Annotated in this window: 44 protein-coding genes and 2 pseudogenes (1 of these 46 running past the window's edge); 23 read left to right on the top strand and 23 right to left on the bottom strand. The window is 65.5% G+C overall.

Annotation, left to right across the window (positions count from 1 at the left end):
• Positions 1-2482, bottom strand: the 5' portion of a protein-coding gene (glnE, locus tag NK214_RS15540) for a bifunctional [glutamate--ammonia ligase]-adenylyl-L-tyrosine phosphorylase/[glutamate--ammonia-ligase] adenylyltransferase (RefSeq protein ID WP_253314935.1). It extends 209 nt beyond the left edge of the window; only the first 2482 of its 2691 coding nucleotides appear in the window; it begins with the start codon at positions 2480-2482; its stop codon lies off the left edge, out of view.
• A 57-nt stretch (positions 2483-2539) separates the two neighbouring features.
• Here glnE and NK214_RS15535 point away from each other — a divergent pair, with 57 nt between their 5' ends.
• The 6 genes from NK214_RS15535 (at position 2540) to NK214_RS15510 (ending at position 11097) form a co-directional block, all read left to right on the top strand.
• A complete protein-coding gene (locus tag NK214_RS15535) occupies positions 2540-6418 on the top strand; it encodes a YhdP family protein (RefSeq protein WP_253314934.1) in 3879 nt (1292 codons plus the stop codon).
• Positions 6415-7224: a carbon-nitrogen hydrolase family protein gene (locus NK214_RS15530; protein ID WP_107798765.1), complete on the top strand. Its 810-nt coding sequence runs from the start codon at positions 6415-6417 to the stop codon at positions 7222-7224. Before NK214_RS15535 ends, NK214_RS15530 begins: the two co-directional genes overlap by 4 nt.
• Positions 7225-7238: 14 nt before the next feature.
• Positions 7239-8681, top strand: a complete 1443-nt coding sequence (gene tldD, locus NK214_RS15525) for a metalloprotease TldD (RefSeq protein ID WP_253314933.1) — start codon at positions 7239-7241, stop codon at positions 8679-8681.
• Between the two features lie 185 nt (positions 8682-8866).
• On the top strand, positions 8867-9391 hold the full coding sequence (locus NK214_RS15520; protein ID WP_081544511.1) for an ester cyclase: 525 nt from the start codon (positions 8867-8869) through the stop codon (positions 9389-9391).
• Complete coding sequence (locus tag NK214_RS15515; protein ID WP_253314932.1) at positions 9388-10095, top strand: SDR family oxidoreductase; 708 nt, start codon at positions 9388-9390, stop codon at positions 10093-10095. Before NK214_RS15520 ends, NK214_RS15515 begins: the two co-directional genes overlap by 4 nt.
• 30 nt (positions 10096-10125) lie before the next feature.
• The gene (locus NK214_RS15510) at positions 10126-11097 is read left to right on the top strand and encodes a polysaccharide deacetylase family protein (RefSeq protein ID WP_253314931.1); all 972 of its coding nucleotides are present in this window, start codon (positions 10126-10128) and stop codon (positions 11095-11097) included.
• A 207-nt stretch (positions 11098-11304) separates the two neighbouring features.
• Here the strand turns inward: NK214_RS15510 and NK214_RS15505 are convergent, their stop codons facing one another.
• From NK214_RS15505 to NK214_RS15480, 6 genes and pseudogenes are all read right to left on the bottom strand, one after another.
• The gene (locus tag NK214_RS15505; RefSeq protein WP_233246659.1) at positions 11305-12237 is read right to left on the bottom strand and encodes a LysR family transcriptional regulator; all 933 of its coding nucleotides are present in this window, start codon (positions 12235-12237) and stop codon (positions 11305-11307) included.
• Positions 12238-12278: 41 nt separating this feature from the next.
• Positions 12279-14066, bottom strand: a complete 1788-nt coding sequence (locus NK214_RS15500) for an aminopeptidase P family protein (protein WP_253314953.1) — start codon at positions 14064-14066, stop codon at positions 12279-12281.
• Positions 14067-14217: 151 nt separating this feature from the next.
• Entirely contained in the window at positions 14218-15600 is a 1383-nt protein-coding gene (locus tag NK214_RS15495; protein WP_253314930.1) for an APC family permease, read from the bottom strand.
• A gap of 121 nt (positions 15601-15721) precedes the next feature.
• Positions 15722-17095, bottom strand: a pseudogene (locus NK214_RS15490) (aminotransferase class III-fold pyridoxal phosphate-dependent enzyme).
• A 64-nt stretch (positions 17096-17159) separates the two neighbouring features.
• Complete coding sequence (locus NK214_RS15485) at positions 17160-18674, bottom strand: aldehyde dehydrogenase (RefSeq protein ID WP_253314929.1); 1515 nt, start codon at positions 18672-18674, stop codon at positions 17160-17162.
• A complete protein-coding gene (locus tag NK214_RS15480; protein ID WP_253314928.1) occupies positions 18664-20094 on the bottom strand; it encodes an amidase in 1431 nt (476 codons plus the stop codon). Before NK214_RS15480 ends, NK214_RS15485 begins: the two co-directional genes overlap by 11 nt.
• Before the next feature lie 303 nt (positions 20095-20397).
• Here NK214_RS15480 and NK214_RS15475 point away from each other — a divergent pair, with 303 nt between their 5' ends.
• From NK214_RS15475 to NK214_RS15465, 3 genes are all read left to right on the top strand, one after another.
• Positions 20398-21354: a LysR family transcriptional regulator gene (locus NK214_RS15475; RefSeq protein ID WP_107799436.1), complete on the top strand. Its 957-nt coding sequence runs from the start codon at positions 20398-20400 to the stop codon at positions 21352-21354.
• A 7-nt stretch (positions 21355-21361) separates the two neighbouring features.
• On the top strand, positions 21362-21628 hold the full coding sequence (locus NK214_RS15470; protein ID WP_146176645.1) for a hypothetical protein: 267 nt from the start codon (positions 21362-21364) through the stop codon (positions 21626-21628).
• 299 nt (positions 21629-21927) lie between these two features.
• Positions 21928-22293: a DOPA 4,5-dioxygenase family protein gene (locus NK214_RS15465; protein WP_253314927.1), complete on the top strand. Its 366-nt coding sequence runs from the start codon at positions 21928-21930 to the stop codon at positions 22291-22293.
• A 72-nt stretch (positions 22294-22365) separates the two neighbouring features.
• On the opposite strand, the gene NK214_RS15460 is transcribed toward NK214_RS15465, so the two are convergent.
• Together NK214_RS15460 and NK214_RS15455 are read right to left on the bottom strand one after the other, a co-directional pair.
• Positions 22366-23544, bottom strand: coding sequence for an acetyl-CoA C-acetyltransferase (locus NK214_RS15460; RefSeq protein WP_235088980.1), 1179 nt, complete (start codon positions 23542-23544; stop codon positions 22366-22368).
• A 157-nt stretch (positions 23545-23701) separates the two neighbouring features.
• Entirely contained in the window at positions 23702-25399 is a 1698-nt protein-coding gene (locus NK214_RS15455; RefSeq protein ID WP_371926275.1) for a PHA/PHB synthase family protein, read from the bottom strand.
• A 345-nt stretch (positions 25400-25744) separates the two neighbouring features.
• Between NK214_RS15455 and NK214_RS15450 the strand changes: the two genes are divergently transcribed.
• From NK214_RS15450 to NK214_RS15440, 3 genes are all read left to right on the top strand, one after another.
• Positions 25745-26401: a fumarylacetoacetate hydrolase family protein gene (locus NK214_RS15450; RefSeq protein ID WP_253314926.1), complete on the top strand. Its 657-nt coding sequence runs from the start codon at positions 25745-25747 to the stop codon at positions 26399-26401.
• Positions 26401-26802, top strand: coding sequence for an RNA-binding S4 domain-containing protein (locus tag NK214_RS15445; protein ID WP_253314925.1), 402 nt, complete (start codon positions 26401-26403; stop codon positions 26800-26802). Before NK214_RS15450 ends, NK214_RS15445 begins: the two co-directional genes overlap by 1 nt.
• 67 nt (positions 26803-26869) lie before the next feature.
• Positions 26870-28042 (top strand): MFS transporter, encoded by a 1173-nt coding sequence (locus NK214_RS15440; protein ID WP_253314924.1) that lies wholly within the window; start codon positions 26870-26872, stop codon positions 28040-28042.
• Here NK214_RS15440 and NK214_RS15435 read toward each other — a convergent pair.
• The 3 genes from NK214_RS15435 to NK214_RS15425 all read right to left on the bottom strand — a co-directional run bounded on the left by NK214_RS15435 (position 28030) and on the right by NK214_RS15425 (position 31156).
• Positions 28030-28560, bottom strand: a complete 531-nt coding sequence (locus NK214_RS15435; protein ID WP_253314923.1) for a GNAT family N-acetyltransferase — start codon at positions 28558-28560, stop codon at positions 28030-28032. The two genes, NK214_RS15440 and NK214_RS15435, sit on opposite strands and share 13 nt — an antisense overlap.
• 85 nt (positions 28561-28645) lie before the next feature.
• Complete coding sequence (locus tag NK214_RS15430) at positions 28646-30046, bottom strand: L-serine ammonia-lyase (RefSeq protein ID WP_253314922.1); 1401 nt, start codon at positions 30044-30046, stop codon at positions 28646-28648.
• Positions 30047-30511: 465 nt separating this feature from the next.
• Positions 30512-31156: an NAD(P)-dependent oxidoreductase gene (locus NK214_RS15425; RefSeq protein ID WP_253314921.1), complete on the bottom strand. Its 645-nt coding sequence runs from the start codon at positions 31154-31156 to the stop codon at positions 30512-30514.
• A 114-nt stretch (positions 31157-31270) separates the two neighbouring features.
• Between NK214_RS15425 and NK214_RS15420 the strand changes: the two genes are divergently transcribed.
• Positions 31271-32155, top strand: coding sequence for a LysR family transcriptional regulator (locus NK214_RS15420; RefSeq protein ID WP_048412147.1), 885 nt, complete (start codon positions 31271-31273; stop codon positions 32153-32155).
• 52 nt (positions 32156-32207) lie between these two features.
• On the opposite strand, the gene NK214_RS15415 is transcribed toward NK214_RS15420, so the two are convergent.
• From NK214_RS15415 to dinG, 3 genes and pseudogenes are all read right to left on the bottom strand, one after another.
• The gene (locus NK214_RS15415; protein WP_107799426.1) at positions 32208-33377 is read right to left on the bottom strand and encodes a porin; all 1170 of its coding nucleotides are present in this window, start codon (positions 33375-33377) and stop codon (positions 32208-32210) included.
• A gap of 210 nt (positions 33378-33587) precedes the next feature.
• Positions 33588-33872 (bottom strand): annotated as a pseudogene (locus NK214_RS15410) (DUF3579 domain-containing protein); the annotation flags it as partial.
• Between the two features lie 126 nt (positions 33873-33998).
• Positions 33999-36125 (bottom strand): ATP-dependent DNA helicase DinG, encoded by a 2127-nt coding sequence (gene dinG, locus NK214_RS15405; RefSeq protein WP_253314920.1) that lies wholly within the window; start codon positions 36123-36125, stop codon positions 33999-34001.
• A gap of 215 nt (positions 36126-36340) precedes the next feature.
• Between dinG and NK214_RS15400 the strand changes: the two genes are divergently transcribed.
• From NK214_RS15400 to NK214_RS15380, 5 genes are all read left to right on the top strand, one after another.
• Positions 36341-38299, top strand: coding sequence for an aminotransferase class I/II-fold pyridoxal phosphate-dependent enzyme (locus tag NK214_RS15400; RefSeq protein WP_107799424.1), 1959 nt, complete (start codon positions 36341-36343; stop codon positions 38297-38299).
• A gap of 192 nt (positions 38300-38491) precedes the next feature.
• Positions 38492-39415: an ornithine carbamoyltransferase gene (gene argF, locus NK214_RS15395; RefSeq protein WP_253314919.1), complete on the top strand. Its 924-nt coding sequence runs from the start codon at positions 38492-38494 to the stop codon at positions 39413-39415.
• Positions 39416-39512: 97 nt separating this feature from the next.
• Positions 39513-40739, top strand: coding sequence for an argininosuccinate synthase (locus tag NK214_RS15390; RefSeq protein WP_107801798.1), 1227 nt, complete (start codon positions 39513-39515; stop codon positions 40737-40739).
• 45 nt (positions 40740-40784) lie between these two features.
• Positions 40785-41681: a DMT family transporter gene (locus tag NK214_RS15385; protein ID WP_253314918.1), complete on the top strand. Its 897-nt coding sequence runs from the start codon at positions 40785-40787 to the stop codon at positions 41679-41681.
• Between the two features lie 114 nt (positions 41682-41795).
• The gene (locus NK214_RS15380) at positions 41796-41999 is read left to right on the top strand and encodes a DUF2788 domain-containing protein (protein WP_019099892.1); all 204 of its coding nucleotides are present in this window, start codon (positions 41796-41798) and stop codon (positions 41997-41999) included.
• A 252-nt stretch (positions 42000-42251) separates the two neighbouring features.
• Here the strand turns inward: NK214_RS15380 and NK214_RS15375 are convergent, their stop codons facing one another.
• The 4 genes from NK214_RS15375 to NK214_RS15360 all read right to left on the bottom strand — a co-directional run bounded on the left by NK214_RS15375 (position 42252) and on the right by NK214_RS15360 (position 48771).
• Positions 42252-43352 carry a two-component system response regulator gene (locus NK214_RS15375; RefSeq protein WP_107799581.1) on the bottom strand — a complete coding sequence of 367 codons (1101 nt, stop codon included), beginning with the start codon at positions 43350-43352 and terminating at the stop codon, positions 42252-42254.
• Positions 43349-46447 (bottom strand): response regulator, encoded by a 3099-nt coding sequence (locus NK214_RS15370; protein ID WP_253314917.1) that lies wholly within the window; start codon positions 46445-46447, stop codon positions 43349-43351. Before NK214_RS15370 ends, NK214_RS15375 begins: the two co-directional genes overlap by 4 nt.
• A 201-nt stretch (positions 46448-46648) precedes the next feature.
• Positions 46649-47965, bottom strand: coding sequence for an amidohydrolase family protein (locus NK214_RS15365; protein WP_253314916.1), 1317 nt, complete (start codon positions 47963-47965; stop codon positions 46649-46651).
• A gap of 17 nt (positions 47966-47982) precedes the next feature.
• Positions 47983-48771, bottom strand: coding sequence for a uracil-DNA glycosylase family protein (locus NK214_RS15360; protein WP_107799578.1), 789 nt, complete (start codon positions 48769-48771; stop codon positions 47983-47985).
• Between the two features lie 194 nt (positions 48772-48965).
• Here NK214_RS15360 and NK214_RS15355 point away from each other — a divergent pair, with 194 nt between their 5' ends.
• From NK214_RS15355 to NK214_RS15340, 4 genes are all read left to right on the top strand, one after another.
• Positions 48966-50528 carry an alkaline phosphatase gene (locus tag NK214_RS15355; RefSeq protein ID WP_253314915.1) on the top strand — a complete coding sequence of 521 codons (1563 nt, stop codon included), beginning with the start codon at positions 48966-48968 and terminating at the stop codon, positions 50526-50528.
• An 84-nt stretch (positions 50529-50612) separates the two neighbouring features.
• Positions 50613-51158 (top strand): TetR/AcrR family transcriptional regulator, encoded by a 546-nt coding sequence (locus tag NK214_RS15350; RefSeq protein ID WP_227103543.1) that lies wholly within the window; start codon positions 50613-50615, stop codon positions 51156-51158.
• A 143-nt stretch (positions 51159-51301) separates the two neighbouring features.
• Positions 51302-51613: a multidrug efflux SMR transporter gene (locus tag NK214_RS15345; RefSeq protein WP_235088289.1), complete on the top strand. Its 312-nt coding sequence runs from the start codon at positions 51302-51304 to the stop codon at positions 51611-51613.
• 1 nt (position 51614) lies between these two features.
• Positions 51615-51929, top strand: coding sequence for a multidrug efflux SMR transporter (locus NK214_RS15340; protein ID WP_227103540.1), 315 nt, complete (start codon positions 51615-51617; stop codon positions 51927-51929).
• A gap of 19 nt (positions 51930-51948) precedes the next feature.
• Here the strand turns inward: NK214_RS15340 and ampC are convergent, their stop codons facing one another.
• Entirely contained in the window at positions 51949-53115 is a 1167-nt protein-coding gene (gene ampC / locus NK214_RS15335) for a class C beta-lactamase (RefSeq protein WP_253314914.1), read from the bottom strand.
• 220 nt (positions 53116-53335) lie between these two features.
• Entirely contained in the window at positions 53336-54448 is a 1113-nt protein-coding gene (gene ampH, locus NK214_RS15330; RefSeq protein WP_253314913.1) for a D-alanyl-D-alanine-carboxypeptidase/endopeptidase AmpH, read from the bottom strand.
• A gap of 487 nt (positions 54449-54935) precedes the next feature.
• On the opposite strand from ampH, the gene NK214_RS15325 reads away from it, so the two are divergent.
• Positions 54936-55637, top strand: a complete 702-nt coding sequence (locus tag NK214_RS15325) for a hypothetical protein (protein WP_107799571.1) — start codon at positions 54936-54938, stop codon at positions 55635-55637.
• Positions 55638-55690: 53 nt separating this feature from the next.
• On the opposite strand, the gene NK214_RS15320 is transcribed toward NK214_RS15325, so the two are convergent.
• Together NK214_RS15320 and NK214_RS25115 are read right to left on the bottom strand one after the other, a co-directional pair.
• Positions 55691-56884, bottom strand: coding sequence for a hypothetical protein (locus NK214_RS15320; RefSeq protein ID WP_253314912.1), 1194 nt, complete (start codon positions 56882-56884; stop codon positions 55691-55693).
• On the bottom strand, positions 56881-57671 hold a 791-nt coding region (locus NK214_RS25115; protein WP_305883558.1), incomplete at its 5' end, for a glycosyltransferase family 2 protein. The genes NK214_RS25115 and NK214_RS15320, both read right to left, overlap by 4 nt.

The following is a 57671-nucleotide window of genomic DNA, read 5'->3' as shown; positions in this document are numbered from 1 at the left end:
TATTGCCGGCGTTGGCGGTCAGCGCCGGCAGCGCGTGGGCGTGGGTCAGGATCAGGTATTGGACCAGGAATTCGATGTCTATGATGCCGCCGCGCGCGTTCTTGGGGTCTTCGTCGCGGGCGGGGTGGCTGTCCAGCATGCGCTGGCGCATCGCCAGCACCTCGTCTCGCAACACGGCCGGCTCGCGCCGACGGGTGAGGATGGCGTGGCGTTCCTGTTCGAACTGGACGCCGACTTCGGCGTCGCCGGCCACGTAGCGGGCGCGGGTCAGCGCCTGGTGTTCCCAGACCCAGGCCTGTTGCTCCTGGTATTGGCGGAAGGCGTTGACCGAGCTGACCAGCAGGCCGCTGGCGCCGTTGGGGCGCAGCCGCAGGTCGATGTCGTAGAGCACGCCGGCGGCGGTGGCGCTGGTCAGCCAGGTGGACATTTTGCGCGCCAGCCGCGAATAGAGTTCGGCGGCGTCCGGGTGCTCGTCGTCGTAGAGGAAGATCAGGTCCAGGTCCGAGGCGTAGCCCAGCTCTTTGCCGCCCAGCTTGCCGTAGCCGATGATGGCGAAACGCGGCGTGTCGCAGTGGCGGCTGGGGATGTCCAGCCAGGCGTGGCGCAGCGTGGCCGCCAGCACGATGTCGGCCAGCAGCGACAGTTGATCGGACAGCGCCTCCACCGTCCACATGCCGGCCAGGTCCTGCGCCACCAGGCGGAAGGATTGCGCGTGCTGGAAGTGGCGCAGCGCGTCCATCTTGGCCTCCACGTCGCCGTCGGCCTGGCTCAGCTGCTGTTCCAGTTGTTCCGCCAGCTGCGGCCAGTCCGGCGTGGCGTAGAGCACGCGCGCGTCCAATAGCTCGTCCAGCAGTATCGGGTGGCGGGTCAGATAGCCGGAAACCCAGGCGCTGGACGAGTAGAGCGAGGCCAGCCGTTGCAGGGTCTGCGGGTATTCGGTCAGCAGCGCCAGGTAGGAGGCGCGGCGGCTGATCGCTTCCATCAAGGCGATGATGCGGGTCAGCGTGGCGTCGGCGTTGTCGAAGCGGGAGGCGACTTCGATCAGCGCCGGCATCAATTGATCGAACTGCTTGCGGCCGTTCAGCGGCATCTGCTGGTAGCGCTGCCCCTGGGCCAGGCTTTGCAGCTGGCGCGCCACTTGTTCCGGCTCGGCGAAGCCCAGCTGGCGCAGCCTCTCCACTGGCAATTCCTCGGCGATGTCGCTCCAGAGTTCGGTGAGCGGATGATCGGCGGCGCCCTCGGTGGGCAGGATGAACACTTGCTCGAAGTGGCGGGTGACTTTGCGGCGCTGCTGGTTGAGCCGGTTCATGAACTGCTCCCAGTCGGCGCAGCCCATGGCGGCGGCGATGCGGGCGCGGTTGTCCGCGGCGGCGGGCAGGGTCTGGGTCTGTTGATCGTCCAGATATTGCAGCCGGTGTTCCAGATTGCGCAGGAAGGCGTAGGCTTCCTGCAGTTCGGCGACGGCGGCGGGTTCCAGCAGCCGCAGTTCGCCCAGCCGGCGCAAGGTTTCGCGGGTGCCGCGCAGTTGCAGGCTGCGGTCGCGGCCGCCGCGTATCAGCTGGAAGACCTGGGCGATGAATTCCACTTCGCGGATGCCGCCGGGGCCCAACTTGATGTTGTCGGCCATGTCGCGGCGGGCCACTTCGCGGCGGATCTGCGCGTGCAGTTCGCGCATCGCGCCGTAGGCGCTGTAGTCCAGGTATTTGCGGTAAACGAAGGGGCGCGCCGTGTCGGCCAGCGCCGCCGCGTCGCCGCTGAGCGGCCTGGCCTTGATCCAGGCGTAGCGCTCCCATTCCCGGCCCTGGCTCAGCAGATAGTTTTCCAAGGCGGCGAAGCTCATCGCCAGCGGGCCGGAGTCGCCGTAGGGCCGCAGCCGCATGTCGACGCGGAACACCTGGCCGTCGGCGGTGACGTCGTTGAGCAGGGCGATCAGCTTCTTGCCCACCTGGGTGAAGTATTCGTGGTTGCTGATGGCGCGGCCGCCATGGGCGGCGCCGTCGGTGTCGCCGCTTTCCGGGTAGACGAAGATCAGGTCGATGTCGGAACTGACGTTGAGCTCGCCGCCGCCCAGCTTGCCCATGCCGATGACGATCAATTGCTGGACCTCGCCGCTGTCCTCGCCTATCGGCTGGCCGTAGTGGGCGAGGCCGGCGCGGGCGCAGGCCAGCGCCCGTTCGACGGCGAAATCGGCCAGCGCGCTGACGGTGGACACCACCTCGTCCAGATCCGCCAGGCCGTTGAGATCGCGGCAGATCAGCCGCGCCACCACCGCCTGGCGCAGCCGCCGCAGCGCCGGCGCCAGCCCCTCGGCGTCGCTCAGCGCCCGCCAGTCGGCGAAGGCTTCCATCTCCGCCGCGTCGAAAGGCCGGCCTAGCCTGGTTTGCAGCCGCTCCAATTCTTCGGGGCGGGCGGTCAGCAGACGCTGCAGATAGTGAGAGAACTCGCGGCTGCGGGCAATGGCAGCGGCCGTGTTTGCTGGCATAATAGGCCTCTACGGCATGTCAATTCTTGATGGCCACATTGTAACGGTTTGCCGCATTTGGAAAAGCTCTTCTCCGTTCTGTCCCATATCCATGTGATCAAGGTCCTGAAACGGACCTGTGCGCTGTTGGGAATGGCCGCCGCCGCCGCCTTGACGCTGCTGCTGGCGGCTTTTTGCGCGTTCACTTTCTGGGTGCTGCCCAATCTGAACCAGTTTCGCCAGCCGCTGGAGCGTTATCTGAGCCAGTCGCTGGGGCGGCCGGTGCAGGTGGCGGCCTTGTCCGGCGAATGGCTGACCGTGGGGCCGCGTTTCGAGCTGGGCGGCGTCACCATCGCCAATCCGCAGGACGGCAAGGCGCTGACCTTGCGCCAGGTGTCGCTGGAGCCGTCGTGGCGTTCCTTGCTGGCGCTGGAGCCGCGGCTGGCCAGCGTGGTGGTCAAGGGCCCTACGGTGGAGCTGCTGCGCTCGCGCCAGGGCGTGATCTACCTGAACGGCTTCGATCTGAGTTCCGGCTCCGCCGACAGCGGCCTGGGCAATTGGCTGCTGCGCCAGCCCAGCCTGGAGATCAGCGACGCGCGGCTGAGCTGGCAGGATGAATTGCTGGGCCTGCCGCGGCTGGACCTGAGCCAGGGCCAGCTCAAGCTGAGCGCCGGCCTGTTCGGCCACGGCCTGAAGCTGTCCGGCCAGCCGGCGGCGTCCTTGGGCAAGGGCTTCGATCTGACGGCGTCCTGGCGCGGCGACGACATCGCCGCCTGGCAGCAGTGGTCGGGCTCGCTCAAGGTGGCGCTGGACGGCGCCAAGGTGGGGTCGTGGACGCGTTATCTGCAACAACTGGGCATGCTGCGCAGCGGCGAGGGCAGTGGCACGGTGGAGATGTCCTTCTCCGACGGCGCCATCGACGCCTTGAAAGCCAGCGTCAACGTCCACGACGCCGCCTACACGCCGCCGGATTCCCACGAACTGGTGCTGCCGCGGCTGCAGGGCGAGTTGCAGCTGACGCGCCAGCTCAGCGGCAGCTATAAGGTCAAGGCCAGCCGGCTGAGCCTGGCCAGCGCCAGCGGCCTGGCTTTCGACAATTCCAATATCGACGGCGAGTGGCGTTACGGCGAGCAAGGCTTCGGCCAACTGACGCTGGACAATGTGGACCTCAGCCACCTGACCCCCTTCATCCACGCGCTGGGCGCCGACCGCAACCCCTTGTTCGCGCGTTTCTCGCCCAGCGGCGCGCTGCGCGACCTGACCGTCAGCTGGAAGGGCGCGTTGGAAGCGCCCAAGGCCTTCAAACTCAAATCCCGTTTTGAAAAGCTGGCCTGGCAGCCGTTCGGGGAGCTGCCCGGCGTGTCCGGCGTCAGCGGCGCGATCAGCTTCGACGAAAAAGGCGGCCGCCTGCAGTTGGATACCGGCAAGTCCCAGGTCAGCTATCCCTCGGTGTTCGTCGCGCCGTTGAATTTCGACAAGCTGACCGCCGACGTGGGCTGGCGGCGGGAAGGGCAGGCGGTGGTCTTGGACTTCCGCCAGGCCGCCTTCTCCAACGCCGATTTGTCCGGCAGCCTGCAAGGCAGTTATCGGCATCAGGGCGCCGGGGCCGGCGTAGCCGATCTGCGCGCCAGCATCGCCGGAGTGCCGGCGGCCAGGGTGGCGGAATACCTGCCGCATGAGGTCGGCGAGCACACTTTGCGCTGGCTGCGCCAGGCCTTGCAGGGCGGGCAGCTGCGCCAGGCGACGATGAAGCTGCGCGGCGATCTGGAGCAGTTCCCCTTTGCCGGCGGCAAGGGCGGCGAGTTTCTGGTGGAGGCCGAGGTGGAGCGCGCGCGTCTCAGTTATCAGTCCGGCTGGCCGCGCATCGACGACATCGACGCCCAATTGCTGTTCCGCAACGAACGGATGGAGGTGAACGCGCGCCGCGCCGTCACCGTGGGCGTGCCGCTGAGCGGCGTCAAGGCGGTGATAGACAATCTGGGCGCCGACGTGCCCATGCTGACGGTGGAGGGCCGCGCGGCCGACCGTCTGCAGCGCATGCTGGCCTTCACCACGCAAAGCCCGGTGGACGGCTGGCTGGACGGCTTCACCGGCCAGATCGAAGCCGGCGGCGACGCCAGCCTGGACTTGAAACTGGGGATACCGCTGGCCGGCGAACAGGGCGTGACGGTGCGCGGCGACATCCGCTTCGCCGACAACGCGCTGCGCTTCAAATCCCTGCCGATTCCGCCGCTGAGCAAGGCGCGCGGCCGGCTGACCTTTACCGAACGCGGCGTGGACAGCCCGGGCCTGCAGTTCGTCGGCTTCGGCGGTCCGTTCCTGTTGAAGGCCAACACCGGCGCAGACAAGCGCATGCGTTTCGAACTGGCCGGCCAGGCCGATTCGCGTCAAGTGCTGAAGCAGTATCTGCCGGCGCTGGCGGAGCAGGTGTCGGGCAAGTCCGGCTACCGCGCGCAGTTCGTCGTCAAGCAGGGCTTGGAAAGCCTGGCGGTGAGTTCGGACTTGCAGGGCACCGCCTTCGATTTGCCGCCGCCGCTGGCCAAGAGCGCCGGCGCGGCCTTGCCGCTGCAACTGCAGCTGCGACCGCAGCAGATGCGCGGCGTCCAGACCCAGCGGCTGGACTTCAGTCTGGACGGCATGATAGCCGGTCGCCTGCGTTTGAACGAACACGGCGATTTGCAGGCCGGCGCGCTGGGCGTGGGCCGCGCGCCGGGCGAGCCGGCGGCGTCCGGCCTGGCGGTGCGGGTGGCGCAGCCCAAGGTGGTGCTGGACGATTGGCTGAAACTGGCCGACGGCGCCGCGCAGTCCAGCGGCGGCGGAGAGCCTGCGGCCCTGCCGGCCTTGCAGCTGGAACTGGAAACGCCGGAACTGGTGTTGCCGGGCCTGAGCCTGCACAAGGTCAACGCCCGCTTGGGCAACCGCGAGTTGTCCAAGGCCTGGACCGTACAGCTGCGCTCCAATGAGATGAGCGGCGACGCCAGCTATCGACCGGAAGGCAACGGCCTGCTGCAGGCCAATCTCAGCCGTCTGGCCTTGAGCCTGCCGGCGGACAAGGAGAAGAAGGAGGGCGCGGCGGAGGCCAAGGCCGCGGCCGGCGGCGAAGCCTCGGTGCTGAACCGCAGGCTGCCGGAGATGAAGGTGCGCGTCGGCGAGCTGGTGTTGCAGGGGCGCTCGGTGGGCCGGCTGGAGCTGGAGGCGCGCCGCGAGGGCAGCGTCTGGCAGATGGCGCCCTTGCGGCTGACCACCAACGACGGCACGCTGAAGGCCACGGTGCGTTCGGACGCGCGCGGCGCCGGCAATGTCGACGCCCGCTTCGAATTGCTCGTCGGCGACGCCGGCAAGCTGCTGACGCGGCTGGGTCAGGGCGAGATTTTCCGCAACGGTCAGGGCACGCTCAACGGCCGTTTGAATTGGCCCGGCGGCCTGGGCGATCTGGATTTGGCCAAGGTATCCGGCGAATTGGCGCTAGACTTCAAGGACGGACGCTTCGCCAAGGTGGACCCGGGCGTGGTCAAGCTCCTGGGCGCGCTCAGCCTGCAATCGCTGCCGCGCCGTATCCGGCTGGACTTCACCGACGTGTTCAGCGACGGCTTCGCCTTCGACAGCCTGAAAGGCGAGGCGCAAGCCCGCAACGGTCTGTTCACTTCGTCCAAGGTGGAGATGAAGGGGCCGGGCGCGGACGTGACGATTTCCGGAGAACTGGACCTGGGCAAGGAAAGCCAGGCTTTGAAAGTGCACGTGGTGCCGCGGCTGGCGGAAAGCGTGGCGCTGGCGGCGGGGGCGGCCCTGCTCAATCCGGTGGTGGGCATCGCCACGCTGGCGGCGCAGAAAGTGCTGCGCGATCCGGTGGGCCGCATCCTGTCGGTGGATTACGAAGTGAGCGGCTCCTTGCGCGACCCCAAGGTGGTGCGCACCGCGATCGGTCCGATACAGCAGAACAAAGGGGGGAAACCATGAAGCAAAAATTCCTGGCGGCGGCGGTGCAGATGGTGTCCGGCTCCGACGTGACGGCCAATTTGCAGCGCGCCGCGCATTGGGTGGCGGAAGCCGCCGGCAAGGGCGCGCGGCTGGTGGTCTTGCCCGAGTATTTTTGCCTGATGGGGCGGCAGGAAACCGATAAGGTGGCCGTGTGCGAAGCCTACGGCGACGGCCCCATCCAGAGCGCGCTGGCGCGGATGGCGCAGGAGAACGGCGTGTGGCTGGCGGCCGGCACCGTGCCCTTGCGCAGCCCGGAGCCGCAGCGGGTGTTGAATACCACCTTGCTGTTCGACCCGGACGGCGAGGTGCGCGCCCGCTACGACAAAATCCATCTGTTCGGCTTCTCCGGCCTGGGCGAGACTTATTGCGAATCCAACACCATCCGTCCGGGCGAACAGCCGGTCAAGGCGGATCTGGGCTTCGCCGAGATGGCCTTCGGCATCTGCTACGATCTGCGTTTCCCTGAACTGTTCCGCCAGTTGTCGCCCTATGATCTGATGATTTTGCCGGCGGCCTTCACCGCCACCACCGGCGAGGCGCATTGGGAGCCCTTGCTGCGCGCGCGCGCGATAGAGAATCAGAGCTATGTGCTGGCCTCGGCGCAGGGCGGAGAACACGACAACGGCCGCAAGACCCACGGGCATTCGATGATCATCGATCCCTGGGGCCGCGTGCTGGCCGAAATAGACAAGGGCGAGGGCGTGATCCTCGCCGAAATCGACCCGACATTGATCCAGTCGGTGCGCACCCGCCTGCCGGCGCTGGCGCACCGCGTACTCGCGTGAAAGAACCCGACACTATGCAAGATGCTTTCTCCACGGCAGACAGCCTGCTGCTCAAGCCTTACGGTCTGGACGAGGCGGCTTTGGAAGCCACGCTGGCGCGCATGCGCCACCACGCCATCGACTACGCCGATCTCTATTTTCAATACACCCGCAGCGAGGCCTGGAGCCTGGAAGAGGGTATCGTCAAGTCCGGCAGCTTCAGCATTGACCAAGGCGTGGGCGTGCGCGCGGTGGCCGGCGACAAGACCGCCTTCGCCTATTCCGACGCCATCAGCCTGGAGGCGCTGAGCCGCTCCGCCGACGCGGTGCGCGCCATCGGCCAGGCGGGCGGGGACGGTTCCGCCGGCGCGCAGACCCGGCGCGCGCCCAAGCCGCTGTACCCGGCGCTGGACCCCTGCCACAGCCTGGAGGCGGCGGCCAAGGTGGCCTTGCTGGAAAAAGTGGAGCGGATGGCGCGGGCGCAGGACCCGCGGGTGATCCAGGTGATGGCCGGCATGGCCAGCGAATACGACGTGGTCTACGTGGCGCGCCACGACGGCGTGCGCGCCGCCGACGTGCGGCCGCTGGTGCGGCTGTCGGTGATGGTGATCGCCGAGCAGAACGGCCGCCGCGAGCAGGGCTCCAGCGGCGGCGGCGGTCGCTTCGACCTGGCCTACTTCGACGACGAGGTGCTGGAGCGCTACGCGCGCCAGGCGGTGCATCAGGCGCTGACCAATCTGGATTCGCGGCCGGCGCCGGCGGGCCAGATGACCGTGGTGCTGGGGCCGGGCTGGCCCGGCGTGCTCTTGCACGAGGCGATAGGCCATGGCCTGGAAGGCGATTTCAACCGCAAGGGCACTTCAGCCTTTTCCGGCAAGATCGGCCAGCGGGTGGCGGCGCCGGGCGTCACGGTGGTGGACGACGGGGTGATGGAAGAGCGTCGCGGCTCGCTGGCGATAGACGACGAGGGCAATCCCACTCAGCGCACCGTGCTGATCGAGGACGGCGTGCTCAAGGGTTATATGCAGGACGCGATGAATTCGCGCCTGATGCAGGTGGGCGCCACCGGCAACGGCCGCCGCGAGTCCTACGCCCACATCCCGATGCCGCGGATGACCAATACCTATATGCTGGCCGGTCAGCACGATCCGCAGGAAATCATCGCCTCGGTCAAGGACGGCCTGTACGCGGTCAATTTCGGAGGCGGCCAGGTGGACATCACCAGCGGCAAGTTCGTATTCTCCGCGTCGGAAGCCTGGCGCATCGAAAACGGCAAGCTCAGTTACCCGGTCAAGGGCGCCACCCTGATAGGCAACGGGCCGGACGTGCTCAACTACGTCAGCATGATAGGCAATGATTTGCAGCTGGATCAGGGCGTCGGCGTCTGCGGCAAGGAAGGCCAGAGCGTGCCGGTGGGCGTGGGCCAGCCTACGCTGCGCATAGACGGCGGCTTGACCGTGGGCGGCACCGGCGGCTAAGAAGCTGCGTAAACAGGTTCTTTGAGAAAGGCGAAGCGCTGGAGCTTCGCTTTTTTTTACGCCTATTTTCAAATTGAACAAGCAGATCATCCAAATTGAAAGCCAATTATCAAATCCCTTCGGCGGCGACACAATGCGCTGGTCCGGTGTCGCCGTGTTGGCGACGTCGCAATCGGGAGACGATGATGAAAGCTTTGACCTTGGCGCTGGGCTTCGGCCTGGCCTTGACCGCGGCCTTCGCCGGCGCGGCGGAAAACCTGCCGCAGCCGGCGCGGGTGTGGGCGGACCGTCCGGCCGGCAGCACGGCGGCGGTGAAGTTGGCCGCGCTGCGTTACGCGGCGTTCTGGAACAGCGGCGATCCGCGCTACGCCGAACTGGCCTTGGACCCCGACTTCATCGACCGCACCCTGCCCGCCGGCCGTCAGCAGGGCGTGGCCGGGCCCTTGCAGGCCTCGCGCCAGTTCCGCGCCGCGGTGCCGGATTTGAAGGTGGACGTCACCGACATGGTGCTGGCCGGCGACCGCGTCGCGCTGCGCCTGCATTTCCAGGGCCATTTCAGCGGCCGCTTCGGCGACGTGCAAGGCCAGGGCCAGCCGGTGGAGTTCCAGGCCTTCGACCTGTACCGCGTCAAGAACGGCCGCATCGCCGAGAACTGGCATCTGGAAGACAATCTGACCCTGATGCAGCAACTGGGCGTGGTGAAGCCATGAACGCGGCGACCTTTTCTTTCTACGGCCAGACCGTGGCGGTGCTGGGCGGCGGCTCCGGCATCGGCCGGGCGGTGGCGGACGCGGCCGCGGCGGCCGGCGCGCGGGTCTATGTGCTGGGGCGTAGCGCCCAATCCGAGGCGGATCGCGAAGGCATCCAGGCGGACATGACCGACAGCCGGGCATTGGCCCGGGCCTTCGCCGACATCGGCCGCATCGATCATCTGGTGCTGACCGCAGGCGCCCGGGTCGGCGCGCCGGCCTTGGCCGAGTTGAGCGAGGAGGCCTTGCGGCAGACTTTCGACGTCAAGCTGTTCGGCAGCCTGCTGGCGGTGCGCGAGGCCTTGCCCTATCTGACGGAGCGGGCGTCGGTGACCTTCACCTCCGGTCTGCTGGCGCGCAAATTCTCCAGCGGCGGCCTGCTGAAAAGCACGGTCAACGCCGCGCTGGAAGCGGCGGCCAAGAATCTGGCCAAGGAACTGGCGCCGCGCCGCGTCAACGTGGTCAGCCCCGGCGTGGTGGACACCGAGCTATGGGGCGAAGCCGGCTCGGCCGCGCGCCAGGCGACGCTGGCGCGCATCGGCCAGGGCCTGCCCGTCGGCCGCGTCGGCCAGCCGCGGGAATTGGCGCAAGCCTATCTGTTGGCGATGGCCAACGGCTTCATCTCCGGCGCGGTGCTGGACGTGGAGGGCGGGGCCTTGTTGTAGGCCGCGCCGAAGCGAACAAGAGGACTCGAGATGTCCGATACCCTACCCATTAATCGTCGCCAGTTCCTGGCCGGCGCAGCCGCGGGCGGCACCGCGCTGATGCTGGCGCACGGCGCGGCGCTGGCGGCGACAGGAGCAAGCAAGATGACGGCAATTTCAACAAGCGGCGGCGCCTTCTGGCCGAACGGCGCCCGCCTGGCGATTTCGATTTCCATGCAGTTCGAGGCCGGCGCGCAGCCGGAGCGCGGCGCCAGCGGGCCGTTTCCGCCACTGGACCCCAAGTACGCGGATCTGCCGATGCAAAGCTGGTACGACTACGGCGTGAAGGAGGGCATTCCGCGGCTGCTGGACTTGTGGGACCGCACCGGGGTCAAGGTGACTTCGCACATGGTGGGGCAGGCGGTGGACCGCAGCCCGCGGCTGGCGCGCGAGATCGTGGCGCGCGGCCACGAGGCGGCGGCGCACGGCCAAACCTGGGAGCCGCAATACCCGATGACGCCGGAGCAGGAACTGGCGGCCTACAGCGCCAATATCGCCAGCATCGAGCGCGCCACCGGCACGCGGCCGGTGGGCTTCAACGCCTTCTGGCTGCGCGGCACGCCCAATACCCTGAGCATTCTGCAGCAACTGGGCTTTCTCTATCACATCGACAACGTCAGCCGCGACGAGCCGTTCACGGTGGCGGTCAAGGGCAAGCCCTTCGTGGTGGTGCCCTATACCTTGCGCAACAACGACATCGTGCGTTTCGATTCGCCGGCGCTGAGCAATGAGGCTTATCTGTCGGATCTGAAGGCTGAATTCGACGTGCTCTACGCCGAGGCGGGTTCGCGGCGGCGGATGATGTCGATCAGCACCCACGACCGCATTTCCGGCTCGCCGGCGCGGGTCAAGGCGCTGGAGCAGTTCATCCGCTATGCGCAGAGCCATGCCGGCGTCGCCTTCATGCGCAAGGACGAGATCGCGCGCTACGCGCTGCAGGCGGACAAAGTGCCGGCGGACTGAGAACCTTGGGTCTTGAGTAGCGTTCCACAACCGCGGGACGGCCATTGGCCGCGCCGCGGTTTTCTTAGAGCCTGTTTACGATCTCGCGAGCTAAGGCGAGACAAGGCGAAAACGGCTGAAGAAGCGGAATGTACATGTTGTACATGAGCATTCTGAAACCGTTTTCAACGCCGTATCGCCGACGCGCAGCAGATCGTAAACAGGTTCTTACAATTGGGCGCCGGCCTCTGGCAGCAGGGCGGTGGCCGGCAGCGTCGACAGCCGCTCGCGCAGGAAATCGATCAGCCGACGAATGCGCAGCGGTTGGCCGCGCTGGCCGGGGTAGAGCAGATGCAGCGGCGCGCTGTCGGTGAAGTATTCGTCCAGTACCGTGAGCAGGCGGCCCTGGCGCAGATCGTCGGCGATGTCCAGCAGCGATTTGTAGGCGAAGCCCTGGCCTTGCAGCGCCCAGCGGCGGATCACCTCGCCGTCGTTGCTCTGCTGCGCGCGCTCCAGCCGCAGCGCGCGGCGCTGGCCGTGCTCGCGGTAAGGCCATTCGTGCATCGGGCCGTCGCCGGTGACCAGGGTCAGCGTCGGCAGCTCGGCCAGCTGCCGCGGATGGCTGGGCATGCCGGTGCGCGCCAGCAGCGCCGGCGCGGCGCAAACCACGCGGCGGCTGGCGGCCAGTTCGCGCGCGATCAGGCCGCTGTCCGCCGGCTGGCCGTAGCGGATGGCGATGTCGATGTCCTCGCCGATCAAATCGGCCGGGGTGTCGTCCAGCTGCAAGGCGAAATGCACCGCCGGGTGCAGGCGGCGGAATTCGTCCAGGCAGTCCAGCAAGGCGTGGCGGCCCAGGTCCGACGGCGCCGACAGCCGGATCAGGCCGCTGAGTTCGCGCTGCTCGCGCTGCAGCCGGTCCTGGCCTTGCTGCAGGGTGTCCAGCGCGCGCTGGCAGTGGTCGCGGAACACTTCGCCGGCCTCGGTCAGCCGAAGCTGGCGGGTGGTGCGCTGGAACAGCCGGCTGTCCAGCGCGGCCTCCAGCCGCTGGATGCAGGCGCTGGCGGCGGCGGGGGACAGGCCTTGCTTGCGGCCGGCGGCGGAGAAGCTGCCCAGCTGGGCGGCGTCGAGGAAGAGGCGTAGGTCGTTGAGTCGATCGAGCATGAGCGTGGCCCGGGCGCGGCAGCGCCCGGGCGGGGAGAGGTTTAAATGGTTTCGGTATTGGCCAGCAGCCATTCGCGCGCCGCGCCGTCCACCAGCGGCAGCAAGCGCGCGCGCACCTCGGCGTGGTACTGGTTCAGCCAGTCCACTTCGGCGCGGGACAGCAGGTTGAAGTCCAGGCAGCGGGTGTCGATGGGGCACAGGGTCAGGGTTTCGAAGCGCAGGAAGTCGCCGAATTCGTTCTGCGACGAGGCCACGTTCAGCACCAGGTTCTCGATGCGCACGCCCCAGCGGCCCGGGCGGTAGACGCCGGGCTCAATCGAGGTGACCATGCCTTCCTGCATCGCCATATTGGCGTCCGGCACCGCGCGGGAAATGCTCTGCGGGCCTTCGTGCACATTGAGGAAGTAGCCGACGCCGTGGCCGGTGCCGTGGCCGAAGTCGATGCCCTGCTGCCACAGCGGCGCGCGCGCCAGCGCGTCCAGCATCGGCGACAGGGTGCCGCGCGGGAAATGGGCCATGGACAGGCCTATGGTGCCTTTCAGCACCAGGGTGAAGTCGCGCTTCTGCTCGGCGGACGGCGCGCCGACCGCCACCACGCGGGTGATGTCGGTGGTGCCGCCCAGGTATTGGCCGCCGGAGTCTATCAGCAGCAGGCCGTCGCCCTTGATCTCGCTGTGGGCGGCTTCGGTGGCGTGGTAGTGCGGCAGCGCGCCGTTGGCGTTGAAGCCGGCGATGGTGCCGAAGCTGGGCGACACGAAGCCGGGCCGGCGCGCGCGCGCGGCGGTGATTTCCTCGTCTATGGTCAGCTCGGTGACGCGGCTGCGGTTGACCTCGCCTTCGAACCAAGCGAAGAACTCGCACAGGGCCGCGCCGTCCTGTTCCATCGCGCCGCGGATGTGGGCGGCCTCTTCCTCCGTCTTGCAGGACTTGAACAGGGTGCTGGGATTGATCGCCTCGATCACGCGGGCGGCCGGGGTGACCGCCTGGCGCAGGCCCAGGGTCACGCGGCGCGGGTCCAGCAGCAGGCTGGCGCCGGCCGGCAAGGCGGCGAGCGCCGGCTTGGCCTGGGCGTAAGGCCGCACTTCGACGCCGTCGGCCGCCAGTTGGGCGCGCAGCTCGGCGGAAACCTTGCCTTCGCCGACGAAGAGGGTGGCCTGCCGCCGGCTCAGCAGCGCGTGGCTGATGAAGACCGGATTGTAGTTGACGTCGCTGCCGCGCAGATTGAAGCTCCAGGCGATGTCGTCCAGCGTGGACAGGAAGTGCCAGTCGGCGCCGGCCTCGTCCATGGCGGCGCGCAAGCGCGCCAGCTTGTCGGCGCGGCTTTGCGGCGCGAAGGCCGATTCATGTTGATAGACCGGCGCGTCCGGCAGCGGCGGGCGCTGTGGGTCGATGGCGTCTATCAGGTCCAGATCGGTGCGCAGCCGGGCGCCGGCCTGTTCCAGCGCGGCTTGCAGCGCCTTGGCCGCGGCCAGGCCCAGCGAGTCGCCGTCCACCGCCAGGGTCTGGCCGGCGCTCAGGGTCTTGGCGATCCAGCCCAGGTGGTCGGCGCTGGCGGCGCTGACGATCTTGACCAGCTGGATGCCGCTGCCGGCCAATTCGGCTTCCGCTTGCACCCAGTAGCGGCTGTCGGCCCAGACGCCGGCGAAGTCGCGGGTGACGATCAGCGTGCCCATGGAGCCGGTGAAGCCGGACAGCCATTGGCGGGCCTGCCAGCGCGCCGGCAGGTATTCCGACAGATGCGGGTCCGAGGAGGGCACCAGACAGGCGTCGACGCCGGCGTTCTTCATGGCGGCGCGCAAGGAGGCGATGCGTTGCGGAATGGTGTCCAATTGCGGGGTTGCGAGGGTGTTCATGCCGGCTCCGGGGGATGTATGCCATGCATTCTGTGGCTAATGAAACCGGGGCGCAAGAGTATGAGCATAGCTGATGATTGCCATGTCATTTTAGCTGGAGGCGCGGGTGTCGGACGCCCGCCCCCGTTCAAGACCCGCTGTCGTCGAATTGAACCGTGGGCACGGCTTTGCGCAGGCCGCGCGTCAGGCACAGCAAATACGCCATGCCCGCGGCCAGCCAGGCCAGGCCGATTTGCAGGGTGAGCGCCGATAGGCTGGTCCATAGCCATAGCGTCAGGGCAAATCCAATCGCCGCAGGCAAGCCATAACGCAGCCAGGCGCTGAACGGATGCGGCTTGCCGTCCAGCAGATAGGTTTTGATCACCGCCAGATTCACTACCGAGAACGCCACCAGCGCGCCGAAACTGATCAGGGAGGCCAGGGTGGCCAAATCCATCACCAGCGCCAGCAGGGAACAAAGGGATACCACCAGTATCGACCAGATCGGGGTGTTGAAGCGTTGCGACAGGCCGGCGAAGACCCGGTGCGGCAAGACGCGATCCCTGCCCATGCTGTACAGAATGCGCGAGACCGAGGCTTGGGAGGCCAGCGCCGATCCAAAAGCGCCGGCCACATAGCTGGCGGTGAAAAAACTGACGAAATAGGGGCCGGCGATGCGCTGCATCACCTCATTGGCGGCGGAGTCCGCATGCTGGAACCGGCTGCCGGGGAAAGCCAGCTGGCTGATGGCCGCCAGCAGGATGAACAGCAGTCCCGCTGCTATCGTCGTGATGATGATGGCCCGCGGGATGTCGCGGTGCGGTTCCCGCGCCTCTTCCGCCAAAGTGGACACCGCGTCAAAGCCCAGAAAGGACAAACACAGAATGGCCGCGCCGGCCAGCACCGGAGCCATGCCGATGGCGCTGCCGTCCCCCTGCCAGGGGGCCAGCAGATCCACGCTGCTCTGAGTCATGATCTGCCGGGCGGCCAGCGCGACAAACACCAGAACAAAGACGAGTTGAGCGGCCACCAGCACATTGCCGAAACGCGACACCGATTGAATGCCCAGCACATTAAACACCGTGACCAGCGCGATCATGGTCACGATAAAGCCCCAGGCCGGCACTTGAGGAAAGCTTTGATGCAGGTAGATGCCGATCACCAGATAATTGATCATCGGTAAGAACAGGTAATCGAGCAATAAAGACCAGCCGGCCAGAAAGCCCGCCATCGGACCAAAGCTTTTACGGGCGTAAGAATAGGCCGAGCCTGCAACCGGGTAACGGCCGACCATGCGGCTGTAAGACAGCGCGGTGAAAAAAATGGACAGCAAGGTGAGCAGATAAGCCAAAGCGGTGCGGCCGCCGGTGACTTGAGTGACCACGCCATAGGTGGTGAATACGGTCAAGGGCACCATATAGACCAGGCCAAACAAGGTCAGCGCCGGCAGCGATAAGACTCGGCGCAGCGATCCGGCGTAGGGCAGGGGCTGCGCGGGCGCCGTCATGGGGAACGGGGGGGATCCTGGCATCATGATGCTCCTCTATTGTCGGCCAGCGCTTTGGCGCCTGTCCAAAGTCCGCTGCGCGTCGTTAACCGTCTCTTGGGACCGGCTATTGTTGTCGATTCAAGCCGCTTGCTATCCATGGCGCTTATCGTAGCAAGGCTTTCTCCGCGGCCTCGACGGCTTGCTCGAAAGTGTCCGCGATGAGGTCGGCCTGCTCCAGGCTAAGCGTCAACGGCGGCGAAATGATGAAGGTGTCCGCCAGATTGCGTATCAACACCCCATGTTGACGGCAGTAGTCGGAGATATAGGCGCCGAAGCCCAGATCCAGATCAAAAGGCTGTTTGCCGACGGGGTCGGCCACCAGTTCCACGCCTATCATCAGGCCCAGGCCGCGGACATCGCCCATATGGGGATGCGTGCTCTTTATCCTTGTCAGGCGCTGCAATAAATGACCGCCCACCTTGGCCGCGTTTGCCGTCAGCTTGTCCCTTTCGATGATCTCCAGATTAGCCAGCGCCGCCGCGCAGGCCAGCGGATGGCCGGCATAGGTGTTGCCGTGATAGAAGGCGGTTGGGCTGAACTGGCGGGCGTCGCTGGAGTGAAAGGCGGACTCCACCCGCTGGTTGATCAAAGTCGCGCCCAGCGGGATGTAGCCGCTGTTAATCCCTTTGGCGAATACCATGATGTCCGGTTTCACTCCCCAATGCCGGCTGCCGAACAGCTTGCCAATGCGGCCGAAACCGGTGACCACTTCGTCCGCGATCAGGAGCACGCGATGGCGGTCGCACACCTCGCGCACCAAGGGCCACTAATTGGCGGGCGGGACGATGACGCCGCCGGCGCCTTGCACCGGTTCGGCAATGAAGGCCGCCACGCTGCCGGGGCCCTGATGCAGGATTTCCCGCTCCAGCAATTGCGCGCATAAGCGGCCTAGGGTGTCTGAATCGTCGGTGTAGGGGTTGCGGTATAGATGGGGGGTGTCCACTTGGCTGAAGCCCGCCAGCAAGGGCTCGTAAGCCTGGCGATAAGCGGTGCTGCCGTTCGCCGACAAGGCTCCCAGGGTGACGCCGTGGTAAGCCTGCTTCAGCGAGATGATTTTATGGCGCTCCGGCTCGCCGCTTTGCCGCCAGTACTGGCGGGCCAGCTTAAACGCCGCCTCATTGGCTTCCGAGCCGCCGGAGGAGAAAAAGGCGGCGCTCATGCCTTCCGGCTCCGTCATCCGGCATAAGCGTTCGGCCAGCGCCTGGGCAGGCTGCGTGGTGGTGCCGCCAAAAATCGAATAAAAACCCAGCTGGTTCAATTGTTGGGTGATCGCCTCCTTGATTTCCGGATGGTCGTGCCCGACGTTCACATTCCACAAGCCGCCTTGCCCATCAAGATAGCGTTTCCCGGTTTGATCGAAGACATGGCAACCCGAAGCGCGATCGATCCGCAACGGCGGATGCGCGGCAATATGGCTGGCATTGGCGAAGGGGTACAAGAGATGGCCGGTGGGATGGCGATTGGCCGTGCTGCTCATGATGTTCTCTCCTCGGTTTTACGATGCGGCGCCGGTTGGTTTCGATGGCCGGCGTTCTGCTGTTCTACTGCTCCTGATTCAGCGTCATCCACACCCCCTTGGTCTGGGTGTAGGCCAGCAACGCGTCAAAGCATTTGTCGCGGCCATTGCCGGACTCTTTCCAGCCGCCGAACGGCAGTTGCATATCGCCGTCCATATAGCTGTTGACGTAGACCATGCCGGCTTCGACCTCGCGCGCGAAGCGATGCGCGTGGTTGAGGTTTTGGGTCCAGATGCCCGCCGCCAGGCCAAAGCGGCTGTCATTGGCGATGGCGATGGCCTGGTCCAAGCCGGATACCGGCATCACGCAGGCCACCGGGCCAAAGATCTCTTCCCGCGCGATGCGCATGCCGTTGTCCACGCCGGCGAACACCGTGGGGTTGACGTAGGCGCCGTGTTCCAGGTGGCGCGGAGCGTCGCCGCCCAACAGGCATTGCGCGCCGGCTTGCCGGCCCAGCGCGATGTAATCCAGCACGCGCCGCTGCTGACCGCGGCTCACCAGCGGGCCCATGCTGGTGGCCGGGTCCAGCGGGTCTCCCGGGAGGTGATGGCTGCGCGCGGCGCTTAGGAAGGCGTCGAGGAAATCGGGAAGAATGCTTTGCTCCACCAACAGGCGGGAGCCGGCGCAGCATACCTGGCCTTGATTGCCGAATACGCCCATGGCCGCCCAGCGCGCGGCGGCCTCCAGGTCCTGGACATCGGCCAGAATCACATGGGGGGACTTGCCGCCGCACTCCAAGGACAGTTGCTTCATATTGGACTGGCCCGCGTAGCCCAGCATCAGCTTGCCCACTTCCACCGAACCGGTGAAGGCGATCTTGTCGACATCCCGATGCAAGGCCAGCGGCCGGCCGCAGCCAGGCCCGTCGCCGGTCAGCACATTGAATACCCCGGGCGGGCCGCCGGCCTCGACGAAGAGCTTGGCCAGCCATAAAGCGCTGAGCGGAGACTCCTCCGCCGGCTTGAGCACCACCGAGTTGCCGGCCGCCAGCGCGGGCGCGATCTTCCAGCAGCTCATCAGCAGGGGGTAATTCCAGGGCACCACGCAGGCCACCACGCCCAAGGGCTGACGCAGCACAAAGCTATGGATGTGGTGGGCGGTTGCGCCCACCGTGCCCTGCACCTTGTCGATGGATTCCGCGGTAAAGCGCAGGCATTGCACGCTCAGGGGCAGGTCCACCGTCAGCATCTCGCTGATCGGCTTGCCCATGTCCAGGCAGTCCAGCAAGGCGAAGGTGCGCTGATGTCGTTCGATCAAATCGGCGAGCCGATTGAGCACGGCCATACGCTCGCGCGGCGGCCGTCTGGACCAGGCGCCGGATTGAAACGCGCGCCGCGCGGAATTGACGGCGAGATCCACATCCTGGCTATCGGCGCTGGGCAGCTCGGCCAGGATTTCGTCATTGCTGGGATTGACGCTGGCGAAGCGCCGGCCGGAACGCGCCTGGTGAAAGTCCCCGTCAATGAACAGTCCCAGCTCCAAGGGCGGCTCCTTGGCCAGGGCGCGCCAGTCGGCGGCGGATAGGGGTTCAGCGCTCATCGTCGGCTCCTGAGTCTAATAAATGAGGAAAGGCGCCCAGCGCTTCAAACTGGCCGGCCAGCGACAGCAATTGCCGGTCCGCCCCGCGCGCGCCGATGAATTGCAGCCCAAGCGGTCTGCCGTCCGGAGTCAGGCCGCAGGGGACGACGCAGGCGGGATGCTGGCTCAGATTGAGCGGGAAGCTGAAGCCCGCCCACTCCGTCCAGGCCGCGCCATCGCCGGCCGGCTGTCGCGAGGCGATGGGGAAGGCCGCCAAGGGAGTGGCCGGCGCCAGCAGCAGATCGAACCGGCTCATCGTTTGGTCCATGAAGGCGCCAAACTCGGCGCGCCGGGTCTGAGCCGCGACCAAGTCCGCCGCGCTCAGGGCCAGGCCGCGTTCGGCTATCTCGACAAAGCCCGGGTCCAGTTGTCCGCGCAGGGCCGGCGCCACCCTGGACAGCCGGTTGGCCGCGCCGCTGAACCAGTGCTTTTGGAAAACATCGAGCAGATCGATATCGGGGAGCTCGAATGGCTGGATCTCCACCCCCAAGGAGCGCAGCAGATTCAAGGCCTGTTCCATGACCGCGGCCACTTCCGGCCGCAGCTGGCCGCAGGCCGGGGTGGACCAGTAAGCCACCCTGGCCCGGCTGAGCGCCAGGGGCGGGAAGGAGGGCGGGTTGCCGATGGGCTGATGCCAGTCGCGCAGGTCGCGGCCGCTCATCGCGTCCAGCATGGCGCTGACGTCGCCGACGCAGCGCGCGATCGGACCAAGATGCGCCAGGGTGCCGAAGGCGCTGCCGGGATAGGCGGGCACCCGGCCAAAGCTCGGCTTGTGTCCGACCAGGCCGCAGAAGGCCGCCGGGATGCGAATGGACCCGCCGCCGTCCGTTCCCAGGTGCAATACGCCCGCGCCGGCGGCCGCCGCCGCCGCCGCGCCGCCGGAAGAGCCGCCCGGCGTCAGCTCAGGTCGCCAAGGATTGCGCGTAATCCCATGCAGCGGATTATCGGTGACGGCTTTCCAGCCGAATTCCGGCGTTGTCGTCATGCCCAGCAAGACGGCGCCGGCGGCGCGCAAGCGAGCCACCGACGGCGCGTCGCGGTCGCAAACCGCCGCGCTGCTGCTGTGGCTGCCATAGCGCACGCTCCAGCCTTGCACCTGGACGATGTCCTTGATCGTGACCGGCACGCCATCGATGGGCGACAAGGGACGGCCCCGCCGCCAACGCTCATCGGCCGCGGCGGCGGCGGCGAGCGCGCCGGCGCGGTCGATGGAAGCGAAGGCGTTGTATCGGTCTTGGACCGCCGAGGCCCTGGCCAGCGCCGCGTCCGCGACTTCAAGCGGAGAAAGGCTTGCCGCGGCGTAGCGGGCGGTCATGGTTTGCACGTTCAGCCGGCAGAGCGGGGACGCGTCCGCCAGTGGATTTGTAGAAATAGATGACATACTCAGCTCCAAGGTAAGGAGCGGCGTGGCCGCAATGGCATGACTGGGCGGTGGTGTTGCCTGGCGATGATGGTAAGCAAACGAGGCGGCGCGGAAAAACGCATTTTTCGCGGCAAGTTGCGCTGTTTTTATGTGTAAGAGCCTGTTCAAAGTCTTGCGAGCGAGAGCGAGACAAGGCGTTGCGGCTGAAGAAGCGGAATGGTCATACGGTGCATGAGCATTCTGAAGCTGTTTTCAAGGCCGTATCGCTGAAGCGCGGCGGACTTTTAACAAGCTGCTCAATGCCGGCGAGGGGGCGGGGCCATGAATATTTCGATTAGACAAATCCGTTATGTCTATGAGGTGGCGTTGACGGGCAGCATCGCGGCGGCGGCGGAGTCGATACCGATTTCCAAGTCCGCCTTGTTGAGCGCCATCATTCATGTGGAACACCAAATCGGATTTCGGATTTTTGAACGCCGCCCGGCGCGAGGCGTAAAAATCACCCCGGCGGGCAAGCAATTCATGCTGGCGGCGCAGGATATGTTGGAGGCGAAGTCGACGTTTAATCGCAGCATCGCCAATCTGACGCGGCCGGGCGCCGTGCAATTGCGGATTGGCTGTTTTGAGCCGTTTGGCGCTTTATTCATGCCGGATGTGCTGAAGCGCTATATACAGGGCCAGGGCGAAGTCGACATCCAGCTGCGGGAAGGAGATCAGTCGCAATTGCGCGGCTGGCTGGCGGCCGACGAGGTGGATTTGATCGTGACCTACGATATCGGCTTTCACTTGGACGAGGAGGTCAGCCGTATCTGCAAAGTGCCCTGTCATGCCTTGCTGTCGAGACAAGACCCGCTGGCGGAACAAGAGTCGGTCTCCTTGGCGGATTTAGCGCTGCGGCCGCTGGTATTGCTGGATTTGCCGCAGACGGCGGCGTATTTGCTGGCCTTGTTCGCGATATCGCCTTGTCAGCCTCATGTGCGCTTCAGGACGCGCTCTTATGAAACCGTGCGCGCGGCGGTTTCCGCGGGATTCGGCTGTTCCATCCTGAATATGTGCCCGTCCGGCAGCGCCACTCGGGACGGACCGGCGTTGATACGAAGACCGTTCTCCGATTTCAGCCCCGCGCCCACGCTGATCGTGCAGGATAAACATGGTCGGGAAAAACCCGCTTTCATCCAGGATTTTATTAGCGCGACGCAGCAGCATTTTCGCCAACTGGGGCCAGAGGGTTTCGCCGTGGCGATCCCGGCCTTGGCGGCGACTTTGTTTCAGGTGTAAGTATTGATTGAACCATTTAAAAGACGATTGGAACCGCCGCTCTGGCCTTGACGCCCGGATGGGTATTTTATCGCCATGGCAAGCCCGGATGAGGTCTATACTGGAGCCGGCATTGGCACCGCCGATGCACGCCAAGGAGCTGATCATGAGTAAATCAAGACACAGCAGCAAGGAAGCCAAAAAACAGCCGTTGATGACGCCCAAGGAGAAGCGGGCGGCCAAACATCAGAAGAAGCATGGGCCGGACGGGGCGCCCATCATTGTCCCTCACTAAGGCGAGCGCCGCGGCGATGCGGCTGCCTTGATGTGCTGAGCGCCTCGCTGGTTTTGATCCGTGCGCTGTTTCCCTTCACGGTCCATCCGACCGTCTACGCCGGCCAGCGGGCCGGCCAATCGCCCAAACCTCCTGCCTTTGCGGCCAGGAGGTTTTTGTTTGGCGCGGATTGCTTGCGGATCAAGGGCAGGCGCGCGCCGCCAAAATATGCTTGTTGATTTTTTTCGGCGGAGACGATAGCTTTACCGGCTTTATTCGGGGCCAGCCGCCGTGAACGCGGCGGGGGCGGGGGACAGGCGATGCAACAGGTCATCGAGGCGACGGGCTATCACGCCCATGTGTATTTCGACGCGGCGCAGCAAGCCGCGGCGCGGCGGCTGCGCGAGGCGGTGGCGCAGCGCTTTGCCGTGGAGTTGGGGCGCTGGCGAGAGCAGGCTTACGGGCCGCACCCGGTGGGCGCGTATCAGATCGCCTTCGCGCCGGCCTTGTTCGGCGAGATCGTACCGTGGCTGATGCTGAACCGGGAAGGGCTGAGCGTGCTGCTGCATCCGCTGACCGGCGACGATGTCGAGGACCACAGCGACTTCGCCATGTGGCTGGGCGCGCCGCTGGAGTTGAACATGGACTTTCTGCGCCAGCACGGCGACAACGGGCGCTCGGGCTAGCCGCGGCGGGCGCGGCCAAAACAAAACCCACCGGCCGGAGCCGGTGGGTTTTGTGATTGACGGGTACCGGTTTTAGCGCCGTTCCACCGCCAGCGCCACGCCCATGCCGCCGCCTATGCACAGCGTGGCCAGGCCCTTCTTGGCGTCGCGGCGCTGCATTTCATGCAGCAGGGTGACCAGCACGCGGCAGCCGGAAGCGCCGATCGGGTGGCCCAGCGCGATGGCGCCGCCGTTGACGTTGACCTTGTCCGGGCCCCAGCCCAGTTCGCGCGCCACGCCCAGCGCCTGGGCGGCGAAGGCTTCGTTGGCTTCCACCAGATCCAGCTCCTCCACGGTCCAGCCGGCCTTGTCCAGCGCCTTGCGGGTGGCGGCCACCGGGCCTATGCCCATGATTTCCGGCGCGCAGCCGGTCAGCGCGTAGCCCTTGATCGCGGCCAGCGGCTTCAAGCCCAGCTGGTCCGCCTTCTGGGCCGACATCAGCAGCACCGCGGCGGCGCCGTCATTGATGCCGGAAGCGTTGCCGGCGGTGACGGTGCCTTCCTTCTTGAAGGCGGCGCGCAGCTTGGCCAGGCCTTCGGCGCTGGCGTCGTGCTTGATGAACTCGTCGCTGTCGAAGGCCAGCGGATCGCCCTTGCGCTGCGGCACCAGCACCGGGGTGATTTCGTCCTTGAACTTGCCGGCTTTCTGAGCGGCGGCGGCGCGTTGCTGCGAGGCCAGCGCCAGCGCGTCCTGCTCTTCGCGGCCGATGCCGTACTTTTCCGCCACGTTTTCAGCGGTGATGCCCATGTGGTAGGCGTTGTAGGCGTCGGTCAGGCCATCGTTGACCATGGTGTCGATCAGCTGGGCGTTGCCCATGCGGAAGCCGTCGCGCGAGCCGGGCAGGATGTGCGGCGACAGGGACATGCTTTCCTGGCCGCCGGCGATGACGATGTCGGCGTCGCCGTTGGCGATGGCCTGGGCGCCCAGGTGCACGGCGCGCAGGCCGGAGCCGCAGACCACGTTGAGGGTGGTGGCCGGGGTGGTGACCGGCAGGCCGGCCTTGATCAGCGCCTGGCGCGCCGGGTTCTGGCCGCTGCCGGCGGTCAGCACCTGGCCGAGAATGACTTCGCTGACGTCTTCCGGTTTCAGGCCGGTTTTGGCCAGCAGGGATTTGATGACGGTGGCGCCCAGTTCCGGGGCCGGGATCTTGGCCAGCGCGCCGCCGAAACTGCCGATGGCGGTGCGGGTTGCTGCGACAATCACGACTTCCATGTTTTTCTCCGTCTCTCTCTTCAATGTGACCGCGAAGGTCGGTGTGTCGGCCGGCGCGCCGGCGGCGGGGCGGGAAGGCCGCTAAAGCGTTGCGAAGCGGCTTTCAACGCCCATGTCTATCCATCCCGCCGACGCGCAGCAGATCGTAAACAGGTTCTTATTGCAGGCTGGCCACCACGCTGGGCATGGCCTTGGCCAGCACATAGCTGCCCGGCGCCGCTTGCAGCGGCGGGAAGTCTTTGCTGCCCAGGCTCTTGGGCGCGGCGACTTTCTTGCCGGATTGAGGGGCCAGCCAGGCGTCCCAGTCCTTCCACCAGCTGCCGGGGCGGCTTTCCGCGGTTTCCAGCCAGGCGTCCGCGTGCTGGGGCTGGGCGTCGTTGACCCAGTAATTGCGCTTGTCCTTGGTCACCGGGTTGATCGAACCGGCGATATGGCCGGAGGCGCCCAGCACGAAGCGCCGCGACGGCGCGCCGGTCAGGTAGTGGATGCCGGAGTAGGCGGAGCTCCACAACACGATGTGATCTTCGCGCGCGGCGAAGATGTAGACAGGGATGTCGATCTTGGAAACGTCGATGGGCACGCCGCACAGGGTGATGGAACCCGGCTTGGTCAGCGCGTTGTTCATGTAGAACTGGCGCAGCATGAAGGTGTGCATCGGCAGCGGCAGGTCCACCGCGTCGTTGTTCCAGTAGAGCAGGTCGAACGGCGCCGGCGTCTTGCCCAGCAGATAGTTGTTGACCACGTAGTTCCACACCAGATCGTTGGCGCGCAGGCTGGCGAAGGTGCGGCCTATCTCCTTGCCGCTGATGATGCCGCCGGCGGCGATCTTGGCTTCGCGGCTGGCCACCAGGTTCTCGTCGATGAAGTAGGAGATCTCGCCCGGCTCGGCGTGATCTATCAGCGAGGTCATGAAGGTGGTGGAGTCGAAGTATTTGAGTCCGCGCGCCTGCAGCACGCACTGGGTGGTGGTCAGGATCACGCCGCCGACACAGAAGCCCAGCGCGTTCATGCTGTCCTGCTTGCTGATCTTGCGCACGGTTTCCGCCGCGGCGATCACGCCTTTCTCGATATAGCTTTCCCAGGTGAAATGCTTCATCTCCGGTTCCGCCGAGCGCCAGCTGATCAGGAACACGCGGTAACCCTGGGCGACGAAGTGACGGACCATGGAGTTGTCCGGCTGCAAATCCATCAGGTAGTACTTGTTGATGCAGGGCGGCACGATCAGCAGCGGTTTTTCATAGACCTGGCCGGTGGTGGGGGTGTACTGGATCAGTTCGATCAATTCATTGCGGAACACCACCTCGCCCGGGGTGACCACGATGTTCTTGCCGATCTCGAACTGGCTCTCGTCCGACATCGAGATATGGCCCTTCTGGAAATCCTCCAGCATGTTCTTCATGCCGTCGACCAGGCTTTCGCCCTTGGTCTCTATTGCCCGTTTCATCACGTCCGGGTTGGTCAGCATGAAGTTGCTGGGGGAGACCGCGTCCAGGTATTGGCGGGTGGCGAAGGCCAGCTTGTCCTTGGCTTCTTCCTCCAGCTGGGCGTTGTCCACCAGCTCGGTCATCCATTTGCTGGTGAGCAGATAGCCTTGCTTGAGGAAATGGTAGAACGGGTGTTCATCCCATTCCGGCGAGGCGAAGCGGCGATCGCCCTTTTTCGCCGAGGCGTCGCCGTTGGCGGGCGCCTGGCCCAGGAATTGCGACCACAGATTCATCTGCTGCTGATACAAGCTGCTTTGCCAGGCGAACAGCTGGCCGGCGTTGCTGAGCATGGCGCCCCAGGCGTTGGCCAGCGGCAGTTCAGCATTTCCAGGTTGCGGCGGCAGCGGCAGGTTGTTGACGAACTGCTGCATCCATTGTTGGTTGGCCTCGGATAGGCTGGCGAAGAAACTATCCAGCGGGTTTGTACTTTCTTGGGTCAAAGCTGTCTCCTGAAACGTGCCGAAGCGTTATCGAAGCTTTCCTGCATTGGACCGTGTAACAAAGTGTGCGGTCGCAAGGTACGCCATGACTGTAACAGGGTTGCATGACATTTTCACCGGGAGGAGGACGATAAGGCGCGTCGAAAGCCGCATCTTGTTGCCGCAGTGCACAATCTGCCTAGCTGTCCTTTCGGCCTGGCATGCCGGGGGGGTGGAAATTATGGGATAATCGCGAGCTGGTAAGCTTGGCGTTGAACAGAACGGGAAAGGATGGTCATGACGGCATTCAAGGCGCGCTTGGGCGATCAAGAGGTCGCGGTGGGCAATATCTTCTGCATCGGGCGCAATTACGCCGCCCACGCGGCGGAATTGAACAACCCGCTGGAGGACGAGCCGCTGGTGTTCCTGAAACCGACGTCGGCGCTGGCCGGAGAGGGCGAGCTCCTGCGTTTGCCCGACTATTCCCGCGACGTTCACCATGAGTGCGAACTGGTGCTGCTGATAGGCAAGGGCGGCCGCGACATTGCGGAGTCCGAAGCGCTCGGCCATGTGGCCGGCTACGGCATCGGTCTGGACATGACGGCGCGCGACGTGCAATCGGCGGCCAAGAGCAAGGGGCAGCCCTGGACCAAGGCCAAGGGCTTTCCCACCGCCGCCTGCCTGTCTCGTTTGGCGCCGGCGGAGCAGGTGGCCGATCCGCAGCGGCTGAGCTTCGAATTGCGCGTCAACGGCGAGCTGCGCCAGCAGGGCGACACCGGCCTGATGCTGTTTCCGGTGGCCGCCGTCATCGCCTATCTGTCGCGGATCTACGGCCTGCAGGCCGGCGATCTGATTTATACCGGCACGCCGGAGGGCGTGGCCGCGGTGCGTTCCGGCGACCGGCTCAGCCTGAAGCTGGAGGGCCTGGCCGCCGCCGAATGGAGCGTGCTCTGATGGCGGCCTCAGGCGAGGACGACGGCAAGGTCCGTCTCGACAAATGGCTGTGGGCCGCCCGTTTCTTCAAGACCCGGCAGCTGGCGCACGAGGCGCTGGAGCTGGGGCGGGTGCAGGTCAACGGCGACCGGGTCAAGGCGTCGCGGGTGGTCAAGGAGGGGGACCAGCTGGTGATGCGCATCCATCAGCTGGAATACCGCGTCGAGGTGCTGGCGCTGAGCACCCAGCGCCGGCCGGCGCAGGAGGCGCGGCTGCTCTACCGCGAGGACGAGGCTTCTCAGCGCGCCCGTGAAGAGCAGGTGCTGCTGTTGAAGGCGGAGCGCGCCAGTTTCCCGCACGGCGAGGGTCGTCCCACCAAGAAGGCGCGGCGGGAGATCGGCAAGTTCAAAGGGCAGTTCTGAGCGCGCGCTTGCCGCGCGCCGTTTTACGTTTTCAACCAGAAACCCGTCAAGGGCCGAGCTTCAGATCATGTCGTCTTCCGCGTCACCCGCCGTATCCCTGCTGCCGTTCAGCCTGTTCTATTTCAGTTATTTCGCCTTCCAGGGCCTGTTCAGTCCGTTCTGGGGGCTCTATCTGCAATCGCTGTCCTTCTCCGCCTGGCAGATCTCGGTGCTGATGGCCTTGTCCACGCTGGCGCGCATCGTGGCGCCCGGCTTTTGGGGCTGGCTGGCGGACCGCCGCGGCCGCCGGCGCGCCATCATTCTGACGACGTCGCTGTTGTCGGCGGCGGCCTTCCTGCTGGTGGGACTGGACCGCGCTTTCTGGTGGGTGTTCGTCAGCCTGGCGGTGTCCCACTTCTTCTGGGCGGCGGCGCTGCCGCTGGTGGAGGCCAGCACCGCCCACCTGACGCGCGCGCAGCCGGGGCGTTACAGCCGGGTGCGGGTCTGGGGCTCGATAGGCTTCGTCTGTCTGGCGATGAGCGGCGGCCTGCTGCTGGACGGCATCGGCATTGGCAATCTGCCCTGGGCGCTGTGCGCGCTGCTGGCCCTGGTGGCCGCGGCGGCCTGGCGGGTGCCGGAAGTGGCCGCCGAGCGCAAGAGCGGACCGTCGGCGCCGATAGCGGCCACGCTGCGGCGGCCGGAGGTGATGGCCTTGTTCGGCTGCTGCTTCCTGATGGCCTTCGCCCACGGCCCTTACTACACTTTTTTCTCCATCGGCCTGAAGCAGGCGGGTTATGAGCAAGGCGCGATCGGCATGCTGTGGGGGCTGGGCGTGGTCAGCGAGGTGGCGGTATTCCTGCTGATGCCCAAGATCATGGCGCGCGCGCGTTTGGAAACGCTGATGCTGGCGTCGCTATTGGCGGCGGCGCTGCGTTTCGCCTTGATCGCCGCCGCGGCCGAGCTGGCCTGGGTGGCGATAAGCGCGCAGCTGCTGCACGCGCTGACTTTCGGCCTGCACCACGCCGCCTCGGTGGGCTTGATCCACCGCATGTTCGACCCACATCACCACGGCCGCGCCCAGGGTCTGTACATCATCGCCTCCTTCGGCGTCGGCGGCAGCGCCGGCGGCCTGATCGGCGGGCTGGTGTGGCCGCACGGCGGCATGGCGACGACGTTCGCGATGTCGACGGCCGCCGCCGCGCTGGGCGTGTTGCTGTGCCGGCGCTGGCTGCGGCCGGCGGCACCTGCTCAGGCGGGCTGATCTTTGAACAGGGCCGGCGGCACGAAGTAACAGCTGTCGCCGTCGATGCCGGGCAGCTCGATCCGGCCCTGATAAAGCAGGCCGATTTTCTCCAGCACGCGGATGGACGCCAGGTTGTGCGGCGCGGTGATGCCCACCACCACCGCGTGGCCCAGTTGCCCGCGGCCGTGTTCTATGGCGGCCAGCGCGGCTTCGCTGGCGTAGCCGCAGCCCCAGTATTGCTCCAGGAAGGCGTAGCCGATGTCCGGATAGTCCAGGCCGTCGCGCTTGACCAGGCCGCAGATGCCGACCGGAGCGCCGTCGTCGAGCCGTTCCACCAGCAAGAGGCCGTGGCCGTGCTTGCGATAGCTGGTTTGCGGGCCTTCCTCGATATAGCGCAGCGCGCCGAGCAGATCGTGGGCGTCCTTGTCGCCGATATTGGCGATGAAGGCCGGCTCGTTCAGCAGCTTGAGCATGAAGGGGGCGTCGCTGGCGTGCAGCGGACGCAGTTGCAGTCTGGCGGTGGCGATGTGATGCATGGCTGGTTCGGATTTCGCGGGATGAGGTCGTAAAAAAAGCCGACGGCGCTAGCGCCATCGGCTTTGATGCTAACAGGCCTGCGGCTCAGCACTCAACAATATTCACCGGCACTTCGATGACATTGATGGCCAGGCCGCCGCGCGCGGTTTCCTTGTACTTGGTGCTCATGTCCATGCCGGTGTCGCGCATGGTCTTGATCACCCGGTCCAGCGACACGAAGTGCTGGCCGTCGCCGCGCAGCGCCATGCGCGCCGCGTTGATGGCCTTGACCGAGGCCATGGCGTTGCGTTCGATGCAGGGCACTTGCACCAGGCCGCCCACCGGATCGCAGGTCAGGCCCAGATTGTGCTCCATGCCGATCTCGGCGGCGTTTTCCACCTGTTCCGGGGTGCCGCCCAGTACTTCGGCCAAGGCGCCCGCGGCCATCGAGCAGGCCGAGCCCACTTCGCCCTGGCAGCCCACTTCGGCGCCGGAGATGGAGGCGTTGAGCTTGAACAGCACGCCGATGGCGCCGGCGGTGAGCAGGAAGCGCACGATGCCGTCGTCGCTGGCGCCGGGCACGAAGCGGGCGTAATAGTGCATCACCGCCGGGATGATGCCGGCCGCGCCGTTGGTGGGCGCGGTGACCACGCGGCCGCCGCCGGCGTTTTCCTCGTTCACCGCCAGCGCGTACAGATTGACCCAGTCCATCACCGTCAGCGGGTCGCGCAGCGCCGCCTCGGGCGAGGCCAGCAGCTTGCGGTGCATGTCGGCGGCGCGGCGCTTCACCTTCATGCCGCCGGGCAGGATGCCTTCGCGCTCGCAGCCGCGCTTGACGCAGTCCTGCATCACTTGCCAGATCTTCAGCAGCTCGGCGCGCACTTGTTCCTCGCTGCGCCAGGCCAGCTCGTTCTCCAGCATGATCTGGCTGATGGACTTGCCGTGGCGCTGACACAAGGCCAGCAATTCCGCCGCGCTCTTGAACGGGTGCTTGAGCTCGGTGACGCCCGGCGGCACGAAGCCGGCGTCGATAGCGGCTTCATCAACCACAAAGCCGCCGCCCACCGAGTAATAAGCGCGCTTGGACAGGCTGGCGCCGCTGGCGTCGAAGGCTTCAAAAATCATGCCGTTGGGGTGGTAGGGCAGGGTTTTTTTCTTGTGCAGAATCAGGTGTTCGCCTTCGACGAAGGGCACGGTCTGCTTGCCCAGCAGGGCGACGGACTTGTCGGCGCGGATGGCGGCCAGCATGCCGTCCACCGCGTCGGTGTCCACCAGGTCGGGCTGTTCGCCCTGCAGGCCCAGCAAGACCGCGACGTCGGTGCCGTGGCCCTTGCCGGTGGCGCCCAGCGAGCCGAACATTTCGGCGCGCACGCTGGCGGTCTGAGCCAGCAACTCGTCTTTTTCCAGCCGGGCGATGAATTGGCGCGCGGCGCGCATCGGTCCAACCGTGTGGGAGCTGGACGGGCCGATGCCTATCTTGAACAAATCAAAAACACTGATGGCCATAATGCTTCTCTTTAAGGGCTGTGTCCCGCTAAGCGGGTTGTTGTCCGGACGGCCTGGACCGTCCTTATTATTGTCGTTGTCATGGTTTCGCACGGCTTTGGCGCGAGGGCCGGCCTGCGCCTCGCCATCTTGCGGCAGCCGGGCAATCTAGACAAGCCGGCGACGGCTGTCAATTTAGAATTATAGAGTCAGGACTAAGTTGCGTCGGGGATTCGACGAGTTGAAACCGCTTCGCATTCGGACGGCATGAACCGGGCGGGCGGAAGGCCCTTGGGGCAGGCCGGGGAGGGGAATGGGGCGTGAAAAAGCCCGGGCGAGCCGGGCTTGGAGCTTAGAACCTGTTTACGATCTGCTGCGCGTCGTGAGACGTGACACGGTGAGTACCCTTTCGAAATGCTCATGTACCACGCGTACACTCCGCTTTCGCCTTGCCTCGCCCTAGCTCGCGAGATCGTAAACACGTTCTTAGACTGCGGCGGCGGTGAAGCGGCGGCGCAGATGCTGCGGTTTTTCCAGTTCGTCGACGATGGCCACGGCCAGGTCTTCCACGCTGATATCGGCCGGCTTGTCGCCGTTGAACAGCAGCTGATCGCCGCCCAGCCGGTATTTGCCGCTGCGTTCGCCCGGGTGGAGGAAGGCCGGCGGGGAGACGAAGGTCCAGTCCAGCGCGGTTTCTTCGCGCAGGCGGCGCAGCGCCTCGCGCACGCCCAGTGCGCCTTCCTTCCATTCCGCCGGGAATTCCGGGGTGTCCACCAATTGCACGCCGGGCGCCACTTCCAGGCTGCCGGCGCCGCCCACTTCCAGGAAGCGCTTGACGCCCGCCTGCTTGACGCCGGCGACGATGGCGTCGTGGCCCTTGACGGCCAGCGCCTGGATGTCGGCCTTGTCCCAGCCGGGATTGAAGGCGCTGACCACGGCGTCGTGGCCGGCCACGGCGGCGGCGATCTGGCCGGCCTGGTAGGCGTCGGCGGCCACGCCGCTCAGCTGCGGGTGTTGCGGCAGCTTGGACAGAGTGGTGACGATGGCGCTGACTTGATGATTGCGGGCCAGCAGTTCTTGCAAGATGGCCGAGCCGACAAAGCCGCTGGCGCCGATCAGAGCGATTTTCATGGGGATTCCTTTTCGCGATAAACGTGATGAAGTTTGATGGCGTTCAGAATAGCAGCTTGATTATAGAGCGATAATCCGGCAAAAATAAGATTGATAGTTTAGATAAGCTTAATAATGGATGCATTGAGACGGATGGCGGTCTTCGCCATGGTGGTGGACAAGGGCTCGATGAACGGCGCGGCGCGCGAACTGGGCATGACGCCGTCGGCGGTCAGCCAGCACATCAGCAAGCTGGAGCAGCAGCACGGCGTCAGCCTGTTGCACCGGACTACCCGCAAGCTGACGCTGACCGAGGCCGGCAGTCTGTTCTATCAGGGCTGCGCCGATATGCTGGCCGCGGCGCAGCTGGCCGAACAGCGCTTGCTGGAGCTGCGCGACGCGCCGGTGGGCGAGCTGCGCATCGCCGCGCCCACCGGTTTTGCCGGCGCGCTGTTGAGCGAGGCGCTGACGCCGCTGCTGAGCGCGCACTCGGGCCTGAAGCTGCGTTTGTTCTTCCACGATGAAATGATAGATCTGGTGGACAACCGCATCGATCTGGCTTTGCGCGCCGGCGTGCTCAAGGACTCCAGCCTGGTGGCGCGCCACCTCGCGGATTGGCCCAATGTGCTGTGCGCGTCGCCGGCTTATCTCGCGCGTCAGCCGGCGATCACGCGGCCGGAGCAATTGTCCGCGCTGCAGTGGGTGGCTTTGTCGGATCGCAAGCTGGGTTGGCTGGCCTTCGAGCATGCGGACGGCAGCCGCTTCACCGCCGAGCCGGACGCGCGCCTGGTCAGCAACAATATCGTCGCCGCGCGCCAGTTCGTGCTGGCCGGCATGGGGGTGGCGGTGCAGCCGGAGCCGGAGATACGCCAGGAACTGGCCGACGGCCGCTTATTGCGAGTATTGCCGGAGTGGAGCTTGCCGCCGCTGGCGATTTACGCGGTGACGCCGCGCCGCGACATTCAGCCGGCCAAAGTGCGTTACGCGATCGAGGCCTTGCGCGCCAGCCTGAGCAAATGAAAAACGCCGCCGGCAGGGCCGGCGGCGTGATTGGAACGGCAGTCGTTCAGGATCAGAAGGCGATCTTGAAGCCTACGCCGAAGGCTTGCGGGTCGTTGCCGGCGGTCAACGAAGCGTTGCTGGCGCCCAGATTGCTATCGTATACCGGGTTGTTGGCGAAGTTGGCTTTGGCCTTGGCGTTGTTGCTGATCTTGGTGTAGTAAGCCAGTACTTGGGTGGTTTTGGACAGGTTGTAAGTGCCGCCCAGAGTCCATTGCTTGGCCTTGAAGTCGTCGCCGTTAACGCCGGCGGAGGTGTTCTTCAGCGTGCCCAGCTGGCCGTAGGACAGCTTGACCGAAGCCGCGCCGAAGTCCTGACCCAGAGCGATCAGCCAGTCGTCTTGCTTAACTTGGCCGCCGCCTACCTGGTCGTAGGTGCCCCACTCGTAGTTGCCGCCGACGAAGGTGCCGGTGTCGAACTTATAGCTGGCGGCCAGGCCGTAGAAGGTGACGTTCTTGCCGGAGTTCAGCGACAGTACCGCCGGGCTGGAGTTGTTGTACGAGTTGCTGTTGGCGATAACGGCCGTATCGTACTGGCGATCCCAGGCGGCGGCCAGGTTCAGGCCTTGCCAGGTGTAGCCCAGGCCCAGGGAGATGCGTTTGGAGTCGTTGCCGGATACGCGGCTCTCGTCCACGCCCCAGGACGCGCCCAGCTTGAAGCCGGCCCAGCTCGGGGAGAAGTAGTGAACCGAGTTGGCCATACGCGCTTCGCCGCGGCTGTTGACCGAGCTGCTGCCGAAGTTGTCGGCGGTGGTGTTGACCATCAGGTCGGTGCCCAGCGCGCTGTTGCTGCTGCCGGTGAACATCTTGTAGGCGGAGTCGTGTTGGCCCAGCAGCACGCGGCCGAAATCGCCGTTGTCGAGGCCGATGAAGGTGTTGCGGGTGGCGAAGGTCGCGCTCTGACCTTTGTCGTTGGTGCCGCCTTGTTCGAAGTTGCGCAGGCTGTTTTCCACCTGCCAGATCGCTTTGGTGCCGCCGCCGATGTCTTCAAAGCCCTTGAAGCCGATGCGGGAGTTGTGGTCGACGATGCGGGTGCGGCTGCTGTATTCGCTGCCGCCGGAACCGGTGGCTTTGCTCGATTCGATGCCGCCGCTGAGGAAACCGTAGATGGTTACGTCAGCGTGGGCGACAACGGGCAAGGCGAACATTGCGGCAAGCAGGGCTGCCAGATTTTTCTTTTGCATCTTGAATGCTCCAAGTCAGTTTTTGCTTTACTAAAGTCAGGTGCCGAAGCTGGCGGACCTGCAATATCTATAGTAGATAAGTGCGGTATCGCCACAACACATGTCTTAGTTTAGCCACAAAATATGACGTGGGTGTTGCAATGATGTTGCATCAAGACAATTCGGACAGGGGTAGTGTTGCAATTACGCCAAGAATTGATTGGGGTAGACCTCGTCCAGCAGGGTGCGGCAATCGACGATGCGCAGATCGTTGTCCTTGGCGAAGTCCATCAGAAAGCAAAACACCTGCGGGCTGATTTTCTCCAGTTTTTTGTCCACCGCCACGCAGCGCACGCCGTCCAGCATCATCGGGCGGACATGGGCGTGGTAGTGCAGTTTCTGATCGTCGAAGGAGGCTAGGATGCCGGCCAGGCGTTCGGCCCAGTCGCTGGGGCGGAAGGTGCGCCCCTCGGAAGTGATGCCCTGGATGACTATTTCGTATGGATTGCAGATCATGGCGGTGGACCGGAGTGTTTGCTTTTGGTTTAGCCTGTTTTTTATCGTCTGCTAAGCGATTTGCGCTTGGCGTTTTATGTTCAGGCGTTTTGTTTGTTGCTGAATATTTAGCATTTTACCCGAAAATCAGATGCGCTTGAATGGCGGCAGCGAGGCGAGCAGCCGCTTGCCGTAGCTTTGTTTTTGCAAGCGGTTGTCCAGAATGGTGACGCGGCCGTAGTCGCGTTCGGTGCGGATCAGCCGGCCCACGGCCTGGACCAGCTTGATCGAAGCTTCCGGCACCGTGATCTCGATGAAGGGATTGCCGCCGCGTTTCTCTATCCAGCGCGACAGGGTTTTGCCCACCGGATCGTCCGGCATTGCGAACGGCAGTTTGGCAATAATCACGTGCACGCAGCTTTCGCCGGGCAGGTCCAGGCCTTCGGAGAAGGAATCCAGGCCGAAGATCACGCTGGGTTCGCTCTGTTTCAGCCGCTGATGGTGCTGTTCTATCAGCAGGCTCTTGGGGATTTCGCCCTGAATCAGCAGCCGCTCGCGCAGCGCGGCCGGCAGGCCGGCGGCGACCTCCTGCATTTGTTTGCGGGAGGAGAACAGCACCAGGGTGCCGACCGGTTCTTTCACATCGATCAGCTTGGGCAGCCATTCCACGATTTCGCGGGTATGGCCGCCGGCGTCCTTGGGGCTGGCCAGCATCGGCGGCAGATACAGCTCGCCCTGCTCGTCGAAATTGAAAGGGGAGTCCAGCGCCACGCAGCTGACTTCCGGCATCCATTTCAGGCCGGTCTGCGACAGCAGCAGGTCGAATTCGCCCAGCGAGCGCAGCGTGGCCGAGGTCAGGATGGCGCCGGCGGCGCGGCGCCACAGCGTGGCGGCCAGGCTGGCGGCGGCGCTGACCGGCGAGGCGGAGAACAGGTAATCGCCCTTGCCCTCGGCGCGGCGGGTGATCCATTTGGCGATGGGCGGGCTGGCGGGCTCGGTTTCTTTTTCAAACAACTCCCACACCGCCAGCAGTTGTTCGGCGCGCGCGGTCAGAAAGCCCAGGTCGGAGGCGGTCTTGTCGACTTGCGCCGCTTCGCCGCCCTTGTCCTTGCGCGCCTCGCCCAGCGCGTCGGTCAGCAGGCTCAGCTGTTTGAACAGCGAGCGGGCCGAGGTGGCCATATTGGCGGTGGGGCCCTGGAAGCGTTCCGGCAGCACGCCGTCCTCTATCAGCCAGGTGGGCTCCAGATTGTCGCTGGAGGCGGCCAGCGCGTCTTCGCCCTCCAGCAGCCACAGCCACTCGGTCAGCGTTTCGGAGCAGGCGCTGGCGGCTTCTATCGCCTGGCTGACGATGTCCACCTTGTCTGTCAGCGCCTCCACGCGGATGGCGGCGGCGGCCACTTTGTCCAGCCAGGACATGGCCTGAGCCAGCGAATGTTCGGCGGAAAACTGGTTAACCGCCTTTTTGGCCAGGTGGTGCGCCTCGTCGATACAGTAGTAACTTTCTTCCGGCGCCGGCAGGATGACGCCGCCGCCCATGGACACGTCGGCCAGCATCAGGTCGTGGTTGGCCACCACCACGTCCACGTTTTCCAGCACGTCGCGCGCCAGATAGAACGGGCATTCCGGCCGGTTGGGACAGGCGGCTTTCAAACAGCCGTGGCGGTCGTTGGTGACGCGCGACCACAGGCCGTCCTCTATCACGCTTTCCCAGGCGTCGCGGTCGCCGTTCCAGCGGCGGTAATAGAAGGCGTCGGCCAGCTGGCGCAGGGTTTCGATTTCGCCGGCTTCCGGCTTGCGGTCCCATAGCGCCAGCGTCGGGTCCAGGTCCAGCAGCTGGCCTTGGGCGTTCTCGGCGGTCAGCGCGTAAATGCGCTGCGGACACAGATAGCGGCCGCGGCCCTTGGCCAGGGCGAAGGTCAGCGGCAGGCCGCTGTTTTCGACGACGAAGGGCAGGTCGCGGTTGACCAGCTGCTCTTGCAGGGCGACGGTGGCGCTGGTGACCACCAGCTTCTTGGCGCGGGATTTGGCCATCACGCCGCCGGCCAGCAGATAGGCCAGGCTTTTGCCGACCCCGGTGGGGCCTTCGATCACGGCGATGCTTTCGCCGGCGCGCTCCGGCCAGTCGTCGCCTTCCTTGTCCTTGCTGCGCGACAGCGCGTTGGCGATCTCCGCCAGCATGCGGCGTTGCGCGGCGCGCGGGCGGAAGCCCGGCAAGTTGTCGGCTATGGTCCGGTAATGGTCGCGAATCGCGTCTTTTTCAGCAGGGGTCAGCATGGCGGCGATTGTACCGCAAGGGGGCGGCCTTGTCTGGCCGCGCCAAGCCGGGCGTCGAATATGGGGAAATCCTGATGTGCGACTGCAAAATGACGGCGACGCGCGGATGTGGATAGGATAGGCAAATATAAAAACAAGCGAAATTGCGCGAGCGACTTAGGCAGACAAATCCATCAATAACAGCGCAAAGCAATATCAACAGGAGAAACCCGATCATGACACCCGTTAGCCGAGTGCTGGTGGTCAGCGACGATGCCAAATGGCAGGCCGATGTGCTGGCCGGACTGGGCGCCGCCGCTGTGCGGCTGGAAAACCCCTACGGCCTGACTTTCGTCGGCGTCGCGCGCAGTCAGGACGCGTTGGATCAGATCGCCCGAGACGGCGACGTCCAGGTGGTGCTGGTGGACAAGCAGTTGCAGGAGAAGGGCGTCAGTCAGGCGGCGGCGCAGCTGGCCAACCGCATCAGCGCCTTCCGTCCGGAAATTTCGCTGTATGTCTTATTGTTCGACGACGACGAGCGCGCGCTGGTGGAAGACCTGGCCAGCCACGCGGTGGACGGCTATTTCTATCGCGACGAGCTGGATTTCCACGGCTGGTTCCGCATTTTGTCGGCGGAGCTGGCGGAAAAGTCCGCGACGCCGTTCTACGACAAGCTCAAGCAATACGTGCGCATGGCCAAGGATTCCTGGCACACGCCGGGCCATTCCGGCGGCGATTCCTTGAAAGGCAGCCCCTGGGTCGGCGATTTTCACGACTTCGTCGGCGAGAGCATGCTGCGCGCCGACCTGTCGGTGTCGGTGCCGATGCTGGATTCGCTGCTGCACCCCACCGGGGTGATAGAGGAGGCGCAGATGCTGGCGGCCAAGGCCTTCGGCGCCAAGCGCACCTACTTCGCCACCAACGGCACCTCCACCTCCAACAAGGTGATCTTCCAGACCTTGCTGGCGCCCGGCGACAAGCTGCTGCTGGACCGCAATTGTCACAAATCGGTGCATCACGGCGTGATCCTGTCCGGCGCGCTGCCGGTGTATCTGGATTCCTCGATCAACAAGCAGTTCGGCATTTTCGGACCGGTGCCCAAGGAAACCATCTTCGCCGCGATCGACGCCAACCCCGACGCGCGGGTGCTGATCCTGACTTCCTGCACCTATGACGGCCTGCGTTACGATCTGAAGCCCATCATCGAAGCCGCGCACGAGCAGGGCATCAAGGTCATCGTCGACGAGGCCTGGTACGGCTTCGCCCGTTTCCACCCGGCGTTCCGGCCGACGGCGCTGGAGTCCGGCGCCGACTATGTGACCCAGAGCACGCACAAGGTGCTGTCGGCGTTCTCCCAGGCCAGCATGATTCACGTCAACGACCCCGGCTTCGACGCGCATCTGTTCCGCGAGAACTTCAATATGCACGCGTCGACCAGCCCGCAGTACAACCTGATCGCCAGCCTGGACGTGGCGCGCAAACAGGCGGTGATGGAGGGCTACCGGCTGCTGGACCGCACGCTGAAGCTGGCGCAGGAGTTGCGCGACAAGATCAACTCCACCGGCGCTTTCCGGGTGCTGGAACTGTCGGACCTATTGCCGGAGGAGGTGAGGGAGGACGGCATCCAGCTGGACCCGACCAAGCTGACCGTGGACATCACCCAGTCCGGCTTCACCGCGGACGAATTGCAGCAGGCGCTGTTCGAGCGCTACAACATCCAGGTGGAGAAATCCACGTTCAGCACCATCACCCTGCTGCTGACCCTGGGCACCACCCGCAGCAAGGTGTCGCGGCTTTATGACGCCATGCTGCGGTTGGCCAAGGAAAAGCGTCCGCCGCGACCGCTGGGAAGGATGCCGGAGATTCCGCGTTTCTCCCGTCTGGCCAGCTTGCCGCGCGACGCTTTTTACGAGGCCGGCGAGCGCTTGCCGCTGCTGGACGACGACGGCCGCCCCAACGCGGCCCTGGTCGGACGGGTCTGCTGCGACCAGATCGTGCCGTATCCGCCCGGCATTCCGGTGCTGGTGCCCGGCCAGGTGATAGACGACACCATTCTCGCGTATTTGGCGCGGCTGCAAAAAACCCAGAAATCCATAGAAATGCACGGTTTGGCCGAGGATGGCGGCGAGTTTTTGCTGCGAGTGCTCAAAGAAGGGGAGCTGGCGCAACTGCCTGGACGCGCCTTGTTCAAATGAATGCTTGTCAGACAGGCTGATTTCCGATAAATATAAGTCTTGTCGCAATTATGTAAATCATGCGCTTTGCGTAGGCATGCTTGCGACGCCTGTGAATGACTTGAGACCAGCGTGTAGTAATGTGCCATCGCGCATGAAGGACACTGAAACGGTGTCGAACGCGCGGTGGCTTTTTTTTTGAAATGGAGCACCATGACGTCCCCTAGGCATTACTTGCAATTCAGCGACCTGACCCACGAGGAATACCGCCATCTCTTCGAGCGCAGCAAGGTCCTGAAACGACGACGTAGCGACGGTCAGCTGTACCAGCCGCTCGTCGGCAAGGTGATGTCCATGGTGTTCGAGAAAAACTCCACCCGCACCCGCGTTTCTTTCGAAGCGGGCATGGCGCAACTGGGCGGCCACGCGATGTTCCTGGACTCGCAAAGCTCGCAGATGGGCCGCGGCGAGCCCATCGAGGACACCGCCCGCGTGCTGTCCCGGATGAGCGACATCATCATGATCCGCACCTATGAGCAGGCGCTGGTGCAGCGGCTGGCCGCGCATTCCAAGGTGCCGGTGATCAACGGCCTGACCAACGAATACCACCCGTGCCAGATTCTGGCGGACATCTTCACCTATATCGAGCAGCGCGGCTCGATCAAGGGCAAGACCGTGGCCTGGATAGGCGACGGCAACAATGTCTGCCGCACCTGGCTGCAGGCGGCTCGCATCCTGGGCTTCAAGCTCAAGGTGGCGACGCCGGTGGGCTTCGAGCTCAAGGCCTTGGACGGCCAGCATTACGGCCCCGAGCACTTCGAACCCAGCCACAACGCCAGCCATGCGGCGACAGGCGCGGACCTGGTGACCACCGATGTGTTCACCAGCATGGGTTTCGAGGCGGAGAAGGAAGCGCGGCTGGAAGCCTTCCGCGACTACCAAGTGACGCCGGAGCTGATGAAGCTGGCCAAGCCGGACGCCTTGTTCATGCACTGTTTGCCGGCGCACCGGGGCGAGGAAGTGGCCGCCGCGGTGATAGACGGGCCGCAGAGCGTGGTCTGGGACGAGGCGGAAAACCGCATGCACGTGCAGAAGGCGCTGATCGAGTTCCTGCTGCTGGGCCAGCGCTACGACTGAACTGACGACGCGGGCGAGCCCGCCGTTTACGCGATTCGGCAAGGCCGCGCCAGGCGCGGGCCGGATCCGGCAATCAATGGATTTGAAAGAATACAAAATGTCTGACATCAAGAAAGTGGTACTGGCTTACTCCGGCGGTCTGGATACTTCGGTAATTCTCAAGTGGCTGCAGGATACCTATCAATGCGAGGTGGTGACCTTCACCGCCGACATCGGCCAGGGCGAAGAAGTGGAACCGGCGCGCAAGAAGGCGGTGTCGCTGGGCATCAAGCCGGAAAACATCTTCATTGACGATCTGCGCGAGGAATTTGTCCGCGATTTCGTGTTCCCGATGTTCCGCGCCAACGCCGTTTACGAAGGCGAATACCTGCTGGGCACCTCGATCGCGCGGCCGCTGATCGCCAAGCGCCAGATCGAGATCGCCAATCAGGTGGGCGCCGACGCGGTGTCGCACGGCGCCACCGGCAAGGGCAACGATCAGGTGCGCTTCGAGCTGGGCTATTACGCGCTGAAGCCGGACGTCAAGGTGATCGCGCCGTGGCGGGAATGGGATCTGCTGTCGCGGGAAAAACTGCTGAACTACGCGGAAACCCACGGCATCGACATCAGCAAGAAGAAGAACGGCGGCAGCCCGTATTCGATGGACGCCAACCTGCTGCACATCTCCTATGAAGGCACGGTGCTGGAAGACCCGGCGGCGGAGCCGGAAGAAGATATGTGGTTGTGGACGGTGAGCCCGGAGAACGCGCCGGATCAGGCCGAATACATCGAGCTGAGCTATGAGAAGGGCGACATCACCGCGATCAACGGTGTGGCGATGAGCCCGGCCCAGGTGCTGACCGAGCTGAACCGCCTGGGCGGCAAGCACGGCATCGGCCGGCTGGACATCGTGGAAAACCGCTATGTGGGCATGAAGTCCCGCGGCTGCTACGAAACCCCGGGCGGCTCCATCATGTTGAAGGCGCACCGCGCGATCGAATCCATCACCCTGGACCGCGAAGTGGCCCATCTGAAGGACGAACTGATGCCCAAGTACGCCAAGCTGGTCTACACCGGCTACTGGTGGAGCCCGGAGCGTCTGATGCTGCAAGGCATGATCGACGCTTCCCAGGCCACGGTCAACGGCTGGGTGCGGTTGAAGCTGTACAAGGGCAATGTGATCGTGGTGGGCCGCGAATCCAAGACCGACTCGCTGTTCGACCCCGCCATCGCCACCTTCGATGAAGACGGCGGCGCCTACAATCACGCCGACGCGGCCGGTTTCATCCGCCTGAACGCGTTGCGGATGCGGATTGCCGGCAACGCCAAACAGAAACGCGGCTAAAGCGCCGCGTTGGACCCCAAAAGCCCCCGCAGGGGGCTTTTTTTAATGACGCAAAATATGGAAACCAATCATCGATCCAATGCCTGGATCCCCTGGGCCTTCGTGTTGCTGTGGAGCACCGGCTTCATCGGCGCCAAACTAGGCCTGCCTTTCATCGGCCCGTTCACCTTTTTGGCGATACGGATGGGTCTGACCCTGCTGTGCTTCGGCGCGCTGATCGCCTGCTTCCGGCCCGCCTGGCCGGGCCTGGCGGCGGCCAAGCACCAATGGGCTTGCGGCGCGATGCTACACGGCCTTTATCTGGGCGCCAGCTTCGCCGGCATCAAGCTGGCGGTGCCGGCCGGCATCACCGCGCTGATCGTCGGCCTGCAGCCGATACTGACTGCGATACTGAGCTGGCTGATGGGCGAGCAGCGGCTGAGCCGCATGCAATGGCTGGGCCTGGCGATAGGTTTTGGCGGCGCGCTGCTGGTGGTGCTGGGCGGCAAGGGCTTGCAGTTAGGCGCCAATCCCGGCCTGTGGCTGACCGCGCTGGCCTTGTGCGCGATCACCGCCGGCACCTTGTACCAGAAACGCTTCGGCCAGGGCGTGCATCCGTTGACCGGCGCCTTCCATCAATACCTGGCCGCCTTCCTGATTACCGGCGCGCTGGCCCTGGGGCTGGAGCGCGGCGAGGCCATCCACTGGAACGCGCAACTGGCGCTGGCCCTGGGCTGGAGCGTGCTGGCGCTGTCGGTGCTGGCCATCCTGCTGCTGATGCGCATGCTGAAGGACGGCGATGTCAGCAAGGTGGCCAGCTATTTCTATCTGACGCCGGGCCTGGCCGCGGTGCAGGCCTGGTGGCTGTTCGACGAGCAATTGAGTCTGCTGGCGGTGGGCGGCATGCTGTTGGCCGCGCTGGGCGTCGCCCTGGTGCTGCAGAGGTTGCGCTGGCGCCGATAGCCGCGCGCGGGCATTGAGCCGGAGGGCGATGGCGAGTATCTTATTACGGCCAGGCGGGGCGCATCGCTAAGACCCCGCCGGTCCGTGATCTGCTGTGGACGCAAAGGACAACAAGTGTCGGAAGAACAATTCACCAATATTTCCATGATCGTGTGCCTGGGCGGCCTGATCATTTTCATGGGCTTCATCATCTGGGACCTGGGCAAGAAGGCTCAGGCCGGCAAGATGGGCATGTTCATCCTGTTCCTGGTACTGGGCTTCGGCGTGTCCGGCTTCCTGTTCAAGAACGTGCTGGTGGAGTTCCTGATCCAGAAGTAAGAACCTGTTTACGATCTGCTGCGCTTCGTGAATCTTGGCACGGTGAGTACCACTTCGAAATGCTCATATACCCTCTGTACATTCCGCTTTCTCAGCGGTTTTCGCCTTGTCTCGCTCTGGCTCGCGAGATCGTAAACACGTTCTAAGACCCGCGATACCGCGAACAGCCGGCAAGCTTGCTTGCCGGCTTTTTTATTGTGTCGCCGGGAAGCTGCGCGATTTTGCGCGCGGCGCTTGGTTGGGAGGGGGTTCTTAGTCGGTATAGCGCAGGGCGATGGCGCGGAAGGTTTCCGTCATGCTCAGGAAGGCGGCGACGATGTCCGGGTCGAAATGCTTGCCGCTGCCTTCGCGGATGATGGCGACCGCCTGCTCATGGGGGAAGGGGGGCTTGTAGACGCGGCGGGATATCAGGGCGTCGTAGACGTCCGCCACCGCCATCAGCCGGGCGGACACCGGAATGTCGTCGCCGGTCAGGCCCTGGGGGTAGCCGCTGCCGTCCCATTTCTCCTGATGACTGTAGGCGATCTCCTTGGCGTGGCGCAGAAAGCTGCTGGGAGAGTCCAGCAGCCGCTCCGCCGCGGCGATGGTGTCGCGTCCCAGCGTGGTGTGGGTTTTCATGATTTCGAACTCTTCCGGCGTCAGCTTGCCCGGTTTGAGCAGGATGTCGTCCGGAATGCCCACCTTGCCGATATCGTGCAGGGGCGCGGATTTGAACAGTTCCTGGATGGTCTCCTCTTCCAGCACGGCCTGGAAGCGCGGGTGATTGCGCAGTTGGGTGCACAGGGCGAGCACGTAGTTCTGGGTCCGGCGCAGATGGTTGCCGGTTTCATGGTCGCGGGTTTCCGCCAGCGAGGCCAGCGCCAGGATGGTGACGTCCTGAACCACTTGCACTTCGTGGATGCGGCGTTCCACTTCGGTTTGCAGGAAGGCGGCCTTGTCTTCCAGAAAGTCGGCGGCGGCCTTGAGCCTCAGATGGGTTTTGACCCGGGCCAGCACGATGGGCGGCGAGATGGGCTTGATGATGTAATCCACCGCGCCGGCGTCGAAGCCGGCCTGTTCGTTCTCGTTCTCGCCCATCGCGGTCAGAAAGATCACCGGGATGCGCGCGGTGCGCGGGTTGGCCTTGACCTGGCGGCACGTCTCGAAGCCGCCGATGCCGGGCATCATCACATCCAAGAGCAGCAGGTCCGGCAGCGCGTCGCCTTCCAGCAGTTCCAGCGCGCGCTCGCCGCTGTTGGCGATTTGGGTCCGATAATGGTCTTTCAGCAAGCCATACAGCAAGGTGAGGTTTTCTGGGGTGTCGTCCACGATCAGAACGGTCTGACGCGGGGCCGCCGGGGCGGAGTCCGTCATCTTATGTCCTCCGGCAAGGGGATGCGCTGGGCGGCCGCGGCGTGGCGCAACAGTGTCAGCGCGTTGACGAAGTCAAAGTGGTTCAGCGCTTTTTCGAAGTCGGCGAATTCATCGGGGCCGAACAGGGCGCGCAGCGCCGGCGTCTGTTGCAGGAACAGTTCCAGCGCGTCGCCGTCGCTGGCGGCCAGCAGGGCGGCCAGTTGTTGCAGCAGCGCCGGGTCGGCCGGCGCGTCCGCCGTCGGCGCGCCGGCGCCGGATAAGCGGTCTTCCGCTTCCAGACCGGCGCGCAGCGCCGTCATCACCTGTTCCAGCGCCTGTTCCAGCGGCGCCAGATGAATGGCGCCGCGCGCGCGCAAATCCCGCTCCAGCACGGTGGCCGCCTCCTGCAACTGCACGCAGCCCACATTGCCGCTGACGCCTTTGAGCGTGTGCACGGTGCGTTCGGCCTGGACGTAGTCGCCGATTTCCAGCGCCGCGGACAGCCGCGCGGCGGCGTCCGCTTCCTCGGCGATGAATTGGCGCAGCAGGTGCAGATACAGCTCGCGCTTGCCGGCCACGCGTTTCAAGCCGGCCTGTTGATCCAGGCCGGGGATGTCCGGCAGCGCCAGCGCGGACGAGGCGGCGCGGTGGATCTCCGCGCCCGGCGGTATCGGCTTCACCCAGCGCAGCAGGGTCTGGAACATCGTATGCGGGTCTATCGGCTTGGCGATGTAGTCGTCCATGCCGGCGCTCATGCAGTCCTCCCGCTCCTCAGACAGCGCGTCGGCCGTCATCGCCAGCACCGGCAAGGAGGCGAACTGGGGATCGGCCTTGATCTGCCGGGTGGCCGAGATGCCGTCCAGCACCGGCATCTGCACATCCATCAATACCGCGTCGAAGCCTTGCGGCCCCATCGCGGCCAGACGCGCCAGCGCTTCGCCGCCGTGATTGGCCAAGGTTACCAGCGCGCCCGCGTCGCCCAGCAGTTCCACGGCGATCTGCTGATTCACCAGATTGTCTTCCACCAAGAGCAGGCGCACGCCGTCCAGCCGCGGCAATTCCTCGGTCAGCGCCACCAGGCCGTGATCCCGCTGCGGTCCGAACATCGCCAGCACCACGTCGTAGAGCGAGGACAGGCTGACGGGCTTGATCAGGACCGCGTCGCAGCCGCTCAGCTCGCCCTGGGCGCGCACGTCGTCGCGGCCGAAGGCGGTGGCCAGCACCACCTTGATGCTGCGGCTGATGCTGCGAATCTGGGAGATGGTTTCCACCCCGTTCATGCCCGGCATCATCCAGTCCACGAAGACCGCGTCGAAAGGCCGGTCCAGATTGGCCTGGGCGATCGCCGCCACCGCCTCCGGCCCGGAGGCGCAGGCGTGGGCGTAGAAGCCCAGCGAGCGCAGCTGGTCGGACAGGATGTCCCGCGCCGAGGCGTTGTCGTCCACCACCAGCACGCGCAGGCCCTTGATCTCTCCGGGCAGGCCCTGGCGGCGGGTGTCCACGGCGGAGGAGACGCCCAGCCAGGCGTTGAACATGAACAGACTGCCCCAGCCGGGGGCGGATTCCACCCGGATGGAGCCGCCCATCAGCTCCACCAGCCGCTTGGCGATGGTCAGGCCCAGGCCGGTGCCGCCAAAACGGCGGGTGGTGGAGCCGTCCGCCTGGCTGAACGGCTGGAACAGCCGCGCCGCCTGTTCCTCGCTCATGCCGATGCCGGTGTCGTGCACGCAGAAACGCAGCTGGACCTTGTCGCCCACTTGTTCCAGCCGGCTGATGATGATGGCCACTTGGCCCTTTTCCGTGAACTTGATCGCGTTATTGCTCAAATTGATCAGCACCTGGCTGAGCCGCAGGGCGTCGCCCACCAGCCCCTTGGGCACGTCCGACCCCACTTCGAACAGCAATTCCAGCGATTTGTCCGTCGCCTTTTGCGCCACCAGCGAGGACACCGCCTCCAGCACATCGTCCAGCCAGAACGGTTCGGCCTCCATTTCCAGCTTGCCGGCCTCCACCTTGGAGAAGTCCAGGATGTCGTTGATGATGCCCAGCAGGGAGGTGCCGGCGTTGTGGATTTTGTTGACGTAGTCGCGCTGTTGCCCGCTCAGCTTGGTTTTAAGCGCCAGATAGGACATGCCGATGATGGCGTTCATCGGGGTGCGGATTTCATGGCTCATATTGGCCAGGAACATCGATTTGGCCTGGGTGGCGTCTTCCGCCTGCTGCTTGGCCACGCGCAATTGCCCGGCGGTGTCCGCCAGCCGTGCGTAAAGCAGGCCGTTTTCCAGCAGCAGGATGATCAGCACGAAGCTGGCGGACAAGAGGCCGTAGCCGCGGCCGGCGTAAAAGCCCAGGTCGAAGCGGCTGGCGTTGAGCATGGCGGACAGGGCGATGTCGCACAGCCAGGCCGTCATCACCACCGCCAGCCAGACATCCAGCAAGGTGCGCGTCCAGCGCCGCAGCAAGAGCAGCAGCGCCAGCGCGCTGAAGCCCCAAACCGCGGACACCACGCCGAACATGATGGGGGTGTAGCGGCTGCCTTGCATGATGGGGGGAAACCAGGGGTGGCCCAGCGTGGCCAGCGCCGTCAGCGCCGCCATCAGCGCCAGCGAGCCGGCGACGCAGCCCAGCACCGCCGGCAGCGCGCTGGCGAAGCGCTTGGGGCCGTCGTTGCGCTGGGCGAGCAGCGCGTAGGCCAGCACCATCAGCGGAAAGCCGCCGTGCCAGAACATATACATCCAGGCCGTGGTCTGCGGCCCGGCGCCCAGCAGGCCGCCCGGCGCGAACACGCCGGGGAAGGTCAGCGAATGCGCCATCGCCATCAGCGCGGTGAACAAATAGCCCGTCGCCAAGGCCAGCAGGGCGCGAGCGCGCAAGATCGCGTACTGGCCGAACAACAGCGCCGCGGTTACCAGATCGCAGACCGCCATCGCCGCCTGATAGGCGGGAATGAAGGCGGGCACCTTGGGCAGGGGCAGCTTGGCGAAGGGCAGCGCGCAGACGAAGACCAGCATGGATACCACGATGGCGGCCAGGGCCAGCCGGCGCTGCGCGTGGCTGGGCGGCAGCGTGGACAGAAACTCGAAGGCGTCGTTGCCGGAGGCGGGAGTTTGCTGCATGCGCCAAAGCTCCATTGATCAACGGATTTGGTGTTTATGAATTAATCATATTTTGCTGTTTTATAGCATATGCACTCGTAAGCAGGGAGTGGAATGTCCATTGCGTATCCACGCATGCCGGAGACGCCGCGGGGACCGGCGGGCATGGGGGCGCGCCGCCGGATCGGCGCTGTCGCGGAGCGCGGACTTTGACCGGCGGGCTCAGGGCGCCAGCGGCGCCACGCCGGCGTAGACCTTGCGCAGCGCGGCGCGGACGTCGTCCAGCCGCTGCTCGCCCTTGGGCGTTTTGGCGGTTTGCATGCAGAGCCGTTTGGGCGCGCCGTCCACGGTCAGCGCGTCGCAACCGGCGCGGCCGGCCGCCGCCATCGCGTCGCTGTCGCCGTAAAGCAGCCGGCCGTCCACCAGCACCGCGGCCACGTCGCGCAGTCTGGCGTCCAGCAGCGCCTGGCCGGGGGCGGCGGCGCGGCTGGACAGGATGACGACGTCGGCTTTCAGGCCGGCGCGCAGTTCGCCGATGTAGTCGTCCAGGGCCAGCGCCCGCGCCGGGTGGCGGGTGATCATGGCCACCCAGTCCCGTTCCCGGATCGCGCTTTGGAATTGCCGGCGGTTGATGCTTTCCGCCACGCGCAGTTCGTCGAACAGATTGTCGCTGCCGGTGGGGTTCCAATCCACGCCCAGCGAGACCGGCACGCCGTGGCGCAAGGCGAGGTCGACGCGGGTGGTGCGGCCGTACAGGGCCAGATTGCTTTGCGGGGACCAGATCAGCTTGCTGCCCGCCGCGCCCATCTGGCGGAACTCCTCGTCGCCGAAGGCGGTGCCGTGGATGACGGCGGTGCCGGGGGCGAGCAGGCCCTTGGCCTTGAGCGTGGAGAATTCCGCCAGCGCGTCGGCGTCCACGCCTTCGGCGACGTGGATCAGGAAGGCGTCGGTCGCGTTCCAGTCGATCTTGGGCGCGCCGCCGACGTCCAGGATGAAGGTGCGGACGTGGGCGGAAGAGACCGGCAGGCCGGACTGGGGGTTCTCCGCATTGCGGATCAGCCCTTGCAGGCAGCGGCCGGCGGGCGAGCCCTGTATGGTGGTGACGCCGCTGATCAGCGCCTTGGCCTCGCCGTATTTCACCATTTCGCAGATCAGGCCGCTTTTCTTCAATTGATCGTAGGGGCGTTTGAAGGTTTTGTAGGCGGCGGCGCGCTGCCATTGCCCGCGGTTCTGGTAGAGCTTGGGCGGCGTCCACTTGGGCAGCGCGTTGTAGGCCACGTGGTTGTGGGCGTCGATGAAGCCGGGAAAGACGTAGCCCTCGCTCACGTCCAGCACGGTGGCGCCGGGGGGCTCGGCGCAGTCCGCGCCGGCGCAGACGATGCGGTCGCCGGCCAGCACCAGCCGGCCGTCGCTCTCTTGTTCCGCCAGCACCAGGCGGCCGCGTATCACCAAGTGTTCGTCGTCGCCCGGCGTCACCGTCACCCCGGCGTGGGCCGGCAACAGCACGGCGGCGCACAGCAGCCATCCCAGGCTTTTCATTTGCTTCTCCCGCCGGTTCAGCCCTGGTCCGCCTGCGCCGTCCACAGAATGGAGGCGTTGGCGGCCGGGGTTTTCAGTTTGGCCTGGCCCTTGATCACCCGCGTGGCCATATCGCCCTGGCCCAGCCAGGCCGGCATGCCGAAGGGCAGGTCCGCGGCGGGAATCCGCGCCAGATCCTGCTCGCGAAAGCCCGTCAGCTCATAGGGCGTGGGGTCCGGCGCAAGGCCGGGGTCCGGGTTCAGCAAGGGCGCCAGCGCGGCCAGGGTCTGGTTCCAGGATTTGAGCAGCGCGCCGGGCGAGCGCGCGGTGGGATGCTGCGGCTGGAACAGCCGCTGCGCGGCCTTGAAGGACGCCGCGCCGGGCCAGTCGTCCAGCACCTTGGCCGCCGCCTTGCCAAAGCCGATCACCGCTTGCAGGCCGGGTTGCTTGAGCTGGTCCAGCAATTGATTGCGCCAGGCGCGCACGGCGGCCTGGTCCATGAAGCCGGCCATCTCGGCGTCGAACTGGCCGTAAATGCTGTACAGGCTGGCGTTGACGATCACGTAGGAACGGTCCAGGCCCAGCTTGCGCAAAAAGCCCTGCACCCGCTGGCCGGCGGTGCCGACCATGGCGCGGCGCGTCAGGTTTTCATCGGCGGACGGGTCCTGTCCCACGATCAGCACCTTGGCGCTGCCGTCCAGGCGGCCGCGGTAGTAGACGGGGCCCCATTCCAGGCGGAATTTGGCCGGGAGAGCCTGATAGCTTGCCAGCGGAGCGTGCTCGAACAGCGAGGAGAAAGGCGGGGGCGGCCCGGGGTCCCAGAGCATGTGCTTTCCTTTGAACCTGTTGGCGGAGCCCGTTGACTGCGGGCCGGCTCGGAGGGCCGCGCGGCGGGTGTTTGAGGTATATGCGATCAAGCGCGCGAATGAAATACGTAAAACCCGCTAGCGGGACATCCTGGCGTCATCTTGCCGCGGCAAGATCGACGTTTTGACTGTCTTGATCAACACCGGAGAACGCCATGGATCGCCGCCGTTTTTTGAAAACCTCGCTTGCCGGAGGCGGCCTGTTGCTGGCCGGGCCGGCGCTGGCCGCACCGGCCGTCGTCACCTCGGACCGTTTGCGCCCGCTGATGAATTCCGGCATCCAGATCGGTGACGCGAGCGCGGACCGCGCCATTGTCTGGGCGCGCTCCGACCGGACCGCGCGCCTGGTGGTGGAGTGGGACCGCAGCGAGCGCTTCGCCAGCCCGCGCCAGGTGCGGGGCCCCTGGGCGACCGAGGCCGGCGACTTCACCGCGCGCGTGGATCTGAGCGGCCTGCCGGCCGGCGAGCGGCTGTATGTGAGAGCGCGTTTTGAAGACGCGGTCCATCCGCGGGCCTGGTCCGAGCCGGTGACAGGGAGCTTTCGCACTGTGGCGGAAACGGCGCGCGATCTGCGCTTCGTCTGGTCCGGCGACACCGCCGGCCAGGGCTACGGCATCAATCCGGACTGGGGCGGAATGCGCATTTACGAAACCATGCGCCGGCAGCGGCCGGATTTCTTCGTGCATTGCGGCGACACCATTTACGCAGACGGCCCGATGGCGGCCGAGACGGCGGTGGAGGGCGGCAAGATCTGGCGCAATCTGCTGACGCCGGAAGTGAGCAAGGTGGCGGAGACGCTGGACGAATACCGTGGCCGCTACCGCTACAACCTGATGGACGCCAATGTGAGGCGCTTTGCCGCCGAGGTGCCGCAGATCTGGCAATGGGACGACCACGAGGTGGTCAACAATTGGTCCGACGGCAAGGACTTGTCCGCCGACCCGCGTTACCGCGAGAAAAACATCGGCGTGTTGCAGGCGCGCGCCACCCGCGCCTTTCTGGAGTACGCGCCGCTGCGGCTTCACGGCAACGGCGAGGACGAGCGGGTCTACCGCCATCTGCCGCAAGGGCCGTTGCTGGATGTCTTCGTGCTGGACATGCGCAGCTATCGCGACGCCAACGGCGCCAATCTGCAGCGGGAGAGCGATCCGGGCGCGAACTTCATGGGCCGGGCGCAGCTGCAATGGCTGTTGGAAGGCTTGCAGGCTTCCAAGGGCGTCTGGAAGGCGGTGATGGCGGACATGCCGCTGGGCCTGCAGGTGGCCGACGGCAAGAACGCGGACGGCAGCGCGCGCTGGGAGGCGATGGCCAACGGCGACCACGGCCGGCCGCTGGGGCGCGAACTGGAGCTGGCCTGGCTGCTGGGCGAGATCAAGCGCCGCGATATCCGCAACGTGGTGTGGTTCACCGCCGACGTGCATTACACCGCCGCCCATCATTACCATCCGGAACGCGCCGCCTTCGCGGACTTCAATCCGTTCTGGGAGTTCGTCTCCGGTCCGTTGAACGCCGGCACCTTCGGTCCCAATCCGCTGGACATGACTTTCGGCCCCAAGGTGGTGTACCAGAAGGCGCCGGAGACGCAGAACCTGTCGCCGCTGGCCGGCATGCAGTTCTTCGGCCAGGTGGACATAGACGCCCGCAGCCGCGCGATGACGGTGAGGCTGAAGGACGTGGCCGGCCAGACCTTGTTTACTCAGGAGCTGGCGCCGGCCTAGTTGCGACGCCCATCGCGCGCTTGACGCTATTTCCTGGGATTCAATAGAATACATACGTATGTATTCAATGAGCCGGGAGGCATCGTGAGCAAACCCAGATCCATCGATCGCAATCAGGTGTTGGACGCGGCGGAAGAGATCATAGAACGCAAGGGGGCGGCCGCCCTCACCATAGACGCCGTGGCCAAGGCCGTGGGCATCAGCAAGGGCGGGGTCCAGTCCTGTTTCGGCGCCAAGCGCAATCTGGTCAACGCCATGTTGGAGCGCTGGGGCAAGCACTACGACGCGTGCTTCGAGAAAACCGCGGGCGTCGCTGCCGAACAGCTGTCCAGCGTCGAGCAAGTCAAAACCCATGTCCGCATCACCGCGACGGAAGAGGCCTTGATCGCCCGCGCCGCCTGCCATCTGAGCGCCATGCTGGAGTCCAAGGATCAGAAAGACTGGGTGCGGGCCTGGCATGCCGAGCGCTTGGGCAAGCTGGACGTGGCCACCGAGGAGGGCCGCCGCGCGCGCGTGGCCTATCTGGCGGTGGAAGGGGCGTTCATGCTGCGCTACTTTGGCCTGGCCGAGATGAGCGAGCAGGAGTGGCGGGACGCGTTCCAAGATATCGAGCGATTGGCGGAGCGCTGAAGACGTTCTTGGCGCGCTCATTATCAAGTGGGCCGCCGCAGGGTTTTTCCGTTCTTGCCCGAGGGCGCGTAAACAGGCTCCGGGCGTGTGCCGCGACGGCTGAACGGGCTTTGATGATTGAGTCGGGGAAGGGGCGTTTAAAGATGCTTAGCTGGGTGTTGTTGCTGTTTGCCAGCGGTTTGGAAGTACTGTGGGCCGCGGGTTTGAAGCGCTCGGAAAGCGCATTGGAATGGTTGGCGACCATTGTTTGCATCATCGGCAGTTTCTCCTTGCTGGTGCTGGCGACCAAGAGAATGGGCGCGTCGACCGCCTATGTGTTTTTCGTGATCTTCGGAACCGTAGGCGCTTATCTGTTGGATGTGGCCTTGTTCGGCAAGCCGTTCAGTCCGGTGGCGATGCTGGCGATTGCGGTGATCCTGTTTTCGGTGGTGCAACTCAAGCAAGTGAAAGACTGAAATGGACTGGCTTTATCTGTTGGCGGCGGGCGTGCTGGAAATTCTGGTGGTGGTGGGGATACGGGACATCGCGCTGAAGCGGTATGTCAGGGGCTGCGCGCTGTATGCGACGGGCTTGAGCAGCTCCTTGTTCCTTCTCTATCTGGCGATGAAAACCATAGACATGTCTATTGCTTACGCCGCTTATACCGGGATTGGCGTGGTGGGCACGGTGGTGACCGGCATCCTGTTCTGGGGCGATAAAAAGAGCAATAAAAAGCTTGCCTATCTGTCGCTGCTGGTCGCGTCCATCGTTGTGCTCAAGACCGCCGGTTAGCGACGACGGCCGTGCGGGATCATGGTTGAGCGGCGGGCGCGAGTCCGCCGTCCAGCCGCGCCAGGATGCGGTAGGCGGCGCTCACTCGCTCGGCCAGCGGATAGGACTTGTTGGCCAAGAGCACGATGCCCAGTCGTTTTTCCGGGATATAGGCGGCGTAAGCCGAAAAGCCGTTGGTGGACCCGGTCTTGTTGATGAAGGCCCGCGTTTGCGGCGGCAGCGGCGGATCCAGGCGCTGCGCCGGCATGCCCTGATAGATGTAGGCGGGGGCATTGCCGCTCAGCAGCCGCGGCAGGTCCACCGGATACGGGTATTGTTCCCAGATCAGGCCTTGGGTCAGCACCCCGGCGCGGTAGTAGCCGATATGGGTGTCCTCGAGCGCGGCCCGCAGCTTGGGCGCCATGGGCAGCAGGCCCATATTGGCGTTGAGGAAGCGCGCCAGGTCGGCGGCGCTGGACCTGACGCCGTAGGCCTCGTCCGCCAGCAGGGCCGGAGTCAGCCGCGCGGGCCTGTCGTTCTTGTCGTAGCCCTGGGCGTAGTCGCGCATTCTCTGGGCGGGGACGTTGACGAAGCTGCTGTCCATGCCCAGCTTGGCGAAGATCCTGCCTTCCACCGCCGCCGCGTAGGGCATGCGCATGCTGGCGGCGGCGATCTGGCCCAGGACGCCGATGCCGATATTGGAATAGACCCGCTGCCCGCCCGCCGGCTGCCTGGGGCGCCAGCGCCGCATGAATCGCCGCAATGTGCCGGCGTTGTCGACGTCGTCCGGCACGAACAAGGGCAGGCCTGAGGTCTGAGTGCCCAGGTTCAGCAGCGTGACCCGTTCCAGGCCGCCGCCGGCCAGCGCCGGCAGGTGCTGGGTCACGGGGTCGGCCAGCGAGAGCCGGCCTTCGGCCTGAGCATAGCTGGCCAGCGCGGCGGTGAAGGTTTTGCTGAGCGAGCCGATCTCGAACAGTGTGGCGCGCGTTACCGGCCTATGGTCGGCCTTGGAGGCGACGCCGTAGTTGTAAACCTGAACGCCGCTGTCGACGGCGAGGCCCACCGCCATGCCGGGGATGCCGTGCTTGCGCATCAGCGCCGGGATTTCCGCGTCGACGGCGGCTTGGGGCGAAGGCGCGGCGGCCAGGGCGTGGGCGGATAGCGCGGCGCAGGCCAGCAGCAGGACGCGGCGATTCATTGCGGGCATGACGATGCCTCCTTGTCGATGAGGATGTGGGAAAAGAAGGGGCGGCGCGAGTCATGGCGTCTGCGCGTCGCCAGGGCCGCTTGGCGTCTGTTCAAGGCCCCGCGAGCGAGGCGAGGCCTTGCGTCCGATCAAGCCGCATGCGCCTGGGCGATAGGGGGATTTCGAAACGGCGTCTGCCGCATCGGGCCCCGCGACGCGCGGCGAATCGCAAGCGGCTTTCTTAGGAGCGGTTCAGCGCCAGCAGCAACTGGTTCACGCCGTCGCTCATCGCCTGGTAGCGGGTCTGCTTGCCGCGGGTCAGCGCCACCCATACCGCGGTCTGCCGCTGGGGATCGATGGCGACGTAGCTGAAAAAGCCGCCGCCGCCGGCGGTTTTTTGCAGGAAGGGCCGGGTGTCCGGCTGTTCGTGCATCGCCACCCAGCCCAGGCCCAGCGCGTCGGCCTTGCCGGGCACGTCCATGCCGGCGAGGCTGCGCAATTCGGCGCGCTGATAGCGCATCTGGAAGGTTTGCTGGTACAGGCGCTTGCGCTGCTCGCTTTGCGGCCGCACCAGGTCCTGCAGCCAGCGTTGCATGTCGGCGGCGGTGGAATAGACGCCGCCGCTGCCTATGGCCGCGCTGGTGTTGACGCAGGGACTGGCCTCCACGCCGCGCAGCAGGCGCGCGCATTGGGCGGGGCTGGGGCTGAAGGTGGTGTCGCGCATGGCCAGCGGCCCGGTGACGGTGTCGCGCAGCAGCGCCGGATAGGGTTTGCCGGCGGCGACGGCCAGCGCGTCGGCCAGGTAGTCGTAAGCCAGATTGGAGTATTGCGCGCTCTGACCCGGCGCGAAGCGGGCCTTGGTCTTGGCCAGCCAGCGCCAGCGCTGCTGCTGATTGGGCCAGACGAAAACCGGCGTGTCGCGCGGCTTGACGCCCGGCAGTTCGCGCGGGAAGCCGCTGGTGTGGGTGGCCAGGTGGAGCAGGGTGATGGGCTGGCCGGCCAGGGCCTTGGACTGCGCGCTTCCCGCCGGCGCGAACTTCCGCAGCGGATCGTCCAGCTTGAGCCGTTGGTCCAGGACCATGGCCGCCAGCACTTCGCTGGTCATCAGCTTGCTGAGGCTGGCGATGCGCAGCAGCGAATTGGCGTCCGGCGTCTGGCGGCTGCCCGGGCGGGTTTCTCCGTAAAAGCGTTGCAGGCCGCCTTGTTTGTCGACGACCACCATCACCATGCCCACCGCCTGGCTATCCTTGAAAATCCGCTCGGCGTGCTGGTTCAGTTGGGCGATGGGCATGGCGGCCTGGCTCAAGGCCGGCAGGGCGGCCAGGGCCAGGCTGATGAATCCCTTTGTTCTCATTGATCTTGCTTTCCCTTGGATGAGGCGGCGCGCCGGCGGCGCCGTCAGATGGCGTGCATTTTAGGGGGGAGGCGGTGGACGGCATAGCGCGCAATATGTAACGACTGTAACCAGAGCCGCCGACCCAGTCCGAAAGTACAGGCACGCCCGGTTTTCAAGATGCTATTACTGGCTAGTCGAAGTCCCTATCGCCGCCATTATCGGCCCCGCCTCGTCCGCGCCAAGGCGCCCGCCCCTGATTGACGACTTAGTGGCTGTTTGTTCGCCCGCGCCGCCGCGCGGGGGAGGAGAGATCCATGCGCAATCACGCAATCATCACCTCAAGCCAGGGGTAGAACCGCTGGCAAAACCCGCTTGAACGCGCCAGCCCGCGCGCCGCGCCGGCGTCATGCCGTTTGCGCGGGTTTTGTCAGCTGCTGTTGCCGTAGGGAGGTCGCCGGCCTTGGGCCCGCGCCTGGGCAGCTGACTCACTTTGGAGGAAAGCGTCATGCCATCAGTCAATCAGTTCGCCTATGTGCCCAACACCAGCACGTATAAGTTCGCCTATGGCGGCTCCATTCCCAATATGTCGATCGCCAATATGCCCAGCGACACCAATTGGGCGCGCTGGACCATGCTCAACGACGGCGAGTATTACCGGATGTATTTCTTCAAGGGCAGCAGCGCGGACACCTTGTACCAGGCCGCGTTCAATCCGGCCACGTCCAAGTACGAGTTCGGCTTCCACTCCATCCCGGAGTTGAAGATCACCGGCGCGCCGCCGGACGCGGACGCCAGCAGCGTGTCCATGCTCTACGACAGCAGCACCAGCACCTATCGCTTGTATTTGCGGCGCCTGGGCGCGCCCACGGTGCTGTACCAGTTCGGTTTCAACCGCTCCACCAACCACTATGAGTACGGCTACAACTCCATTCCCACCCTGAACGTCACCGGCGCGCCGGGAGACACCGACTTCCACCGCTGGTCGATGTTGTTCGACGGCAGCACGTACCGCTTGTACGCCTTCAAGGTGGGCAGCGTGGACACCTTCTACCAGTTCGGCTACAACCCGCAGACCCAGGCCTACCAATACGGTCACGATTCCATTCCCATCCTGACCCTGGTGGGCACGCCGGCCAACAGCAATCTGACCAGCATGTCGATGTTGTTCGGCCAGGGCGATTACCGCTTCTACTTCCAGACCTTGTAAGCGCGCGGCGGGCAAGGGCGGCGGACGGCCGGAACGGCGGTCCGCCGGCGGCTTCAGTCCCGCAAATCCACGATGGGCGGCGTCTTGCTGGTGACGGGGTCCAGCCGCCATCGCGCCCGCGCGGCCAAGCCGAGCGCGAAGGCGCCGTCATCTGGCGCCAGGCCCAGCAAAGCCGCCAGGCGCGCGCGCAAGGCCGCTTCCGGGCCGGCGTCCAGATGTTCGGCCAAGAGCAGGGTCAGCCGCTCGCGGCCGGCCGGGTCGCGGTCCAGCTGGATCTGGAAAGCGTGCTCCGCGCCGGCCAGTTGCGCGAAATCGTCCAACTCGTACGTGGTTTCATTGAGGCGGAAGGACCGGCCGTCGCGGCCGCGCAATTCCAGCCAGCGTTCGCCGTCGCACTCCACCCAGCGGCCGATATCGCCCAGGCAGTAACGGAACACCGGGAAGCGCCGCCGCCAGGCGTTGCTGACCGCGATGCGGCCGTAACCGGCGGCGTCCGGTTGCAGGATCTCCGCCGCCACCCGAGGCAGCACCCGGAACAGGCCGGGGCGGCGGCTGGCGTCGCTCCAGGCCCAGATGCCGGTTTCCGCGCCGCCGTACAGCGACCAGACCTGGGCCGCGCCCAGCGCGGCGCGCAGCCGCGCCAGCGTGGACGCGTGCAGGGTTTCGCCGGCGTACAGCAGCTGCGGAATCTCCAGCCGCTCGCCGGCGGTTTCCAGATGGGCGGCGAACAAGGCCAGCCGCGACGGGGTGCCCAGCACGTGGCTGGGGCGGAATCGCCGCGCCGCGGCCAGGATGTCGGCGTCGGCGGCGTGGGCGCTCATCGGCAGCGTGGTGGCCTGACAACGTTCCAGCACATCGTCGACGATGGCCGCGGTGCGGTAGAGATTGGCGTAGCCGAACAGGTTCAAGGCGATGCTGGCGGGACCGAACACCCCGTCGGCGCGCAGCCGGTCCGCCAGCGCCTGCCGCTGGGCCAGGTTTTCCGCAATGTCCACCGGGAAGATCAGCGCCGCCCGGGTGCTGCCGCCGGAGCGCACCAGATAGAGGCCGGACGCTTCCCGCTCCGGCGAAAACGTCTCCAGCGCGGCTTGCAGCGTCGCCTTCTCCAGCGGCGGCGCGTCTTCGGCGCAAGCCACGCCGCGGTAAAGCGTGCGATAGAAGGGGTGGGCGCGGGCCAGTTCGAAGCACTCGCGCAGCAAGGCCTGCTGGCGGGCCGGCGCGGGCGGCTGGGCGGGCGGCGCCTTCATGCCGGCAGCCTGGCCGCGTCCATCGGCGTCAGCCCCAGCTGGATCAGCAGCGGACGGTGGCGGCTCAGGAAGGCGCGCCGCTGCGCCGCGTCCGGCAGCGCTTCTTGCGCGTAGTCCAGCCAGCGCTGCGCCAGCATGCGAGCCAGGCGCAATTCGTCCGCGTCCTGGCTGCCCGCGTAGCGCAGCACCGTGGGCGGGGTGGCCAGCAGCCGCCAGTCCCGGCACGGCCGGTGCGACAGGCTGTCCGCCAGAATGCGGAAGCGGATCAGCGGCGCGGACAGCAGGCCGGCGCGTCCGCCGTGCGCGACGATCTCTTTCAGTACCCGGTACCAGAAATCGATGCCCTCGTTCAGCCGCGCGCCGGCCACATAGCGTTGCGTCAGCAGCCATTGCCGTCGCGCGGCCACATTGCTGGCCCGGCCCATGAAGAAGTCCGGGTGGCCGGCGGTGCGCAGCGGTCGGGGCAGCAGGAAGGCTTCGTCCTCCAAAGGCTCCAGTTCTGCGCGCAAGGCGTCCAGCTGCGGAAAGCGTTCCTCAGGCGGCGCGCTGTCGTAGCCCAGCACCGCCAGGTCCAGCCGGTGCTCGTTCATTTTCTGCTCCAGCAAGCGCAGGCAGTCCGGCCGGTAGCAGTCGTCGGCGTCCAGGAAGCTCACCAGTTCGCCGCCGGCCCGCGCCAGGCCGGCGTTGCGCGCCGCGCCGGGGCCGCTGTTGCGCGGCAGCCGCAGCAGCACGCTGCGGGTACGGCTCAAATCCTGGGCGTGGTGGCGCAAGGCCTGCTCCGCCGCCT

It is taken from the genome of Chromobacterium sp. S0633 (genome assembly GCF_024158805.1).
GTDB lineage: Bacteria > Pseudomonadota > Gammaproteobacteria > Burkholderiales > Chromobacteriaceae > Chromobacterium.
The sequence above is the reverse complement of the archived record's forward strand: the minus strand, read 5'-3'. Positions and strand labels throughout refer to the sequence as shown.

Coding starts and splice junctions, on each gene's coding strand:
- NK214_RS15460 (WP_235088980.1), bottom strand. CDS start 23,544: ATGGAAGTCGTGATTGTCGCAGCAACCCGCACCGCCATCGGCAGTTTC.
- NK214_RS15530 (WP_107798765.1), top strand. CDS start 6,415: ATGAAGCAAAAATTCCTGGCGGCGGCGGTGCAGATGGTGTCCGGCTCC.
- NK214_RS15420 (WP_048412147.1), top strand. CDS start 31,271: ATGGATGCATTGAGACGGATGGCGGTCTTCGCCATGGTGGTGGACAAG.
- NK214_RS15430 (WP_253314922.1), bottom strand. CDS start 30,046: ATGGCCATCAGTGTTTTTGATTTGTTCAAGATAGGCATCGGCCCGTCC.
- NK214_RS15485 (WP_253314929.1), bottom strand. CDS start 18,674: ATGAGCGCTGAACCCCTATCCGCCGCCGACTGGCGCGCCCTGGCCAAG.
- NK214_RS15465 (WP_253314927.1), top strand. CDS start 21,928: ATGCAACAGGTCATCGAGGCGACGGGCTATCACGCCCATGTGTATTTC.
- NK214_RS15505 (WP_233246659.1), bottom strand. CDS start 12,237: ATGCTCGATCGACTCAACGACCTACGCCTCTTCCTCGACGCCGCCCAG.
- NK214_RS15495 (WP_253314930.1), bottom strand. CDS start 15,600: ATGCCAGGATCCCCCCCGTTCCCCATGACGGCGCCCGCGCAGCCCCTG.
- NK214_RS15520 (WP_081544511.1), top strand. CDS start 8,867: ATGAAAGCTTTGACCTTGGCGCTGGGCTTCGGCCTGGCCTTGACCGCG.
- NK214_RS15440 (WP_253314924.1), top strand. CDS start 26,870: ATGTCGTCTTCCGCGTCACCCGCCGTATCCCTGCTGCCGTTCAGCCTG.
- NK214_RS15390 (WP_107801798.1), top strand. CDS start 39,513: ATGTCTGACATCAAGAAAGTGGTACTGGCTTACTCCGGCGGTCTGGAT.
- NK214_RS15340 (WP_227103540.1), top strand. CDS start 51,615: ATGGACTGGCTTTATCTGTTGGCGGCGGGCGTGCTGGAAATTCTGGTG.
- NK214_RS15475 (WP_107799436.1), top strand. CDS start 20,398: ATGAATATTTCGATTAGACAAATCCGTTATGTCTATGAGGTGGCGTTG.
- NK214_RS15450 (WP_253314926.1), top strand. CDS start 25,745: ATGACGGCATTCAAGGCGCGCTTGGGCGATCAAGAGGTCGCGGTGGGC.
- argF (WP_253314919.1), top strand. CDS start 38,492: ATGACGTCCCCTAGGCATTACTTGCAATTCAGCGACCTGACCCACGAG.
- NK214_RS15400 (WP_107799424.1), top strand. CDS start 36,341: ATGACACCCGTTAGCCGAGTGCTGGTGGTCAGCGACGATGCCAAATGG.
- NK214_RS15355 (WP_253314915.1), top strand. CDS start 48,966: ATGGATCGCCGCCGTTTTTTGAAAACCTCGCTTGCCGGAGGCGGCCTG.
- ampH (WP_253314913.1), bottom strand. CDS start 54,448: ATGAGAACAAAGGGATTCATCAGCCTGGCCCTGGCCGCCCTGCCGGCC.
- NK214_RS15385 (WP_253314918.1), top strand. CDS start 40,785: ATGACGCAAAATATGGAAACCAATCATCGATCCAATGCCTGGATCCCC.
- NK214_RS15445 (WP_253314925.1), top strand. CDS start 26,401: ATGGCGGCCTCAGGCGAGGACGACGGCAAGGTCCGTCTCGACAAATGG.
- dinG (WP_253314920.1), bottom strand. CDS start 36,125: ATGCTGACCCCTGCTGAAAAAGACGCGATTCGCGACCATTACCGGACC.
- NK214_RS15345 (WP_235088289.1), top strand. CDS start 51,302: ATGCTTAGCTGGGTGTTGTTGCTGTTTGCCAGCGGTTTGGAAGTACTG.
- NK214_RS15360 (WP_107799578.1), bottom strand. CDS start 48,771: ATGCTCTGGGACCCCGGGCCGCCCCCGCCTTTCTCCTCGCTGTTCGAG.
- NK214_RS15370 (WP_253314917.1), bottom strand. CDS start 46,447: ATGCAGCAAACTCCCGCCTCCGGCAACGACGCCTTCGAGTTTCTGTCC.
- NK214_RS15515 (WP_253314932.1), top strand. CDS start 9,388: ATGAACGCGGCGACCTTTTCTTTCTACGGCCAGACCGTGGCGGTGCTG.
- NK214_RS15325 (WP_107799571.1), top strand. CDS start 54,936: ATGCCATCAGTCAATCAGTTCGCCTATGTGCCCAACACCAGCACGTAT.
- NK214_RS15415 (WP_107799426.1), bottom strand. CDS start 33,377: ATGCAAAAGAAAAATCTGGCAGCCCTGCTTGCCGCAATGTTCGCCTTG.
- NK214_RS15435 (WP_253314923.1), bottom strand. CDS start 28,560: ATGCATCACATCGCCACCGCCAGACTGCAACTGCGTCCGCTGCACGCC.
- NK214_RS15480 (WP_253314928.1), bottom strand. CDS start 20,094: ATGTCATCTATTTCTACAAATCCACTGGCGGACGCGTCCCCGCTCTGC.
- NK214_RS15365 (WP_253314916.1), bottom strand. CDS start 47,965: ATGAAAAGCCTGGGATGGCTGCTGTGCGCCGCCGTGCTGTTGCCGGCC.
- NK214_RS15425 (WP_253314921.1), bottom strand. CDS start 31,156: ATGAAAATCGCTCTGATCGGCGCCAGCGGCTTTGTCGGCTCGGCCATC.
- NK214_RS15375 (WP_107799581.1), bottom strand. CDS start 43,352: ATGACGGACTCCGCCCCGGCGGCCCCGCGTCAGACCGTTCTGATCGTG.
- NK214_RS15320 (WP_253314912.1), bottom strand. CDS start 56,884: ATGAAGGCGCCGCCCGCCCAGCCGCCCGCGCCGGCCCGCCAGCAGGCC.
- NK214_RS15510 (WP_253314931.1), top strand. CDS start 10,126: ATGTCCGATACCCTACCCATTAATCGTCGCCAGTTCCTGGCCGGCGCA.
- ampC (WP_253314914.1), bottom strand. CDS start 53,115: ATGCCCGCAATGAATCGCCGCGTCCTGCTGCTGGCCTGCGCCGCGCTA.
- tldD (WP_253314933.1), top strand. CDS start 7,239: ATGCAAGATGCTTTCTCCACGGCAGACAGCCTGCTGCTCAAGCCTTAC.
- NK214_RS15455 (WP_371926275.1), bottom strand. CDS start 25,399: ATGCAGCAGTTCGTCAACAACCTGCCGCTGCCGCCGCAACCTGGAAAT.